The 55,730-nt window shown below is 65.7% G+C and carries 51 protein-coding genes and 4 tRNA genes (2 of these 55 cut by a window edge); 19 read left to right on the top strand and 36 right to left on the bottom strand.

The genetic code is table 11. The features are described 5' to 3' along the window. Both QFZ41_RS17160 and QFZ41_RS17155 read right to left on the bottom strand, forming a co-directional pair. Positions 1–2,192, bottom strand: the 5' portion of a protein-coding gene (locus QFZ41_RS17160; protein ID WP_429199847.1) for a putative bifunctional diguanylate cyclase/phosphodiesterase. 328 nt of this gene lie to the left of the window's left edge; the window shows 2,192 of its 2,520 coding nt (coding positions 1–2,192); it begins with the start codon at positions 2,190–2,192; the stop codon falls past the left edge of the window. A 13-nt stretch (positions 2,193–2,205) separates the two neighbouring features. After that, positions 2,206–2,688 carry a hypothetical protein gene (locus QFZ41_RS17155; protein WP_429199846.1) on the bottom strand — a complete coding sequence of 161 codons (483 nt, stop codon included), beginning with the start codon at positions 2,686–2,688 and terminating at the stop codon, positions 2,206–2,208. Positions 2,689–2,850: 162 nt separating this feature from the next. On the opposite strand from QFZ41_RS17155, the gene QFZ41_RS17150 reads away from it, so the two are divergent. Continuing rightward, positions 2,851–4,908: a 3-hydroxyacyl-CoA dehydrogenase NAD-binding domain-containing protein gene (locus tag QFZ41_RS17150; RefSeq protein WP_429199845.1), complete on the top strand. Its 2,058-nt coding sequence runs from the start codon at positions 2,851–2,853 to the stop codon at positions 4,906–4,908. Between the two features lie 164 nt (positions 4,909–5,072). Here the strand turns inward: QFZ41_RS17150 and QFZ41_RS17145 are convergent, their stop codons facing one another. The 5 genes from QFZ41_RS17145 to QFZ41_RS17125 form a co-directional block, all read right to left on the bottom strand. Continuing rightward, positions 5,073–5,747, bottom strand: a complete 675-nt coding sequence (locus QFZ41_RS17145) for a DUF2058 domain-containing protein (protein WP_429199844.1) — start codon at positions 5,745–5,747, stop codon at positions 5,073–5,075. A gap of 24 nt (positions 5,748–5,771) precedes the next feature. Next, the gene (locus QFZ41_RS17140) at positions 5,772–5,984 is read right to left on the bottom strand and encodes a SlyX family protein (RefSeq protein WP_429199843.1); all 213 of its coding nucleotides are present in this window, start codon (positions 5,982–5,984) and stop codon (positions 5,772–5,774) included. Further along, positions 5,977–7,326, bottom strand: coding sequence for a UDP-glucose dehydrogenase family protein (locus QFZ41_RS17135; RefSeq protein WP_429199842.1), 1,350 nt, complete (start codon positions 7,324–7,326; stop codon positions 5,977–5,979). Before QFZ41_RS17135 ends, QFZ41_RS17140 begins: the two co-directional genes overlap by 8 nt. Positions 7,327–7,600: 274 nt before the next feature. Further along, entirely contained in the window at positions 7,601–8,383 is a 783-nt protein-coding gene (locus tag QFZ41_RS17130) for an FKBP-type peptidyl-prolyl cis-trans isomerase (protein WP_306846304.1), read from the bottom strand. 163 nt (positions 8,384–8,546) lie between these two features. Next, on the bottom strand, positions 8,547–10,307 hold the full coding sequence (locus QFZ41_RS17125) for a cation:proton antiporter (RefSeq protein WP_429199841.1): 1,761 nt from the start codon (positions 10,305–10,307) through the stop codon (positions 8,547–8,549). A 205-nt stretch (positions 10,308–10,512) separates the two neighbouring features. Here QFZ41_RS17125 and QFZ41_RS17120 point away from each other — a divergent pair. The 3 genes from QFZ41_RS17120 (at position 10,513) to QFZ41_RS17110 (ending at position 10,819) form a co-directional block, all read left to right on the top strand. Beyond that, positions 10,513–10,588 (top strand) — tRNA-Ala (locus QFZ41_RS17120). Positions 10,589–10,599: 11 nt separating this feature from the next. Then, positions 10,600–10,675: transfer RNA gene (locus QFZ41_RS17115), tRNA-Glu, on the top strand. 67 nt (positions 10,676–10,742) lie between these two features. After that, positions 10,743–10,819 (top strand) — tRNA-Asp (locus QFZ41_RS17110). A gap of 45 nt (positions 10,820–10,864) precedes the next feature. Here the strand turns inward: QFZ41_RS17110 and QFZ41_RS17105 are convergent. Together QFZ41_RS17105 and ppsR are read right to left on the bottom strand one after the other, a co-directional pair. Then, positions 10,865–11,341 (bottom strand): DUF1249 domain-containing protein, encoded by a 477-nt coding sequence (locus QFZ41_RS17105; RefSeq protein WP_429199840.1) that lies wholly within the window; start codon positions 11,339–11,341, stop codon positions 10,865–10,867. Positions 11,342–11,373: 32 nt separating this feature from the next. Beyond that, positions 11,374–12,189: a posphoenolpyruvate synthetase regulatory kinase/phosphorylase PpsR gene (ppsR, locus tag QFZ41_RS17100; RefSeq protein WP_429199839.1), complete on the bottom strand. Its 816-nt coding sequence runs from the start codon at positions 12,187–12,189 to the stop codon at positions 11,374–11,376. Between the two features lie 190 nt (positions 12,190–12,379). On the opposite strand from ppsR, the gene ppsA reads away from it, so the two are divergent. Further along, the gene (gene ppsA, locus QFZ41_RS17095; RefSeq protein WP_429199838.1) at positions 12,380–14,752 is read left to right on the top strand and encodes a phosphoenolpyruvate synthase; all 2,373 of its coding nucleotides are present in this window, start codon (positions 12,380–12,382) and stop codon (positions 14,750–14,752) included. 200 nt (positions 14,753–14,952) lie between these two features. Here ppsA and QFZ41_RS17090 read toward each other — a convergent pair whose 3' ends face one another. The 3 genes from QFZ41_RS17090 to QFZ41_RS17080 are packed head-to-tail and all read right to left on the bottom strand — an operon-like array spanning position 14,953 to position 17,469. Next, positions 14,953–15,723, bottom strand: a complete 771-nt coding sequence (locus QFZ41_RS17090; protein WP_429199837.1) for a DeoR/GlpR family DNA-binding transcription regulator — start codon at positions 15,721–15,723, stop codon at positions 14,953–14,955. After that, on the bottom strand, positions 15,720–16,340 hold the full coding sequence (locus QFZ41_RS17085) for an HAD family hydrolase (RefSeq protein WP_429199836.1): 621 nt from the start codon (positions 16,338–16,340) through the stop codon (positions 15,720–15,722). Before QFZ41_RS17085 ends, QFZ41_RS17090 begins: the two co-directional genes overlap by 4 nt. Before the next feature lie 10 nt (positions 16,341–16,350). Continuing rightward, on the bottom strand, positions 16,351–17,469 hold the full coding sequence (locus QFZ41_RS17080; RefSeq protein WP_429199835.1) for an MFS transporter: 1,119 nt from the start codon (positions 17,467–17,469) through the stop codon (positions 16,351–16,353). Between the two features lie 1,076 nt (positions 17,470–18,545). Here QFZ41_RS17080 and lexA point away from each other — a divergent pair. The 5 genes from lexA to QFZ41_RS17055 all read left to right on the top strand — a co-directional run bounded on the left by lexA (position 18,546) and on the right by QFZ41_RS17055 (position 24,968). Further along, entirely contained in the window at positions 18,546–19,172 is a 627-nt protein-coding gene (lexA, locus tag QFZ41_RS17075) for a transcriptional repressor LexA (RefSeq protein WP_429199834.1), read from the top strand. Positions 19,173–19,174: 2 nt separating this feature from the next. After that, positions 19,175–19,804, top strand: coding sequence for a translesion DNA synthesis-associated protein ImuA (imuA, locus tag QFZ41_RS17070; RefSeq protein WP_429199833.1), 630 nt, complete (start codon positions 19,175–19,177; stop codon positions 19,802–19,804). Between the two features lie 73 nt (positions 19,805–19,877). After that, the gene (locus QFZ41_RS17065; protein ID WP_429199832.1) at positions 19,878–21,287 is read left to right on the top strand and encodes a Y-family DNA polymerase; all 1,410 of its coding nucleotides are present in this window, start codon (positions 19,878–19,880) and stop codon (positions 21,285–21,287) included. A gap of 11 nt (positions 21,288–21,298) precedes the next feature. Then, on the top strand, positions 21,299–24,445 hold the full coding sequence (locus QFZ41_RS17060) for an error-prone DNA polymerase (protein WP_429199831.1): 3,147 nt from the start codon (positions 21,299–21,301) through the stop codon (positions 24,443–24,445). 226 nt (positions 24,446–24,671) lie between these two features. Beyond that, positions 24,672–24,968, top strand: coding sequence for a hypothetical protein (locus QFZ41_RS17055; RefSeq protein ID WP_429199830.1), 297 nt, complete (start codon positions 24,672–24,674; stop codon positions 24,966–24,968). Positions 24,969–25,041: 73 nt separating this feature from the next. On the opposite strand, the gene QFZ41_RS17050 is transcribed toward QFZ41_RS17055, so the two are convergent. The 4 genes from QFZ41_RS17050 to QFZ41_RS17035 form a co-directional block, all read right to left on the bottom strand. Next, positions 25,042–25,266 carry an RNA-binding S4 domain-containing protein gene (locus QFZ41_RS17050; RefSeq protein WP_429199829.1) on the bottom strand — a complete coding sequence of 75 codons (225 nt, stop codon included), beginning with the start codon at positions 25,264–25,266 and terminating at the stop codon, positions 25,042–25,044. 32 nt (positions 25,267–25,298) lie between these two features. Further along, positions 25,299–26,285 carry an MBL fold metallo-hydrolase gene (locus QFZ41_RS17045; protein ID WP_429199828.1) on the bottom strand — a complete coding sequence of 329 codons (987 nt, stop codon included), beginning with the start codon at positions 26,283–26,285 and terminating at the stop codon, positions 25,299–25,301. A 64-nt stretch (positions 26,286–26,349) separates the two neighbouring features. After that, the gene (locus QFZ41_RS17040) at positions 26,350–26,766 is read right to left on the bottom strand and encodes a ketosteroid isomerase-related protein (protein ID WP_429199827.1); all 417 of its coding nucleotides are present in this window, start codon (positions 26,764–26,766) and stop codon (positions 26,350–26,352) included. A gap of 8 nt (positions 26,767–26,774) precedes the next feature. Then, positions 26,775–27,887, bottom strand: a complete 1,113-nt coding sequence (locus QFZ41_RS17035) for an S-(hydroxymethyl)glutathione dehydrogenase/class III alcohol dehydrogenase (RefSeq protein ID WP_429199826.1) — start codon at positions 27,885–27,887, stop codon at positions 26,775–26,777. Between the two features lie 526 nt (positions 27,888–28,413). Here QFZ41_RS17035 and QFZ41_RS17030 point away from each other — a divergent pair. Continuing rightward, positions 28,414–28,572: a hypothetical protein gene (locus QFZ41_RS17030; RefSeq protein ID WP_429199825.1), complete on the top strand. Its 159-nt coding sequence runs from the start codon at positions 28,414–28,416 to the stop codon at positions 28,570–28,572. A gap of 78 nt (positions 28,573–28,650) precedes the next feature. Here QFZ41_RS17030 and QFZ41_RS17025 read toward each other — a convergent pair whose 3' ends face one another. Then, complete coding sequence (locus tag QFZ41_RS17025; protein ID WP_429199824.1) at positions 28,651–29,232, bottom strand: DNA-binding protein; 582 nt, start codon at positions 29,230–29,232, stop codon at positions 28,651–28,653. Between the two features lie 304 nt (positions 29,233–29,536). After that, positions 29,537–30,856 carry an Nramp family divalent metal transporter gene (locus tag QFZ41_RS17020; RefSeq protein WP_429199823.1) on the bottom strand — a complete coding sequence of 440 codons (1,320 nt, stop codon included), beginning with the start codon at positions 30,854–30,856 and terminating at the stop codon, positions 29,537–29,539. A gap of 123 nt (positions 30,857–30,979) precedes the next feature. Between QFZ41_RS17020 and QFZ41_RS17015 the strand changes: the two genes are divergently transcribed. Next, positions 30,980–31,165, top strand: coding sequence for a CsbD family protein (locus QFZ41_RS17015; protein ID WP_429199822.1), 186 nt, complete (start codon positions 30,980–30,982; stop codon positions 31,163–31,165). Between the two features lie 39 nt (positions 31,166–31,204). Here QFZ41_RS17015 and QFZ41_RS17010 read toward each other — a convergent pair whose 3' ends face one another. Then, positions 31,205–32,353, bottom strand: a complete 1,149-nt coding sequence (locus QFZ41_RS17010) for an acyltransferase family protein (protein WP_429199821.1) — start codon at positions 32,351–32,353, stop codon at positions 31,205–31,207. A 146-nt stretch (positions 32,354–32,499) separates the two neighbouring features. Between QFZ41_RS17010 and QFZ41_RS17005 the strand changes: the two genes are divergently transcribed. After that, positions 32,500–34,515, top strand: a complete 2,016-nt coding sequence (locus QFZ41_RS17005) for an ATP-binding protein (RefSeq protein ID WP_429199820.1) — start codon at positions 32,500–32,502, stop codon at positions 34,513–34,515. A gap of 16 nt (positions 34,516–34,531) precedes the next feature. On the opposite strand, the gene QFZ41_RS17000 is transcribed toward QFZ41_RS17005, so the two are convergent. The 5 genes from QFZ41_RS17000 to QFZ41_RS16980 form a co-directional block, all read right to left on the bottom strand. Further along, positions 34,532–34,732: a hypothetical protein gene (locus QFZ41_RS17000; RefSeq protein ID WP_429199819.1), complete on the bottom strand. Its 201-nt coding sequence runs from the start codon at positions 34,730–34,732 to the stop codon at positions 34,532–34,534. Between the two features lie 77 nt (positions 34,733–34,809). After that, positions 34,810–37,668, bottom strand: coding sequence for a TonB-dependent receptor plug domain-containing protein (locus tag QFZ41_RS16995; protein ID WP_429199818.1), 2,859 nt, complete (start codon positions 37,666–37,668; stop codon positions 34,810–34,812). Positions 37,669–37,863: 195 nt separating this feature from the next. Next, complete coding sequence (locus tag QFZ41_RS16990) at positions 37,864–38,100, bottom strand: hypothetical protein (protein WP_429199817.1); 237 nt, start codon at positions 38,098–38,100, stop codon at positions 37,864–37,866. 64 nt (positions 38,101–38,164) lie between these two features. Further along, positions 38,165–38,410: a hypothetical protein gene (locus tag QFZ41_RS16985; RefSeq protein WP_429199816.1), complete on the bottom strand. Its 246-nt coding sequence runs from the start codon at positions 38,408–38,410 to the stop codon at positions 38,165–38,167. 154 nt (positions 38,411–38,564) lie between these two features. After that, positions 38,565–39,299 carry an NADPH-dependent F420 reductase gene (locus tag QFZ41_RS16980; protein WP_429199815.1) on the bottom strand — a complete coding sequence of 245 codons (735 nt, stop codon included), beginning with the start codon at positions 39,297–39,299 and terminating at the stop codon, positions 38,565–38,567. A gap of 73 nt (positions 39,300–39,372) precedes the next feature. On the opposite strand from QFZ41_RS16980, the gene QFZ41_RS16975 reads away from it, so the two are divergent. Beyond that, positions 39,373–40,395: a TraB/GumN family protein gene (locus QFZ41_RS16975; protein ID WP_429199814.1), complete on the top strand. Its 1,023-nt coding sequence runs from the start codon at positions 39,373–39,375 to the stop codon at positions 40,393–40,395. Here the strand turns inward: QFZ41_RS16975 and QFZ41_RS16970 are convergent. Continuing rightward, complete coding sequence (locus tag QFZ41_RS16970) at positions 40,362–41,402, bottom strand: DUF4105 domain-containing protein (protein WP_429199813.1); 1,041 nt, start codon at positions 41,400–41,402, stop codon at positions 40,362–40,364. The two genes, QFZ41_RS16975 and QFZ41_RS16970, sit on opposite strands and share 34 nt — an antisense overlap. A 107-nt stretch (positions 41,403–41,509) precedes the next feature. Between QFZ41_RS16970 and QFZ41_RS16965 the strand changes: the two genes are divergently transcribed. Then, complete coding sequence (locus QFZ41_RS16965) at positions 41,510–42,109, top strand: BON domain-containing protein (RefSeq protein WP_429199812.1); 600 nt, start codon at positions 41,510–41,512, stop codon at positions 42,107–42,109. 12 nt (positions 42,110–42,121) lie between these two features. Here QFZ41_RS16965 and QFZ41_RS16960 read toward each other — a convergent pair whose 3' ends face one another. Further along, positions 42,122–42,493, bottom strand: coding sequence for a response regulator (locus tag QFZ41_RS16960; RefSeq protein WP_429199811.1), 372 nt, complete (start codon positions 42,491–42,493; stop codon positions 42,122–42,124). 165 nt (positions 42,494–42,658) lie between these two features. Beyond that, complete coding sequence (locus QFZ41_RS16955) at positions 42,659–44,371, bottom strand: patatin-like phospholipase family protein (protein ID WP_429199810.1); 1,713 nt, start codon at positions 44,369–44,371, stop codon at positions 42,659–42,661. 198 nt (positions 44,372–44,569) lie between these two features. Between QFZ41_RS16955 and QFZ41_RS16950 the strand changes: the two genes are divergently transcribed. Together QFZ41_RS16950 and QFZ41_RS16945 are read left to right on the top strand one after the other, a co-directional pair. Then, complete coding sequence (locus tag QFZ41_RS16950; protein WP_429199809.1) at positions 44,570–44,845, top strand: hypothetical protein; 276 nt, start codon at positions 44,570–44,572, stop codon at positions 44,843–44,845. A gap of 80 nt (positions 44,846–44,925) precedes the next feature. Then, positions 44,926–45,276: a UBP-type zinc finger domain-containing protein gene (locus QFZ41_RS16945; protein WP_429199808.1), complete on the top strand. Its 351-nt coding sequence runs from the start codon at positions 44,926–44,928 to the stop codon at positions 45,274–45,276. Between the two features lie 11 nt (positions 45,277–45,287). Here the strand turns inward: QFZ41_RS16945 and QFZ41_RS16940 are convergent, their stop codons facing one another. From QFZ41_RS16940 to QFZ41_RS16930, 3 genes are all read right to left on the bottom strand, one after another. Beyond that, the gene (locus QFZ41_RS16940) at positions 45,288–45,716 is read right to left on the bottom strand and encodes a hypothetical protein (protein ID WP_429199807.1); all 429 of its coding nucleotides are present in this window, start codon (positions 45,714–45,716) and stop codon (positions 45,288–45,290) included. An 88-nt stretch (positions 45,717–45,804) separates the two neighbouring features. After that, entirely contained in the window at positions 45,805–46,437 is a 633-nt protein-coding gene (locus QFZ41_RS16935) for a cation transporter (RefSeq protein ID WP_429199806.1), read from the bottom strand. A 52-nt stretch (positions 46,438–46,489) separates the two neighbouring features. After that, complete coding sequence (locus tag QFZ41_RS16930; RefSeq protein WP_429199805.1) at positions 46,490–47,422, bottom strand: LysR family transcriptional regulator; 933 nt, start codon at positions 47,420–47,422, stop codon at positions 46,490–46,492. A 121-nt stretch (positions 47,423–47,543) separates the two neighbouring features. Here QFZ41_RS16930 and QFZ41_RS16925 point away from each other — a divergent pair, with 121 nt between their 5' ends. Then, positions 47,544–48,242 carry an SDR family NAD(P)-dependent oxidoreductase gene (locus tag QFZ41_RS16925; RefSeq protein ID WP_429199804.1) on the top strand — a complete coding sequence of 233 codons (699 nt, stop codon included), beginning with the start codon at positions 47,544–47,546 and terminating at the stop codon, positions 48,240–48,242. Positions 48,243–48,308: 66 nt separating this feature from the next. Here the strand turns inward: QFZ41_RS16925 and QFZ41_RS16920 are convergent, their stop codons facing one another. The 4 genes from QFZ41_RS16920 to tpiA form a co-directional block, all read right to left on the bottom strand. Then, entirely contained in the window at positions 48,309–48,944 is a 636-nt protein-coding gene (locus QFZ41_RS16920; RefSeq protein ID WP_429199803.1) for a hypothetical protein, read from the bottom strand. Between the two features lie 246 nt (positions 48,945–49,190). Beyond that, positions 49,191–49,275: transfer RNA gene (locus QFZ41_RS16915), tRNA-Leu, on the bottom strand. Positions 49,276–49,310: 35 nt separating this feature from the next. Beyond that, complete coding sequence (gene secG, locus QFZ41_RS16910; RefSeq protein ID WP_371023106.1) at positions 49,311–49,772, bottom strand: preprotein translocase subunit SecG; 462 nt, start codon at positions 49,770–49,772, stop codon at positions 49,311–49,313. A 25-nt stretch (positions 49,773–49,797) separates the two neighbouring features. Next, positions 49,798–50,547: a triose-phosphate isomerase gene (tpiA, locus tag QFZ41_RS16905; protein WP_429199802.1), complete on the bottom strand. Its 750-nt coding sequence runs from the start codon at positions 50,545–50,547 to the stop codon at positions 49,798–49,800. A 112-nt stretch (positions 50,548–50,659) separates the two neighbouring features. Here tpiA and QFZ41_RS16900 point away from each other — a divergent pair, with 112 nt between their 5' ends. Continuing rightward, positions 50,660–53,122 (top strand): DUF3772 domain-containing protein, encoded by a 2,463-nt coding sequence (locus tag QFZ41_RS16900; protein ID WP_429199801.1) that lies wholly within the window; start codon positions 50,660–50,662, stop codon positions 53,120–53,122. A 6-nt stretch (positions 53,123–53,128) separates the two neighbouring features. On the opposite strand, the gene QFZ41_RS16895 is transcribed toward QFZ41_RS16900, so the two are convergent. Both QFZ41_RS16895 and QFZ41_RS16890 read right to left on the bottom strand, forming a co-directional pair. Then, the gene (locus QFZ41_RS16895) at positions 53,129–54,763 is read right to left on the bottom strand and encodes a serine hydrolase (RefSeq protein WP_429199800.1); all 1,635 of its coding nucleotides are present in this window, start codon (positions 54,761–54,763) and stop codon (positions 53,129–53,131) included. Positions 54,764–54,841: 78 nt separating this feature from the next. Further along, positions 54,842–55,730, bottom strand: the 3' portion of a protein-coding gene (locus tag QFZ41_RS16890) for a DMT family transporter (RefSeq protein ID WP_429199799.1). The gene runs 11 nt beyond the window's last position; 889 of the gene's 900 nt are visible here — the last part of the coding sequence; its start codon lies beyond the right edge, outside the window — the gene reads right to left on this strand; its stop codon occupies positions 54,842–54,844.

Below are 55,730 nucleotides of genomic sequence, written 5' to 3'. Positions count from 1 at the left end.
TCGTCGATGGCGATGCCGCAACCCATCGCATGCAGCGCATCGAGCGTCTCCACCAGATGCGGCACGGTCTTCACGCTGATGCTCTCGGTGACCTCGAGTTCGAGTTGCCGCGGGTCGAGCCCCGTGTCATGCAGCGCGGAAGCCACGACGGCGGCGAGGTTCTGCTGCATGAGCTGCACCGCCGACAGGTTCACGCCGATCCGCAGGCCCAGCCCATAGCGGGCGTCCCACGCCTTGGCCTGCGCGCAGGCGGTGCGCAGCACCCACTCGCCGATCGGAACGATCAAGCCACTGGCTTCGGCCAGTGGGATGAAGAACGCCGGGCTGATCATGCCCAGTTCCGGATGCTCCCAGCGGACCAGCGCCTCCATGCCAATGATGTCCTCGGTGACGGCGTCGACCTGCGGCTGGTAGAACACACGCAATTCGTCGTTGCGTACCGCGTGACGCAGGCGGACCTTCAGCTCGGCCTGCTGTTGCTGCGCGGCGTCGACATTGGCGGCATATACCTGGTAGTTGTTGCGGCCGAGGCTCTTCGCGCCGTACATCGCCTCGTCGGCATGGCGCAGGAGCAATTCCCCGTCGACGGCGTCGTCGGGAAAATATGAAATGCCGACGGAAATCGTCGCCTGGAGTTCGGAGCCATCGTCCAGCGACAACGGCACCTCCATCGCCTGCACCACCTTTTCGGCGATGCGCAGCACGTCGTCGCGCTTGATGATGTGGCGCAGGATCAGGGTGAACTCGTCGCCCGCGTAACGGGCCACGGTGTCGGAGGCGCGCACGCTGGCCCGCAGTCGCCTGGCCAGGGCGGTCAGCACCTGGTCGCCCACGGTGTGGCCGAGCGTTTCGTTGATGTTCTTGAAGCGGTCGAGGTCGACCAGCAGCGTGGCGAAGCACTCGCCCGTACGTCCCGCCTCGCGGATCGTGGTCTCGAGGCGGTCATTGAAGAGCAGCCGGTTTGGCAGGCCCGTGAGCGTATCGATGAGCCCCCGCACCCGGCCCTGCTCTCGCGCCCGGCGCAATTCGAGCGCGGAGGCGAAGCGCGCGGTGGCCGCACGCAACGCGGGACCGAGGACACGGGCGTCACCCGCGGAGCGGCGGCGGCCGGCGAGCAAGGCGCCCAGCACGCTGCGCCGTTCGTCCAGGAGTGGCAGCAGCATGTAGGAACGCAGGCCCAGCGCCTCGATGAGGGGATCCGCCGCCGGCGCCTCTTCACCGTGCCCGAGGCGCGACAGCGTCTCGCCGGCCAGACACACCTTGAGCAAAGGTAGGTCGGCGGCGTCGGGCCATTCCACCGGACCCGGTCCGTTCCATATCCGCGCCAGCACCTCCGGCCCGTGTTCGCTCTCGGGAAGCGCCGACCAAACGGCGACGACGTCGAGTTCGAGGGCATCGGCGAGCATCGCCGCGGCCTCGCCCATGCCTTCGTCGTCACTGGGGCATGCGTCCAGCACCGCAAGCAGGGACAACGCGCGCTCCGCCATGTCCACGGCGCGCATGTCACGGAAGCCCACGGCGATCCGGTGTTCGCCGCGCTCCACGACGTGGCGCACGTCGACCTCGCCGCCTATGTCGCCACCGTCATGGCGGCGCAACGTACACGCGAGCCGGTCGCCGTCCGGCACCGGCCACGCACGGCCATCGGCGAGCGAGAAGAGTTCCGTCAACAGGCGGCCCTGGACGGGGCCGTCGCCGGCGCAGAGGACGTCCATGGCCGCGCCGCTCTCGACGACGCATCCTTCCGGCGTCGAGGCGAGCACCCAGGCGGCGCCGGCATCGAAAGCGAAGCGCCAGTCCGGTGGCTGCGGTCCTTCGGCGACGGGCGCTGGCGCACGAACGGCCGCGCGTACGCGCTGGGCCAGTTCGACGCCGATGGATCCCTCGCGCAGCCAGTCGACGACGCCGTCGGGAGCCACGCCCGGCAGATCGTCGATGACGTGGACGACCGGCACCGCGGCATAACGGGACGACGCTCGCAGGATGCGCAGGCCCTGGACCATGTCCGCGCTGCCATCGGCGCCGAAGACGACCACGTGCAAGGGAGGTTCGTCGGCGAGAAGCGCCTCCAGTTGCGTGGCGTCGCGCGCGCTCAGCAGCACGAAATCCCCTTCCACGTCGAGCGCGTCGAACGCCGCCCGGCGGACATCCCGCCGCGGCGTGAAAATGAGCACGCCGGTGGATTCGTCCATGCGCGTCATCCGCTCAGACCACCCAACGGCCGTCGCGCAGCCGGGGGGCGGCAGAACGCGCGTGCCAGTCCGCTTCCACGCGCACCACGTCGTTCTCGAAAGTGGCGAGCAGGCTCGGGCTCGCCCCGATGAGGACCACCCGGCGGACATGTCCGGTCTGGGCGCGCGAAAGTTGCCGTAAAAGCGCACCGTCGGTGGCGCTGGGCACGCCGGGAGGCATGTCGAGGAGGTAAACGCCGAAGTGCAGGCTCTGCGAGATGTAGCGCAGGGCGTCACCGAGCCGCAGGCAGCCCGGCACGCGCATCTGCGCGTCGCGCAGGCTCACCAGGCCCTCCGCGTGGCGCCACAGGTACACGGCCTGCCCGGTGCGCCGCGCGACCAGCCGGAACTGTTCCACCAGCAGGGCCGTGTCGTTCGTCTTCAGGGCGACCAGGGGTCCCGAGGCCGACAGAATGCGGTCGAAGACATCGTTTCCTACGTTGGCATCCACGGACATCGGCGATCGGTCGGCTTGAGTGGCGCGAAGTATCCGCCCAACATGGGCCCCGCGCCAGCCATCCCGCCGCCGCCCCCGCGGCGCACCATACGGTGGGGCATCTCGCATTCGGCCCGGCGGGAAGGTATGGTGATGCGCTCATTCGCCACCGTACGACCCGCCATGTTCGAAGGACTCCGATTCAAGCACTGGAAGACCAGCGTGGGCGACGACGGCATCGTCGTCCTCACCCTCGACCGCGAGGGCGCCAGCGCCAATGCGCTGTCGCGCGAGGTGCTCGACGAACTGGACACGCTCGTCGAGCGCCTGGCCATCGAAAATCCCAAGGGTGTCGTCATCCACTCCGCGAAACCCATGGGCTTCGCCGTGGGCGCCGATATCCGGGAATTCGTGGAATACGCGCAGACCGGCACCGTGCTCGACAACATCGAGAACGGCCAGCGCGTCTTCGAAAGCCTCGCCCGCCTGCCCTGCCCGACGGTCGCCGCGATCCATGGCGCGTGCATGGGCGGCGGCACCGAACTGGCGCTGGCCTGCCGCCTGCGCATCGCCGCCGACGACGACGCGACGAAGATCGGCCTGCCCGAGGTCATGCTCGGCATCCATCCGGGTTGGGGTGGCAGCGCCCGCCTGCCGCGCCTGATCGGCGCGCCGGACGCGTTGCCCGCGATGCTCACCGGCAAGCCGTTCAACGCGCGACGCGCGAAAGCCGTGGGCCTGGTCGACCGCCTCGCCCGCCCGGATGAACTGCTGTCGGAAGCACGGGACCTGGCCAGGCGGCCACAGGCGCGGCCGTTCGCGCTGCGGGCCAAGGCGTGGGCCACCAACACGCTGCCCGCCCGGGCGATACTCGCGCCGATGGTGCGCAAGCAGACGGCCGCCAAGGTACGCCGGGAACATTATCCCGCCCCCTTCGCGCTGATCGACGTCTGGGCGCGCGGCGGCGGCAATATCCAGCAACGCCTCAAGCTCGAGGCGAAGTCGGTGGCGAAGCTGGCCACGACGTCGACCGCGCGCAACCTCATCCGCATCTTCTTCCTGCAGGAGCGCCTGAAGGGACTCGGCGGCGGAACCGACCATGGCATCAAGCACGTGCATATCGTGGGTGCCGGCACCATGGGCGGAGACATCGCCGCGTGGTCGGCGCTGAAAGGTTTCGACGTGACGCTGCAAGACCGCGAATCGCGCTTCATCGAGCCTGCCATCAAGCGTGCACGCGCATTGTTCGAGAAGAAGCTGAAGGCACCGGCCAAGGTCGACGCCGCGGTGGCGCGCCTGCGTGCCGACGTGGAAGGCAAGGGTGTCGCCGATGCGGACCTCGCCATCGAGGCCATCTTCGAGAACCCCGAAGCCAAGCACGCGCTCTACGCCGCCATCGAACCGCAATTCCAGGCCGACGAGATCCTCGCCAGCAACACGTCGTCCATTCCGCTGGACGAACTTCGCCAGGGCCTGAAAGCGCCGCAGCGTTTCCTCGGCCTGCACTTCTTCAATCCCGTGGCGCAGATGCCGCTGGTGGAAGTGGTACGCCACGACGCGCTCGACCCCGCGATCGAGAAGCGCGCGCTCGCCTTCTGCAAGGCGATCGGCAAGCTTCCGGTGCCGGTGAAGGGAACGCCGGGCTTCCTGGTCAATCGCATCCTCATGCCGTACCTGATGGAAGCGATGCGCCTGTACAACGAAGGCGTGCCGGGGCCGGTGCTCGACCGTGAAGCGAAGAAGTTCGGCATGCCCATGGGGCCCATCGAACTGGCCGACACCGTCGGCCTCGACGTCTGCGCTTCGGTAGGCAAGGAACTGGCGCCCTTCCTCGGCCTGGAGATTCCGCAGGGCCTGGAAGATCGCCTCGCCGCGAACAAGCGCGGCAAGAAGGATGGCGAGGGCCTGTACGTATGGAAGGATGGCAAGCCGGACAAACCGGAAGTCGATCCGGACTACGTGCCGCCGGCGGACATCCAGGACCGCATGATCCTGCCGATGATCAACGAGGCCATCGCCTGCCTGGCCGAAAACGTGGTCGACGATGCCGATCTGCTCGACGCGGGCGTGATCTTCGGCACGGGCTTCGCTCCCTTCCGTGGCGGCCCCATCCAGTACGTGCGCAGCGAAGGCCTGGCCGCGGTGCGCGAGCGCCTGGCGAAGCTTGAGCAGAAGCACGGCGCGCGCTTCGCCCGGAAGGAAGGCTGGGAGAACCCGGAGCTGACCGCACCTGCGGCTTAGCTCGCTGGCTGGCTACTCGAGGCTCCGAGCCATCGCCGACAGGGTCGGCTCCCACCAAGGCCTTCGCAGGTCTCCCACCAGGGCCTGCGCAGGTCTTGGGTGGGAGCCGACCCTGTCGGCGATGCTCTTGGTGGGAAGCCGCTTCAGCGGCGATCAACGCAGCCTCACCACATCAAATCGTCAGGCACCCCATCGTCCGACTCGTCCACCGCGTTCGGATCGACCATCAACGCGATGAACTCCGGCGCGATGCCGCGCAGTTCCTCGATCACCACCTTGTCCACCACCAGGTAACGCCCGCCCTGCTGCACCACGCCAAGCTCTCCGGCGTTCAAGGCGGCCAGCTGCGCGGCGTCCACGTATACGCGGCGAATCTTCTCTCCATACGGGAAATGACGCACCTGGTCGGCGTCGGGCAGGTTCAGCGCCTTGCCCTTGAGAAATTCCTCGACCTTGCGCTTCTTCTCCTTGCGCAATCGCGCCTGTTCGGCCGCTTCCGCTTCCAGCTTGCGGCGTTCGGCGGCTTCGTTCTGCGCGCGGATCGCATAGGCCTTGGCGAGGTCGATCTCGCCGTCCTTGCGCGGCGTACGCTGCGTGGGCGCGCCCGGGCTACCCACGTGACGCGGCGGACGGCCGCCCTGGTTCGGGCCGCCCTTGTTCCTGGCGTTGCCGCCACCCTGGGGCTTGCCGCCCTGTTTCGGGCGATCGCCCGCATACGGCTGGCCGCTGGCGGACGAATTGCCACCCTGCCGTGCCGGCGGAGCGGACTTCCGTTTCTCCTCGCGGACTTCCTTTACCAGGCCGCTCTTCAACAACTGGTCGCGCAGGGACTCTGCCATGATCGGTAAGACTCGTTCGAATGCTTAGTAGTGCGGCGGCGGGGGTTCGTTGGCGGCGTCGCCGCCGAGCCCCGCGCGCATGTTCACGAGGTCCGAGCGCAGGTCGCGCACGGCTCGTTCCAGGAGGTCGAGCCGACGGGCGATTTCCGCGTCGGCCGATGAAAGCGCATTGACGGTGTCGTCGATGAAGGCGAGGCGCACCTCCAGTTCGACCACGCGTTCATCCAGCTCAGCCATGGTCGTGCCCCGCGAGGCTACGGCCGCGACCGATGCCGTAGTACGCGATGCCTGCTTCCTCGACCACGGCCGGGTCGTAGAGATTGCGGCCATCGAAAATCACCGGTGAGGCGAGCAGGGATTTCACGCGGCCGAAATCCGGGCTGCGGAACGCTTTCCATTCAGTGACGATGACCAGCGCGTCGGCGCCTTCGAGCGCCGCATACGGACGCTCGACGAGCACGAGGTCGTCACGCTCGCCATAGATGCGGCGCGTTTCTTCCGCGGCTTCCGGGTCGAAGGCGCGGACACTGGCCCCGGCTTCCCACAGTTGCTCCATGAGGCGGCGGCTCGATGCTTCACGCATGTCGTCGGTGTTCGGCTTGAAGGCGAGGCCCCAGACGGCGATGGTGCGGCCCTTCAGCTTGCCGCCGAAGTGTTTGGACAGCAGGGCGAAAAGGCGCGACTTCTGCGCATCGTTCACCGCTTCCACGGCGTCGAGCAGGCGTGCCTCGTAACCGACCGACTGCGCGGTGCGCGCCAGCGCCTGCACGTCTTTCGGGAAGCAGGAGCCGCCGTAGCCCGCGCCGGGATAAATGAAGTGGTAACCGATACGCGGATCGGCACCGATACCCTGGCGCACGAGCTCGACATCGGCACCGACATGCTCGGCGATGTTCGCGATCTCGTTCATGAAGCTGATCTTCGTCGCCAGCATCGCGTTCGCGGCGTACTTGGTGAGTTCGGCCGAGCGCTCGTCCATCACGACCATGCGGTCGTGGTTGCGATTGAACGCCGCGTACAGTTTCCGCAGCACGCGGATGGCCTTCTGGCTGGATGCACCGACGATGATGCGGTCCGGACGCAGGCAATCTTCGACGGCGTCGCCTTCCTTCAGGAATTCGGGGTTGGAAACGACGTCGAACGGCACGTCGACGCCGCGCTCTTCCAGCCGTGCGGCCACCGCGGCGCGCACGCGGTCGGCGGTGCCCACGGGCACGGTCGACTTGTTCACCACCACGGTATAACGATCGATGTGGTCGCCTATGGTTTTCGCCACGGCCAGCACGTATTGAAGATCGGCGCTGCCATCTTCATCGGGGGGCGTGCCCACCGCGATGAACACGATGTCGGCATGGGCGATGGCGGGTGCGGCATCCGTCGTGAAATCGAGCCGCCCGTCCGCATGGTTGCGGATGACCATCGGCTCCAGGCCCGGCTCGTAAATGGGAACGTCGCCCTGCTTCAACCGTTCGACCTTGCCGGCATCGACGTCCACGCAGACGACATGGTTGCCCATCTCGGCAAGGCAGGCGCCCGTGACGAGGCCCACATAGCCGGTTCCAAAGATCGTGACTTTCATGAAGCTCCCGGAGCGTTCGACAGGCGCGTCGTAACGGGCAATTGTAGTCCTGCACGCGCGGCAAACAAACCAGATCGGCCTTGGTGGGAGCAGCCCCCTGGTGGGAGCCGACCCTGTCGGCGAATTGGGTGCTTGCCTCAACCTGGCCCGCTGCCGCGGGATCGCCGACAAGGTCGGCTCCCACCGGGGTGTGCCGAGACCCTGGGCTCCCACCAAAGAAAAAGGGCGCGGATCGCTCCGCGCCCTTTCGATGTCGCCGGTAAGCCTTTAAGGCTTACTTGCCACCCTGCGGCGCGGCACCCGGAGCACCCGGGCCCTGGCCAGCCGGGGTCGGGCCGGTCTTGAGCAGTTCGACGTCGAAGATGATCGTCGCGTTCGGCGGGAAGCCATTTTCCGGCTTGGCGCCATAAGCGATGTTCGACGGGATGAACAGCTTGTACTTGCCGCCGGTCTGCATCAGCTGCAGGCCTTCGCGGAAGCCCGGGATCACCGCGGCGAGCGGGATCTGGGCCGGACCGGCCGGCTGGTGGTCGGCCGAGGAGTCGAACTTCTCGCCGTTCACGAAGGTGCCGGTGTAGTTGATGGTCACGGTGTCGTTCGGACCCGGACGCTGGCCGGTACCGGCCTGGACGACCTGGTACTGCAGGCCCGAGGACGTGACCTTCACGCCCGCAGCCGACTTGTTCTTGGCCAGGAACGCATCGCCTTCCTGCTTGTTCTGGGCGGCGACCTTGTTGTATTCGGCCTCGGCCTTGACCTTCAGCTGGGCGACGAACGCTTCGCGAACCGACTTGGCCTCGGCTTCCGACATGGTCGGCTTCTGGCCCGACAGCGCAGCCTGCAGTGCCTTGGCGACCGTGGCGGCATCGACTTCCTTCGCGACGAGCGGCGGAAGCGAGCTGGCGAGGTCCCAACCCACGACATAGCTGGCCTTCTGTTTATCGACCGGTGCCGCGGAGGCAGCCGGCTTGGCGGCCTGGGCGGATGCGCCCGCGGCCGTACCCAGCGCAACCGCCAGGGCGACGGCCGTCATCGTGGGACGCAAAAAGTGCTTCATTCGGTACTCCCTCTCTAGAAAGATCGGCGACGCCGCCGGTACACCTCCTTGTGGAGGCGGAAACGCCATTGTGCGGTGGTTCGCGCCCTGCTTGCAATGACGGGGCGAGAGACAAGGTTTCACATGAAAAGTTCAGGAACCTTTCATCGAAATGAGTACTGCGTCACTCGTGGCGGTCCTGCCCCGGCTTTTCGAGGGTATCGCGGATCGCGGCCTGGAGCCGGGCGTGGACCTGGACCAGCCCCCTCCAGAGCAGCCAGGTGAGGCCTATTCCGATCAGGACCAGGACCAGCGCGACCTCCCGTGGCGGCAGGATGGTCGATGCCAGCGCCGCGACCAGCAGACCTATCACCAGCATGACCACCAGGGGGATGATCCGGGCCAGCACCGAGCGGATCGTGTAGGTGCGGGCGCCGAACCGGTCCGGAATGGACAATTCCGCCAAGAGCATGCCCAGGGCCCCGGCCTTGCGATAGGTTGCCACGACCATCGGCAGGGAGAGCAGCGCCGCCATCGACCAGGCCAGGCTGCGCTGCACCGTCGGCCGGTCGCTGAACATGTCCAGGTGCAGGAAACCCCGGCGATAGACGAAGGCCACGATGATGAACACGGCGACCACCAGCGCCGTGTTGATGATCACGTGCCAGACCAGCCGGCGGATCATCTTCATCACGATGGCGCCCTGCCCTTGCAGGCCGAGATTGCCCATCCATTCCGTGTAGGCGGTGAACACCCCGGTGAATCGCGAGGGCAAGGTCCGGCCCATGAATCGCGCGAGCGGGTCCGATGAACGGATGAGATAAGGCGTCAGGAAGGTGGTGATGGCAGAAACCGCCACGGCCACCGGATAGAGGAAATCGCTGGTCACCTTGAGCGTCAGGCCGAGCGAGGCGATGACGAACGAGAACTCGCCGATCTGGGCCAGGCCCATGCCTACGCGAAGCGACGTGCGCCCGTCGTTGCCAGCCACGAAACTGCCGAAACTGCAGGTGATGACCTTGCCCAGCACCACCGCGATCGTCACCACGGTGATCGGCCAGGCGTATTTCAGCAGGAGATCCGGATCGATGAGCATGCCGATGGCGACGAAGAAGATCGCGCTGAACATATCGCGCACGGGCATCACGATGCGCTCGATCCGCCCCACGCTTTCCGATTCCGCGACGATCGCGCCGATCATGAAGGCACCCAGCGCGACGCTGTAGCCCATTTCCGTCACCAGCAGGCAGAAGCCGAAGCAGATGCCGAGCACCGCCACCAGCAGCACGTCGTTGCGGCTCACCCGCGCGATGTAGTCGACCACGCGAGGCACGAGCAGCAGACCCACCACGAGCGACACCGCCATGAACAAGCCGAGCCGGCCGACCGCCGCCAGCGCCTGCCCCGCTTCGACGCCGCCCGTGCCGGCGATACCGGTCAGCAAGGCCATGAGGACGATCGCCAGCAGGTCCTCGACGATGAGGATGCCGAACATCAACTGGGCGAATCGCTCGCGCTTCAGGCCCAGGTCTTCCAACGCCTTCATGATGATCGTGGTCGAGGAGATCGAAAGCATCGCGCCGAGGAACAGCGAATCCATGGCGGACCAGCCGAAGAAACGGCCGATCTCGTAGCCGATCCACACCATCAGCACGATTTCCGCGAAGGCGGCGACCAGCGCGGCGCCGCCCACCGCCCGCAACTTCTTCAGGCTGAACTCCAGGCCCAATGCGAACAACAGGAGGATCATGCCCAGCTCGGACAGGGTGCGGATCGTTTCCTCGTCGTGGATGAAGATCACCGGCAACGTATGCGGACCGATGAGCACGCCGGCGATGATGTAACCGAGCACCACGGGCTGCCTGAGGCGCTGGAAAAGCACCGTCGTGAGTCCGGCGACGAGCATCACCGTCGCCAGGTCCTGGATGAAAACGATGCCGTGCATGCCTGTCCCTGTAGGTATGGACGGACAGGTTAACCGGTGTGCCGTCGCCGGGGCACGCGGGTCGAAAGAAAGCGGTGGAACGCCTTTCGCCGCAAGTGCGCGCCAGGTCTGGGCATTCTTCCTTTCGTCGAAAAAAATTCAAAAAAAATGTAACGAATGCTTGACGAAGTCACGGGTCGGACGTAATCTTTGCGGCTTCCAGCAGGGGGCCATAGCTCAGCTGGGAGAGCGCCTGCATGGCATGCAGGAGGTCGCCGGTTCGATCCCGGCTGGCTCCACCAACTTCTAGTACGTCCCCATCGTCTAGAGGCCTAGGACATCACCCTTTCACGGTGGCGACCGGGGTTCGAATCCCCGTGGGGACGCCACTTTTCGGTTCGCCGAAAGTGTAATGGACGAAGGAAGTTGGTAGTTGTTGGAAGTGGAACGTAGTGTGGAGCGGTAGTTCAGTCGGTTAGAATGCTGGCCTGTCACGCCGGAGGTCGCGGGTTCGAGTCCCGTCCGCTCCGCCATTACTTCCAAGAGAATCCCGCCTTCCGGCGGGTTTTTTTTGCCTCTCACTCGGCTGGGACGTCGCCCAGGCGTTCGAGTGTGCCGATGGAATGGCCCTGTTCCGCCAGGTATTCCAGCCAGCGGCTGAGGAAGCCGTTCATGCGCAGCCGGTGCTGCAACACCGTGCGCGCGGGCGGAAACGGCCCCAGCACCTGCCACAGCTTGCGCCCCGGATGGCAATGCATGGCCTCGGCCACGTGAGCGTCCGTGTACATGCGCAACTGCGCCGACGGTGAAGGTTGCCCGGTCGCCTCATCCACGAAGTCGTAGGTCAACTCGAGTTCGAGCGTGTACGGATGCTTTTCCTGCACGTCCAGGCGCACCTTCAGCCCGTCGTCCACGTCCGAGACATACCGCCCGGGTGCCAGCCGCTGCGGTGCGAACAGCCGTGCCAGCCGGTGGTAGTTCTCCGCATAGAGTCCCATCAGGAACTCGAAGCGTCCCGGGATGAGGGCGATGGGGCGTTCGATGACGGCGGTCATGGGGGTGGCGATGCTCCGTAAAACGTTCTCGTCTAATACATATGGCGTTCGATACCGAGGTACTCGAAGATCTTGCTCGAAATCTCCTCGATCGAGGTGTGCGTCGTGTTGAGGACCGGGATGCTCTCCCGCCGCATCAGCCGGTCGGCCTGTTCGAGTTCCCAGCGACATTGCTTCAGCGTGGCGTAGCGGCTGCCGGGACGGCGCTGCTCGCGGATCTGCGCCAGGCGGATCGGGTCGATGGTGAGACCGAACAGCCGGCTGCGATAAGGGCGTAGACGCGTCGGCAGCTCCAGCTTGTCGAGGTCGTCGTCCGTGAGCGGATAATTGGCGGCGCAGACGCCGTAATGCAAGGCCATGTAGAGGCAGGTGGGTGTCTTGCCGGAGCGGGAGACTCCCACCAGCACCACGTCCGCCTGGTTGTAGTCCACGTCCAGCCCGTCGTCGTGGGCCAGGGCGTAGTTGGTGGCCTCGATACGGGCTTCGTAGCGCTCGAAGTCGACCAGGCCGTGCGAGCGGTTGACCGCGCCGGACTGCTTCGCGCCCAGTTCCGCCTCCAGCGGCTCGATGAAGGGAGCGAAAACGTCGAGCATCAGTGCCCCGCTGCCGGCGACGATGTCGCACAACGTCCGCGAGGTCATCGTGTTGACCACGATGGGGCGCTGGCCATCCTGGGCGTATTTGGTCTTGATCCGCAGGCAGGCCGCCTCGGCCTTGGCCGGGTTATCGATGAAAGGCAGCCGGTGGGTGTCGAACTGCACCCCTTCGAACTGGGCCAGCATGCTGTTGCCGATGGTTTCGGCCGTGATGCCGGTGGAGTCGGAGATGAAGAACACGGTGCGACGCATCGGTCGGTTTTCCCTGCGGTGGTCCATGGATCCACCTTAGCTCAAGACGCCGCGATAACAATCCACCCCGCATCATCGCTGAACGTTTGTGCATCGCGCCTTGTTTCGGCGCCGACCGGCCCCCGACAATGTGTGGATTTTCTAGCGCGGCCCGCCGCAAAACCGACGAACCGATTGTGAGGATCTTCCCTTGAGCGACCTGGTACTTTGGCTCGACGCGCTACGCATGACCGACCTGGGCAAGGTGGGCGGCAAGAACGCCTCCCTTGGCGAGATGATCGGCAACCTGGCGAAACTGGGTGTCTCCGTGCCTGGCGGTTTCGCCACCACGGCCGATGCCTTCCAGACCTACCTCGAGAAGAGTGGCCTGGCGAAGCGTATCCAGGAACGCCTGGCCACGCTGGACGTGGACGACGTGGATGAACTGACCCGCGGCGGCAAGGAGATCCGCGGCTGGATCGTCGATACCGCCCTGCCCGCCGACCTCGAGCAGGCGATCCGCGATGCGTACATCAAGCTGTGCAAGGACGCCGGCGCCACCGACATCGCGGTGGCCGTGCGTTCTTCCGCCACGGCCGAGGATCTTCCGGACGCCTCGTTCGCGGGTCAGCAGGAAACCTTCCTCAATGTCGTCGGCATCGACGATGTGCTGCACAAGGTGAAGGAGGTTTTCGCCTCCCTCTACAACGACCGGGCGATCGCCTATCGCGTGCACCAGGGCTTCAAGCACGAAGACGTGTTCCTCTCCGCCGGCGTGCAGTTGATGGTCCGCTCGGACGTCGGCGCTTCCGGTGTGCTGTTCACCCTGGATACCGAATCCGGCTTCCGCGACGTCGTCTTCGTCACCGGCTCGTACGGCCTGGGTGAAATGGTCGTGCAAGGTGCCGTCAATCCCGACGAGTTCTATGTTTTCAAGCCCACGCTGCGCGAAGGCAAGCCGGCGGTGCTCCGCCGCAGCCTCGGCGCCAAGCAGCAGCGCATGGTCTATTCCGACCAGCCTGGCGAGCGCGTGCGCATCGAGGAAACGCCGGTCGAAGACCGTCATCGCTTCTGCATCGCCGACGCCGACGTGGAAGAACTCTCGCGCCAGGCGCTCATCATCGAGAAGCACTACGGCCGCCCGATGGACATCGAGTGGGCGAAAGACGGTCACACCGGCAAGCTCTACATCGTGCAGGCCCGCCCGGAGACGGTGAAATCGCGCGACCACGCGACCACGCTGGAGCGCTTCCAACTCAATGAAAAGGGCAAGGTGCTCACGGAAGGCCGCGCCATCGGCCAGAAGATCGGCGCCGGCAAGGCCCGCGTCATCCGCTCGCTCGCCGACATGAACAAGGTGCAGCCCGGCGACGTGCTCGTGGCCGACATGACCGATCCCGACTGGGAGCCGGTGATGAAGCGCGCCGCGGCGATCGTGACCAATCGCGGCGGCCGTACCTGCCACGCGGCGATCATCGCCCGCGAACTGGGCGTGCCGGCCGTGGTCGGCTGCGGCAACGCGCTGGAGACGATTCCCGACGGCGCCGAAGTCACCGTCTCCTGCGCCGAAGGCGACACCGGCACGATCTACGAAGGGACGCTGAAGTTCGATCGCATCACCGCCGACCTGGGCGCGATGCCGGAAGCGCCGCTGAAGATCATGATGAACGTGGCCAACCCGGAACGTGCCTTCGATTTCGGCATGCTGCCCAACGCCGGTATCGGCCTGGCCCGCCTGGAGATGATCATCGCCAGCCACATCGGCGTGCATCCGAAGGCCTTGCTGGAATACGGCAAGCAGGATCCGGAAACCAAGGCGCGCATCGATGCGCGTATCCAGGGCTACAAGGACCCGGTGTCCTTCTATGTCGACCGCCTCGCCGAAGGCATCGCCACCATCGCCGCCTCGGTGTATCCGAAGCCGGTGATCGTGCGCTTGTCCGACTTCAAGTCGAACGAGTACGCCGGACTGATCGGCGGTTCGCGCTACGAGCCGCACGAGGAAAACCCCATGATCGGCTATCGCGGCGCCAGCCGTTATGTCGACCCGGGTTTCGCCGCGTCGTTCGCACTGGAATGCAAGGCCGCCAAGTACGTGCGCGAAACCATGGGCCTCACCAACGTGTGGGTGATGATTCCCTTCGTGCGCACGCTCGACGAAGGCCGCAAGGTGATCGAGGTGCTTCGCCAGAACGGGCTCGTCCAGGGCGAGCACGACCTGAAGGTGATCATGATGTGCGAGGTGCCGTCCAACGCCCTGCTGGCGGACGAATTCCTCGATATCTTCGACGGCTTCTCCATCGGTTCGAACGATCTCACCCAGCTGACCCTGGGCCTGGATCGCGATTCGAGCATCGTGGCCCACCTCTTCGACGAACGCGACGCGGCGGTGAAGAAGCTCCTCGCCATGGCGATCAAGACGGCGCGCGACAAGGGCAAATACGTGGGCATCTGCGGCCAGGGCCCGTCCGATCATCCCGACCTGGCGGAGTGGCTGATGGAACAAGGCATCGAATCGATGTCGCTCAACCCGGACACCGTGGTCGATACCTGGCTGCGGTTGGCGAAGAAGAAGGCCGGCTGAGGAAGGTCGTCTGAGAAGCGATGAGGCGGTCCTGAGGGGCCGCTTCATCTTGCCGGGTCGCTTGTTCCCCCATCGCCGACAAGGTCGGCTCCCACCAGGCTGCGGAAGCCCTGTGGGAGCCGACCCTGTCGGCGATGCTCTTCACGGCGGCTACTTTATGGGACCGTTTCGGGTGGGAAGCCGCTTCAGCGGCGATCGACCTACAAATGCACCATCACCCCCGCCGCGCGATAACGCTCCACCACCGCCGCATCCGTATCCACCGCCACCACCAGGTGCGCGATACCGGTGATCGGCACCGTGTGATGCGTCGCCGACGCGACGAGCTTGTCCGGCGTGGCGATCGCCACCGTCTCGCCGCTGGCCTCGATGATCGCCTGTTTGAACACCGTCTCTTCCTCGTCGTAGGTCCACAGCCCACGCTCGGGATCGATGGCGCAGACCCCTGGAAAACAGAGGTCCGCGCGGATGTCCTGCGCCTGGCGGACCGTACGCGAACCGATGGCGCCACCGATGGCCGGATCGAGTTTTCCACCCAGCATGATCACGTCGAAGCCGGGCCGCCCCAGCACCGCCAACGCCACGTCGGGCGCATTCGTCACGACGGTGAGTCCACGGTTTTCCGGCAACATCTTCGCCAGCGCGGTGTTGGTCGAGCCCGCGTCGATGAACAGTATCTGGTCGTTTCCGACGAGACCGAGCGCGGTCTTCGCGAGTTCGCGCTTGAGCTCCGCCCGCTCGGCATGACGCTCGTCCAGGGGCGGAATGTTCACCGCCAGCAAGGCGCCGCCATACACGCGGCGGCACAACCCTTGCGCGGCCAGGTCGCGCAGGTCGCGGCGGATCGAATCCTCCGACACACGAAATTCCTGCGCGAGATCGGCCGCCACGACCTTGCCCTCACGGCGCAGGCGATCGAGGATCAGCTGTTGCCGCTCACGGGGCAGTGTCGTGTCGACCGATGCGTTCATGCCGGCAGGAAACCCAGCTCGACCAGTTCGGCCCGCAGTTGTTGCGGCGTATGGAAGTGGATGCCGTGGATGCCCAGCGCCTCGGCGGCATCGACATTGGCCTTGTTGTCGTCGATGAACACCGCACGTGACGGATCGATGTCGTAGCGCTCCAGCAGGGTCTGGTAGAGCTTCGGGTCGGGCTTGATCATGCCCTCCTCGCCCGAGACGACGATGCCATCGAAAAGGGTGAGGAAATCGAAACGCTCACGCGCGAACGGAAAGGTCTCGTGCGACCAGTTGGTGAGGCCGTAGAGAGGGTGGCCTGCCTCCTTCAGTTCGCGAAGGATGCGCAAGCTGTCGTCGATCGCGCCGCCGAGTGTTTCCTCCCAGCGATGCTGATAGGCCGCGATGAGTTCGGCCTTGGTGGGATGCTCCGCGGTCAGCAGTCGCACCGCCTCGTCCCAGGAACGGCCGGCATCCTGCTGCAGGTTCCATTCCGGCGTGGTCACTTCGGCCAGGAAGGCTTCCATCGCCGCCTCGTCGTCGCCGAACAACTTGCGATAGAGGTAGCGCGGATTCCAGTCGATCAGGACACCGCCGAAATCGAAAATGACGACATCACGTTTGCTATGCATGGAACGGTCCTTAGCGGCGCGCGATGGACGCGCAGGTTGATACGACCACGAGCAGCACGGCCACGCCGCAAAGGGCCAGCGGCAGGCTGCTGAGGTGGGCGGCGAAGCCGATGGCGGCCGGGCCGGCGAGCATGCCCGCGTAACCCAGCGACGTGACCGTGGCGATGGCGATACCCGGCGACGTGCCCGGCTGTCGTCCGGCCGCGCTGAACAGCACGGGGACGATGTTCGAAGCACCGATGCCTACGAGGATGAAGCCCAGCAAGGCGGCCGGACCCCACGGCAACGCAGTGGCGAGAAAGAAGCCGAGCGCGGCCAGGAGGGCGCCCACGCGCACGATCGTCACCGATCCCACCGAGGCGGTGATGCGATCGCCGAGCAGGCGTCCGCAGGCCATCGCGATGGAGAACGCGGCATAACCCAGGCCAGCCAGGGAAGGATCGAACCCGCGCGAGAAGCGCAGGAACACCGCGCTCCAATCAAGCATCGCGCCTTCGGCGAGGAACACCACGAGGCAAAGGAAACCCAGCAGGAACACGGAAGCCGAGGGCATGCGGAAGATGGAATGCGACTGACCGGAATCGTCGAGCCGAACGAGGAAGTGCTTCCACTGCGTCACGACGATGACGAGCAACGCGGCGGACACGGCCAGCGCGCTGCCAGTCAGCGGCGCACCCGCTTTCAAGAGTGCCGCCATGCCAGCCGAGCCGACGAGGCCGCCTACGCTGAAAAGACCATGGAAGCCCGACATCATCGGCTTGCCCGCGTGCTTTTCCACATCCACCGCATGGGCGTTCATGGCCACGTCGACCACGCCCAGCGACGCGCCGAAGAACAACAGCGCGGCACCGAGCCAATAGGCGTTTGGAGTGATCGTCAGCAGGGGCAAAGCCACGCAGACCAGCAATCCGCTGACCCCGATGACATCGCGGTTCCCGTAACGGTTGGTCAGGAATCCCGCCAGCGGCATGGCCGCCACCGCCCCGCAGCCCATGCACAGGAGCACCAGGCCGAGCGTCGCATCGTCGAGCCCGAGCCTCGCCTTGGCATACGGCACCATCGGAGCCCAGCTGGCCATGCCGATGCCGGACAGGAGAAAGATCAATCGGGTGGCGCGCGCGGGCTTCATGCGAACTTCCATGGTTGAAGAATGCGCATCAATGTATGAAAACGTGCATAAACGTGCAAGTCCTTTGCGCGTGTTTTGTTTGAGAGAGGGGGTGGGCTCGGCTTCGCCCTCGCATTCGCTGTGTGCGACGTGGCGGGGGAGCTGCCGGGCGCCACCCTCGGCGCGACAGGCGGTGCCGTCCCTTGGGAAAGGATGCCGCTACGCGGCCGTGTCCGATGGCTGGCGCCCCTTCGGGCTCGGACGGTCGGGCGGGGGTTTTCGATTCGCCCTCCATGGCTCAGCGAAAACGATCGGCCGTCCTGGCCGATCTCCTGCGGGCCTTGTCCGCCCGCCCGTCCTCGGCTCCTCATGTCGCGCCGAGGGTGGCGCCCGGCAGCTCTATCGACACTGCGGTGGGCTGATCGGAAGAGCAAAGCCCGCCACTTGCCGAAACATGGGTGGGAAGCGGGCTGGCCCGCGATGCCTCAACCTTCTTGCTGGCGAAGGAAGCCTTGCCGTGATCGGGCGAGGCTTGTCACCGCTCGCTCGGTTGCGATGCACCGCCTCATTCGCTCGACACAGGGTGGCGAATCGCGGGCCAGCCCGCTTCCCACCCGGGTGAGGGGTTTCCCACGGAACGGCTTGTCTCCAAGGTCGCGGGTGTTGCTCTTGCCACACGACCCCTCCGTGCCCGGAAGAGCCGTCGGCCGCCACCCTCGTGGCGACTTGTGGAACCGAGGAGCGCCGGGCGAAAAGGCCCGTCAGGGGGCCGGCCTGGACGGCCGGCCGTTTTCGCTGAGCCACGGAGGGCGAATCGAAAACCCCGCCCGGGGCGACGGGCGCGAAGGGGCGCCAGCCACAGAACACGGCCGCGCAGCGGCTTCCCTTCCCGAGCGACGGTGGAACCGGAGCGACGAGGGTGGCGGCCGACGGCTCTGCCCCACCAGCGCGAGGGCGAAGCCGAGCCGTGCATCAAGCCGGCCCGCTGCCGCGGGATCGCCGACAGGGTCGGCTCCCACCAGGGTCGGCTCCCACCGGAATGCGCGACCTGATTTTCCCCCTTGCGCCGCTTCGTCGACATCTGTACAAATGTACGCATGTCGACACCTATCCTTACTGAGCGCCAGCAAAAGACCCTCGCCTTCCTGCAGGAATACCTACAGGCGCAAGGCCTGCCGCCGACGTTGCGTGAGATCGCCGATGCCCTCGGCTTCTCCAGCCACAGTTCCGCCCAGGCGTGCGTGGAGTCCCTCGTACGCAAGGGAGTACTGGAACGCTCGCCGCAACATCGCGGGCTGCGCCTTCCGGCCGGCAACGCCGCGCTGATGCGCATGGCCGCGGCGAACGACCTGCCGCTGGTCGGCCGCGTCGCCGCCGGTTCGCCGATCCTCGCCGAGGAAAACATCGAGGCGCAACTGGAAGTCGATCCCGCGCTGTTCCGGCCGCGCGCCGACTACCTCCTGCGCGTCGTCGGCATGAGCATGCGCGATGTCGGCATCCTCGACGGCGACCTGCTCGCCGTGCACAAGACGGCCACGGCCAGCGACGGCCAGATCGTCGTGGCCCGCCTCGACGACGAAGTCACCGTGAAGCGGTTGAAGCACGAGCGCGACCGCCTCCTGTTATTGCCCGAAAACCCCGACTTCGCGCCGATCGAAGTCGACCCTCGCCGCCACGCGTTCGCCATCGAAGGGCGTTACGTCGGCATCATCCGCAGGACCTGACCATGAACGCCATCGCCACACCGACCCTCGCCCAGGTGCTCGACCATCCCGGTATCTGGCGCCGTTCCGCCGACCGCCAGCCGCGGGTGCGCGCCCTGTCCACGGGCTGGACCTCGCTGGATGCCAAACTTCCGGGTGGAGGCTGGCCGCAAGGCGCGCTCAGCGAAATCCTGTTCGAACACGACGGCCTCGGTGAGCTGGACCTGGTGATGCCCGCGCTGGCGGCGCTCACCCAGGAACACCGCCGGGTGATCTTCGTCGCGCCGCCCTACCTGCCGTACGCTCCCGCACTCGCCGCCGCGGGCGTGGACCTGCGTTTCCTGCACGAGATCCAGGCCGGTAGCACGGAAGCCGCATGGAGCATGGAACAGTGCCTGCGTTCGGGTTGCTGCGGTGCCGTGGTCGGCTGGTTGCCGGATATCGATTACCGCAGCCTGCGGCGCCTGCAACTGGCCGCCGAAAGCGGCGACGCCTGCGCCATGATCTTCCGCCCCGCCGACCATGCCGCGCAGAACAGCCCGGCCGCGCTGCGGCTCAAGGTCAGCAACAGCGACGAAGCCACCTACGTGGATGTGCTCAAGTCGCGCGGCCTGCTGACCACCACCGCTCCACTGCTGCGCATGCGGGCCTGATGGTTTCCGTCATGACGCCGCGTTTTCCACGCCGTCATGACGGACGCGCCGTCGTCGCCCCTCCCCCGCAGTCATGCTTTGGGCCTGTCTCCGTTTTCCCGGCCTGGCGTTCTCCGCCGCCTTCGCCGCGACACCGGAGGCAGGCCCCTCTGCGTTGCTCGACCATCGGGCCCGCCAACGCCTGATCGCCGCGGCCAACGCCGAAGCCAGCGCCTTCGGTGTACGCCGTGGCCAGAGTCTCGCCGCCGCCCGTGCCTTGTGTCCTTCCCTGGAAGTACGCCCACGCGATCCCGATGCGGAAAGCCGGCTGCTCGCCGAACTGGCCGCCTGGTGTTATCAGTTCAGCGGCCATGTGAGCTTGGTGCCACCGCACGCGATCCTGATGGAAGTCGGCTCCAGCCTGCGTCTGTTCGATGGCTGGCCCGTGCTGGCCGAACGCTTGCGCAGCGGGCTCGCCGCGCAAGGACACACGCATACCCTGGCGGCGACGCCGTTCGCCGCCGCTTCCTGGGTGTTCGCCGCCCATGCCGACGGCATGGTGCTGCCGGAGCGTGAAGGCGTGCGGCGCATGCTGGGCGTCTTGCCGTTGAACCAGAGCGGATTGCCCGTCGCCACGGTGACCTCCCTGCACGCGATGGGCTTTCGCCGCCTGGAAGAAGTTTTCCACCTGCCGCGCCCGGAGCTCACGCGGCGCATCGGCCGGGAAGGCGTGAACTGGCTCGACCGCATCCGCGGGGAAGCCGCCGATGCCCTGCCCGCCTGGCAGCCGCCAGCGAACTTCCGCCAGAAGATCGAATTCGACGGCGAACTGGATGGAAGCCAGCCGTTGCTGTTTCCCCTGCGCCGCCTCACCCGCACGCTGGCGAATCTGCTGGCCGCCCGCGACGGCGGCGTACAGCGTTTCACCCTCACCCTCGACCATGCACGCGGCGAATCCACCCGCGTCGTGGTCGCCATGGCCGCGCCGCAACGCGATGCCGAGCGTCTGTTCGAACTGGCCCGTACACGCCTGGAACGCACCACGCTGCCCGCGCCGGCGCGCGCGATCGAACTCGATGCCGAGGAATTGCCGGTGTTCCGGCCACCGCTGCGCGACCTGTTCGAACCGATCCGCGGCGATGGTCTCGACTGGCCCACGCTCGACGAACGCCTGCGCGCGCGTCTGGGTAACGCGGCGCTGCGCCAGATCGCGCTGGTGGCCGACCATCGCCCCGAACGTGCCTCGCGCTACGGCACGCCCGGTGCCACGGTCTCGCTGCCGCGCCGGCGCCGGCCTCTCTGGTTGTTGCCGCGACCGATGCCGATGCGCCCCGACCCGGAGGCCGTCCTCGCCGGCCCCGAGCGCATCGAAAGCGGTTGGTGGGATGGTGACGATGCGCGACGCGACTACTACATCGTGCGTACGGTGCATGGACAGCAGGCCTGGGCCTATCTGCCCCCCGGCACCCTCGACGGCTGGATGCTGCACGGCTGGTTCGCCTGATTCGTTCCGCCATGCAGATCGACACGGCCCACCTGACACCCGCCAACGACGAGGACACCGCCGTCCCCGCCTATGCCGAACTACACGCACTCAGCGACTTCAGTTTCCAGCGCGGCGCATCCAGTGCGCGCGAGTTGTTCGAGCGGGCGAAGGACATCGGTTATACGGCGCTCGCCATCACCGACGAGTGCTCGCTTTCCGGCATCGTGCGCGGCCTGGAAGCGTCGTTGGAAACCGGCGTCCCCCTCATTGTCGGCAGCGAATTCCACCTCACCGACGGCACCGTGATCATCCTGCTGGTGGAGAACCAGGCGGGCTACGCCGAATTGTGCCGGATCATCACGCTCGGCCGCCGTCGTGCGGCGAAGGGACACTACGAGTTGAACCGTGGCGACGTCGAGTCCCTCGCGCCGGGCCTCTGCGTGCTCTGGTCACCCGGCCCCCTTGCCGCCAACGGCGCGGCCACGCATGAAGATCGCGCGGCCTGGGTGAGCGCCCATTTTCGCGACCGTGCATGGCTCGCCGTGGAACTGCACCGCGGCCAGCACGACGATGCCGAACTGGCCGCCCTGCGCGATCTCGGCGAACGTCATGGCCTGCCTTGTATCGCCGCGGGCGATGTCCACATGCACCTGCGGCGCCGGCGCGCGCTGCAGGACATCCTGACCGCGATCCGGCTCAACACGCCGGTGTCCGAATCCGGCCACGCCCTGTTCCCCAACGGCGAGCGCCACCTGCGCCGGCGCGAGACCATCTCCCGCATCTACCCACGCGACATCATCGACGAAACCCTCGTCGTGGCCGCACGTTGCACCGGCTTCGACCTGCGCGACATCAACTATGTCTATCCGCGCGAACTGGTTCCGGAAGGCCTCGATCCTCCGGCCTACCTGCGCCAGCTCACCTATGAAGGTGCCGCGACGCGCTGGCCCGAGGGCGTCGCGCCCGCGATCGTCGAACGCATCGAGAAGGAACTCGAACTCATCGCGCGCATGAAATACGAAGCCTTCTTCCTCACCGTGCAGGACATCGTCCGCTTCGCGCGCTCGAAGAACATCCTCTGCCAGGGCCGCGGCTCGGCGGCCAATTCGGTGGTCTGCTTCTGCCTGGGCATCACCGAGGTGAACCCCTCGCAGATATCCACCCTGTTCGAACGCTTCATCTCGATCGAACGCGACGAGCCACCCGATATCGACGTGGACTTCGAGCACGAACGCCGCGAGGAGGTCCTGCAATACGTGTTCAACAAGTATGGCCGCGACCGCGCCGCGCTTGCCGCCACGGTGATCAGCTACCGGCACAAGAGCGCCGCGCGCGACGTGGGCCGGGCGCTGGGGCTTTCCGAAGACCAGCTGGACCAGCTGAGCCGCGCGTATTCGCATGCGCATGGCGAAGTATCCATCGTCGTGCGCCTGCGCGAGCGCGGTTTCGACATCACCAGCCGCACCATCCGCCAGCTCGTCGTACTGGTGGAGGAACTCGTCGGCATGCCCCGCCACCTCTCTCAACACGTGGGCGGCTTCGTCATCTCCGACACGCCGCTGCACCATCTCGTGCCGGTGGAAAACGCCGCGATGGACGACCGCACGATCATCCAGTGGGACAAGGACGACCTGGAAACCATGAAGCTGCTCAAGGTCGACTGCCTCGCCCTGGGCATGCTCACCTGCATGCGCAAGGCGATCGACCTGTTGCGCGAGCACAAAGGCGTCGATTACCGCCGCCTCGCCGACATCCCCATGAATGACCGCGAGACCTACGCGATGATCCAGAAGGCGGACACGGTGGGCGTATTCCAGATCGAATCGCGCGCGCAGATGTCGATGCTTCCGCGCCTGCTGCCGAATAAATACTACGACCTGGTGATCCAGGTCGCGATCGTCCGGCCAGGCCCTATCCAGGGCGGCATGGTCCATCCCTTCCTGCAACGGCGAAAGCTGCCCGAGGAAGACATCGTCTACGAACCAGGCGTGCGCCCCGTGCTCGAACGCACCCTCGGCGTGCCGATCTTCCAGGAGCAGGTGATGGCGCTCCTGCAAGTGGTGGCCGATTTCTCGGCCGGCGAATCGGACGAGTTGCGCCGTTCCATGGCGGCATGGAAGCGTCGCGGCGGACTGGAAAAATTCGAACCGAAGATTCGCCGGAACATGGCGAAGAACAAGTATTCCCCCGAGTTCACCCAGCAGATCATCGACCAGATCCAGGGCTTCGGCAGCTACGGTTTTCCCGAATCGCATGCGGCGGGTTTCGCCCTGATCGCCTACGCCTCGTCGTACATGAAGCGCCACCACCCGGAAATCTTCACCTGCGCGCTGCTCAACAGTCAGCCGATGGGCTTCTATGCGCCCGCGCAACTCGTCGCGGACGCGCGCCGGCACGGCGTGGAAGTACGGCCGCCCGATGTCACCGCCAGTGACTGGGACTGCACGCTCGAACCCATCGAAAAGAAACCCGGCGTGTTCGCCTTGCGCCTCGGCCTGCGCCTGATCGGCGGATTATCCTCCGGCCTCGGCGCGCGCATCGTGGCGGCGCGCATGGAAGCGCCTCTACGCGACCTGGCCGATCTTTCCCACCGCGCCGGCATGACGCGTTTCGAACGCGAACGCCTCGCCGACGCCGGCGCGTTGCGTGTGCTCAGCGGCCATCGCCATCGCGCGCGGTGGGAAAGCTCCGGCATCGAACGCAGCCTGCCCTTGATCGATGCCGTGGCCGAGGAACGCCCCACGCTGCGCCCACCCACGCTCGCGGAAAACGTTTTCGCCGACTACGCCACGCATGGCCTTTCCCTCGCCGCGCATCCCCTTTGGCTCATTCGCAAGAACTTGCTGGCGCGACGGGTGCGCCGCGCCAGCGATCTTGAGCGGGAACGCAATGGCGCATGGCTGCGTCACGCCGGCCTCGTCACCGTGCGCCAGCGGCCACAAACCGCCAGTGGCATCACCTTCGTCACGCTCGAGGATGAAACCGGCCAGGTCAACGTGATCGTAAGGCCGAAGGTCGCCGAAGCCTGCCGCCAGGCCTTGCTCGACGCCGTATTGCTCGCCGTGGATGGTCAGTGGCAATCGATCGACGGCGTACACCATCTCGTGGCCAGCCGGCTGCACGATTTCAGCGACCTGCTGCCAGCCATGGCGTCCGTGTCGCGCGACTTCCATTAGGTGATCCCACGCTAACGTGGCACGACCCTTGCCGTCACTTAACCGTAGCTAATTTTCTCCTGAACGGTTCCTCTCGATTTGCTGCTTTGCAAGAGCAACATTCATCGAAAAAGGAATAGCGTCAGCAAACCCCGCAAGGCCCGGTCTATGGTCTTACCGGGAGCGATGCTTTCGCGCCATGCATCGCGATGTTCCCAAGGCGCCACAAGTTCCAGGAGATTTCGTCATGCGCAACACGAAACTGATCCTCGCCATGCTGGCTGGTTGTATGACCGTGAGCGGCGCAGCCCTCGCCCAAAGCGCCACGCAGACACCTTCCCCCACGCCTGCGTCGACCGCCGCCACCCCGACGCAGACGACTAACGACTCGATGAAGAAGACCGGCGACTCCATGAGCCAGGATTCGATGAGCCACGACTCGATGAAATCCGGCGCCAGCGATTCCATGAAGTCGACCCACAAGAAACACAAGAAGAGCGGCACCTCGACCGAACCGGCGAAGTCCTCCACGTCGGGCATGTGACCGAAAGCGCATGAACGAAAAAACCCGGCGCCGTGAGGCGCCGGGTTTTTTCATGTCCTGCTAACGCAGGGCGTCAATCGATCTCGGGAAGCACGCTGATCTCGTTGTCGCCTATCGTCACCAGCTGCCCGGCGCGCACCTTATAGGTCTTGCGCAACTCGACCACGCCGTCGACCGTGACCAGGCCGTCGGCGACCATGTGCTTGCCTTCCCCGCCACTGGCGGCGATACCGGTGAGTTTCAGCAGGAGGTTGAGTTCGACGTACTCGCCTTCGAGGCGGAATTCATGAAACGGCATGGTGGGGGGCTACGCGGCGGGGGAAGCGGCCATTAGAGCGCAATTCGGCCGCCGATGTTGAGCAACATGAACTCGTCCGTTCCCACCCCCGCCTCCGCGAGGGCCTCGCCCAGCAGGCGCGGCGGCTCGTCCAGTTGGTCGTCGGCCAGTTCGAAGGCGCCCCAGTGGATCGCGATGGAACGCTTGCAACCGATCTCCCGGTGCAGGCGCAGCGCTTCCGCCGGATCGACATGCTGTCCACGCATGAACCAGCGCGGCGCATAGGCACCGATGGGAATAGCCGCGAGATCGATCGGACCGGCACGGCGCCCTATCTCGGCCAGCTTGTCGGAATAGCCGGTGTCACCTGCGAACCAGAAGCGGAAGCCGTCCTGCGCCATGACCCAGCCACCCCAGAGCGAGCGGTTGCGATCCCATAGTGTGCGCGCGCTCCAGTGCCGGGCCGGTACGAAGGTGAACGTCGCGCCGCGCACCTCCGTGCTCGCCCACCAGTCCAGTTCGCGCACATTGCCGATGCGCCGGCTGTCGAACCAGCGCTTGAGCCCCAGCGGCACGAGGAACACGGCCTGGGGGAACCGCCGCGACAGCGCGCGCACCGTCGCCGCATCGAGGTGGTCGTAATGGTTGTGCGAAATCAGCACGACATCCACGGCGGGCAGACCGGCGACGTCCACCGGCGCAGGTGTCCGCCGGGCCGGTCCCGCGAACGACACGGGAGACGCGCGATGGCCGAGCACCGGGTCGGTGAGCACGGTCAGCCCACGGTGACGGACGAGTACACTCGCATGCCCCAGCCACCAGGCGGCATCGTCGGTGCCACCCAGGTCGGCGCGTTGCCACCAGCGGCGGGCGAACGCCTCGTATCCTTCGCTGGGTGGGTGCGGCACGCCCTGTTCCTTGCGTTCCTTGCGCCAGCGTTGCAAGCCACCCGGCTCACGCAGGTCCGGTTCCAGGTTGCGGAACCCTTCCGGCGCATGGTGCGCCTTGGAACGGTCGTAGTACGGGTTGATCCAGGCCATGCGCAACCTTGAGGAAGAGGCGGGTCGCAGCAGACCTGCGGCCCGTCTCCCGGCACTTCAAGGCTCAGTCGACTTCCACCCGGCGTACCTGGGCCAGCCAGTCCTCCAGGTTGTAGTAGTTGCTGACCCGGGTGATGCGGCCGTTGGCCACCTCGAAGAACGCGCCGCCCGGAAGCACGTAGGTCTGGCCCTGGGCCAACGGCAGGCCTTCATCCGTGGCCTTGTAGACGCCATGGACGACGTATTCCGCAGCGGCACGCGAGCCGTTCTCGTTGGCCATCAGCACGATGTTTTTCAACTGCTCGCTGTAGCTCACGTTCATGCGCTTCAGGAACGCGGCGAAGCGGTCGCGGCCGGCTTCCCGGCCGCCCTGGTTGATATCGTGCACGACGTGCTCGTCGAGCAGGGACAGCATCGTGGCCCAGTCGCCGCGATTGAACGCGTCGTAGTAGCGGCGGATCAGATCGATCGTTTCGTTCATCGAGGGGCTCAATAGAGGATGACGGAGCGGATGGCCTTGCCCTCGTGCATGAGGTCGAAGGCGCGATTGATGTCTTCCAAGCCCATCGTATACGTGATCATCGGGTCGATCTTGATCTCGCCGCCCATGTAGCGGTCCACGAAGCCGGGTAACTGGCTGCGGCCCTTCACGCCGCCGAAGGCCGAGCCACGCCACACGCGCCCGGTCACCAGCTGGAAGGGACGCGTGCGGATCTCCTGGCCCGCGCCGGCGACGCCGATGATGATCGATTCGCCCCAGCCCTTGTGGCAGCACTCCAGCGCGGCGCGCATCACGTCCACATTCCCGATGCACTCGAACGAGTAGTCGACCCCGCCGTCGGTGAGGTCGACGATCACCTGCTGGATCGGCGTGTCCGGGTAATCACGCGGGTTGATGCAATCGGTGGCGCCGAGCATCTTCGCCATCTCGAACTTCGAGGGGTTGGTGTCCACGACCACGATCCGGCTGGCCTTCGCCATCACCGCCCCCTGCACCACGGACAGGCCGATGCCGCCCATGCCGAACACGGCCACGGTGGAGCCCGGCTCCACCTTCGCCGTGTTGAGCACGGCGCCGATACCGGTGGTGATGCCGCAACCCAGCAGGCAGACCTTTTCCAGCGGCGCGTCCTTGTTGATCTTCGCCAGCGAGATCTCCGGCAGCACGGTGTATTCGCTGAAGGTGCTGGTGCCCATGTAGTGCAGCAACGGCTTGCCGCCCAGCGAAAAGCGCGAGGTCCCGTCGGGCATCACGCCCTTGCCCTGGGTCACGCGGATCTTCTGGCAGAGATTGGTCTTGCCCGAGCGGCAGAACTTGCACTCGCCACACTCCGGCGTATAGAGCGGGATGACGTGGTCGCCCGGCTTGAGCGAGGTCACGCCTTCGCCCACCTCCTCGACGATGCCGCCCCCTTCATGGCCCAGGATCACCGGGAACGCACCCTCGGGATCGTCCCCGGAAAGCGTGTACGCGTCCGTATGGCATACGCCGGTGGCGACGATGCGCACCAGCACTTCACCCGCCTTCGGGCCCTGGACGTCGATTTCTTCGATGGACAAGGGCTTTCCTGCTTCCCAGGCAACCGCGGCGCGAGACTTCATGATGGGCGTTCCTCTTACGATGACGAACCGGCGGCGATGCCGGGTGGACCGTGGATTCTAGCTACCCCGGACCCGATCCCGAAGCGGCGTCAGGGAACCGTTCAGCCCCACGGGTAGCGATGGGCTACCCCTTGAGTTAAACTAGGGTTAACGGATACGTCTGGAACGGCGAACGAAAGGGCACTGTAAGGGTTCCGATAGAGGTGACTTATGACCCCCATCGGAATTTTCTTTGAACCTTTTCCTTACACCCGATGTCCAAGGATTTAATGCTTGGAAGGCCTTGTAAAGCCGCAAGCTGCCCATAGAAAGGGCTCGTAGGAAACTCGTTAGTTCAGGAATTCGGCCCGCTGGGTGCGTGACGAAAGACTAACGAAGCGATTGTTCACCAAACGAAACGGACCAATCGCCCGGCGCCTCTTCTTGGGTTTGCCCCGGCAGCGTAAGGTTCACGCCACGCCAGAGACCGGCGGCGTCGGCGCCAGAGGATTGAAACATCCGGTCCTAACGACTGGGAGACAAAACCATGAACGAACTGCGTAACGAATACGGCATCACGACCTTCGAATACTCCGCTGGCTACCGCGTCGCGGACACCGGTGGCCTCGATCTCTTCGGTGGGGAGATGGACGGTTACGACTGGCTGGGCGAAGTGGCCAGCCGCCTGAGTGGCGATTCCGTCTAACCACGGTTCGCCTCCGCCGGGCCCCGGCTTCGTCCACATATAAATCGAAGGGCCCGCCTCACGGCGGGCCTTCGGCTGTCAGGACGCCTTGCGCGCCCTGGTCCGGGCGGCCTTCTTGGCCGCCGACTTCCTTCCCGCGGCACCCTTCGTATGCGCCGCCTTCTTGGCCGCCGCCGAACGGCTCGAAGATGTCCGCTTCGCCGCGCTCTTGCGGCCCTGGGCCGACAACGCGCGCTTCGATACGGCGGAATGCCCTTCCCGCTTCAACGCCTTGGTCGTCGCCCGCGAGCGTGTCGCCGATTTCCTGGCCGTCGCCTTCTTCGCCGTGGACTTCCGGGCCGACGTGCCCGCCGCGCGCTTGCGCGCCGTGGACTTCTTCGCCGCCGTGCCCGTGGACCGCTTCCGCGTGGCCGCGCGCGAATCCTGCGCCGCCTTCTTCTTCGTCGCCTTGCTCGCCGTCTTCGACGGCTTGTTCTTCACGCCCGCCCGGCGGGCCTTGGACAAGCCGATGGCGATCGCCTGCTTGGTCGAGCGTGCGCCGTGCTTGCCTTCGCGCACGTGCTCGATCTCCTCGTGTACGAATTCCCCGGCTTGCGTCGAGGGCGACTTCCCTTCGCGCTTATCCTTCCGTGCCTTCGCAATAGTCTTTTTCTCGGGCATGACTTGGTCTCCTCCGGGGAGTGTGGGTCAGGGAATCCGGATTGCCAGCGCCTCGGGCGTATCCAACGGTGGCGTGCCGTCGCTTTCGGGATCGTCGGGATGGGGAGGACGTTCCTGCGGCCGGTCCTTCGATGGGTCGCGGCCTGGCGTTTCGGGGAGGGGTGGCTTCGGTTGCTCTTCCGGGAGGACAGGTGAGCGGCCGGGGGTCTCGGGGATGTAGGGACTATGCATCGAGTAGCGAATCGTCGGTGTCGTCAACGGTCGAGACTGCGCGGCCGTGCGTGATGCATTTGTATGTCCGGCGTCACGCGAGCCCCGACACCTGTGCCACGAGCCAGACGTTCGCCATCGAGATCACCACGAAGAGGCCCCACGCCGTGTACGACACCAGGCGTGTATTGGCGAAGCCGCCCATCAAGGTGCGGTCGTCGGTGAAGCGGATCAGCGGATACATGGCGAAGGGCAACTGGATGCTCAACACGACCTGGCTCGCCACCAGCAACGCCCCGATCGCCCGGTCGCCCATGGTCACGACGCCGATAAAGGCGGGAATGATCGCCAGCCCGCGCGTGACGAGCCGGCGTTGCCAGCACGGAATCTTCAGTTGCAGGAATCCGTCCATGATCACCTGTCCCGCGATGGTACCGGTGAAGGTGGAACTCTGGCCCGAGGCGAACAGGCCGATGGCGAAGGCCACGGCGGCGACCGTGGTTCCCGCGATCGGCGCGAGCAACTGGTAGGCATCGCCGATGTCGGCGACGTCCGTGCGACCGCTGGCATGGAACGCGGCCGCCGACACGATCAGGATCGCCGCGTTGATGAGCAGGGCCAGGCTCAATGAGCAGATGGTGTCCACGCGGGTCAGGCGGATCGCCGCTCGCTTGCCCTCCTCGCCTGAAACCGCCCGCGTCTGCACGATCGACGAATGCAGGTAGAGATTGTGCGGCATGATCGTCGCGCCGAGGATGCCGATCGCCAGGTAGAGCGGCTCCCGCGCCGACACCGCGTGCCAGGAAGGTACGAATCCCGCGGCGACCTCGGCCCAGTTCGGCCCGAGCAGGAACAGTTGCACCACGAAGCAGATACCGATGGTGCCGACCAGCCCGAGGATGATCGATTCGATCCGGCGGAATCCCCTGCCCTGCAAGCCGAGGACGATGAAGGTGTCCAGCGCCGTCAAGGCGACGCCGACGGGCAACGACACCCCGAACAGCAGCTTGAACGCCAGGGCGCTCCCGAGCACCTCGGCGAGGTCGCAGGAGATGATCGATATCTCCGCGAATACCCACTGGATGCGCCCGATGGCCTTCGGATAGCGCTCGCTCGAGAGCCGGGCGAGATCCTTCTGGGTGGCGATGCCCAGCCGCGCGGCCAGGCACTGCAGCACGATGGCGGCGAGACTGGAAAGCAGCACGACGAAGAGCAGTCGATAGCCGAACCGCGAGCCCGCCTCGATATCGGTGGCCCAGTTGCCCGGGTCCATGTACCCGACGGAAACCAGTAGCCCCGGGCCGGCGAAGCGCGCGGCCTTTTTCCACCAGGGCAGATCGAAGGGAACGACGATGGACCCGGCGACTTCCGACGGGCAGAACGGCGCGGTGGCCGTCTTGGGCAAGGGAAACATGGGCCGCATCGTAACGGGATTCGTGGATGAAAACCGCCGCACGCCAGCTTCACGCGGCGCTAATCACGAAACGGCGTAAACCAGTGCCGCTGCGGACGACGCAGTGCAAGCGAGGAAACCGACGTGGACAAGAACCGTACCGAAGGCATGAAACACGAAGCCAAAGGTTCCATGAAGGAAGCCGCCGGCAAGATCACCGGTAACCATGCGAAAGAAGCCGCGGGCAATATCGAAAAGAACGCCGGCAAGATCCAGCGGGAGGCCGGCAAGGCTACCGATCGCGCACGCGACAACGACCGCCGCCATTGATCCTGCCCCGCGCGGGAGCCGCTGGCTCCCGCGCAACGTTCATGCTGGCTCGACGACGGCGTCCCCGGTCTTGCGCGGGTGGAAGCGCGAGCGCAGCCAGCGGTTGGCCGGCTCCGAAAAGCCCCGGGCGGCAAGCCAGCCCAGCGCCCACGACCCCAGTACCGCCGGCACGTACCAGATCCAGCCGTCCACCGTGTCCGTACCCGTGGCGCGTGCGCATCCCACCAGCGAAAACACGACGAACATGTGGGTGAGATAGATTTCGTAGCTCGCCCTTCCCATCGCGCGAAGCCAGCCGAAGCCCGGCCATGCCCGGCCGCCTTCCGGCGATGCGAGCACGAGGCATACCGAAGCCCCGATCAGCACGAGCATGTAGCCCTCGTGGACCGCCCTCCACAGCCAGCCGCCGGAAAACATGACCAGGGCGAGGCCCAGCAGACCCGTCATCGCGAGCAACGCCCGCCCGCCGCGGCCCGCGAAGGAGCGACTGGGCCCCGCACCCACCGCCAGCGCGGCGAGGACACCGGCGGCGATCGCCCCCATGCCCGGCAAATAGGCTTTTTCCTGCCAGATCTCGTTGTCCACGATCGCGGCGCGCGTGAAGGGCACCGACAGCACCAGCAACACGAGGACAGGCACCAGCCAGCGGGTCCGGCCCAGCGACAGGCAGACCAGCGGGAACGCCAGGTAGAACACTTCCTCGATCGACAACGACCAGAGCACGTCCCAACCACCCGGCAGCCAGCCGGTACGTCCTTCGTAGACATTGAGGGTGAAGGTGAGCGCCGAAAGGGTGGCGCCCAGCGGCGACTGGCCCGGGCGCTCGATGGTGTAGTTCGGCAGGTGTAGTACGTGACAGGCCAGCAGGATCACGACGATGGCCAGGAGGCAGGGCGCGATGCGAGCGACGCGGCGCATGTAGAAGGCCCGCCAGTCGATCTCGCGCAGTGTCCCGTCGCGCTCCAGCGTGTGCCGCGTGATGAGGAAACCGGAGATGACGAAGAAAATGAAAACGGCTTCGTAGCCGTTGTGGATCAGGCCCTTCAGGAACGGAACCGGCAACCAGTTCGCCGCGTCCGTCTTGTGCAAGGGAAGGCGAAGGCCGAGGTGGTGTATCACCACCAGCAGGATGCTGGCGCCCCGCAGCGTGTCGATGCCCGGGCTGCGCGGTAGGCTCGCTGACGACATGGGGACTTCCGTGGCTGGTCGCGGGGAGCATAAGCGAAGCAGCCTCCGCGGCGCACGCGCCGTCAAGACATCGTCTTCGCGCCCCTTGCATTATTCCTTGACGGCCATCGCTACGAAGGACTTCCCATGCTCCGGCTTCGCCCGAGATGAACCGGCACGCCGATCCTTTCGCGTTCCTCCCTGCCGATTCGCCGACGGCCGCGGAAATCCGCGCCTTCGACTGGAGCGGTACGCCGCTGGGTCCCGTCGACCGCTGGCCGAACGCCCTGCGATCGATGCTCGCCACGATGTTCGACACGCCGCAGCCGATGTTCGTCTCCGCCGAGCCCGGCAAGGTGTTCTTCTTCAACGACCCCTACCGGCCCATGCTCGGCGGACGCGTGGCCGGCGCGATCGGCCGCTCTTTCGAAACGTTGTGGGAGGACGTCTGGGACGATGTATCCCCGCATGTGGAACGGGCACTGGCCGGTGAAGGGTCGATGCACCGCGACCTGCCCCTGCGCATGACCCGGCATGGCTATGACGAGGAAACCTGGTGGACCTTCTCGTATGCGCCGTTGCGTGACGAGAACGGCGGCATCATCGGCATGTACGCCGTCACCAACGAGACCACGCGCGGCGTTCGCTCCGCCCTCGCCTTACGCGAACTGAATGCATCGCTGGAGCGGGAAATCGACGAGCGCACTCGCGAGCGCGACCAGATCTGGGGCATCTCGCGCGACCTCTACGTGGTCATGGGCCGTGACGGTCATTACCGCAACGTCAATCCCGCGTGGCGCATCGAACTGGGCTACGAGGCCAGCGACCTGGTCGGCCTGGGCTTTGAGGAACTGGTCCATCCGGACGACCTGGAACGTTCGCGTGACGCCGTCTCGCAACTGTTCGATGGAGAGGTGGTGGAGGACCTGGAGGTACGCCTGCGTACGCGCGACGGCGAGTACCGCTGGTTCGCGTGGACCTGCGTGCCGGACGGCGACATCGTCTACGGCATGGGCCGCGACATCCAGCGCAGGCGCGACATGGAAGACCAGTTGCGCCACGCACAGAAGCTGGAAGCATTGGGCCGCCTCACGGGCGGCATCGCACACGACTTCAACAACATCCTGGGCGGTATCGGCGGTGCCATCGAGGTGCTGACCGAACGGCTGGAGACCGGCCGCATCGAGGGAGCGCGGCGCCTGCTCGACGCCGCGGGCGGCGCGGTGAAACGGGCCGCCGGACTCACCCATCGGCTGCTTGCCTACTCGCGCCAGCAAGCCCTGTCCTTGTCTGACGTGGACGCCAACGCCATCGTGCGTGGCCTCGACCTGCTGCTTCGCCCGCTGCTGGGCGAACAAGTGGCCCTGGACCTGCGCATGGAACCCGGTCTGTGGCGCACGCTGTCCGACGCCAGCCAACTCGAAAGCGCCATCCTCAACCTCGCCATCAACGCACGCGATGCGATGCCCGGTGGCGGCACGCTGAGGATCGCGACACGCAACGTCGAGCGAACGGATATCGGCCAGGGCCATGCCGACTACGTCGTCATCGCCGTGTCCGACACGGGTACGGGGATGTCGCGGTCCGTGGTCGAAAAGGCCTTCGATCCGTTCTTCACCACCAAGGCGATCGGCCAGGGCACTGGCCTGGGCCTGTCGATGGTGGACGGCTTCGCACGGCAGACCGGCGGCCGCGCGATCATCGAGTCGCAACCGGGCCGGGGTAGTACCGTCAGCCTGTGGCTGCCCCGCCATGTCGGAGACGCGACCGCCTCGCACACCCATATCGAACATGGCGCGCGTCGCGGCGACGGCAGGCGCGTGCTGCTGGTGGAGGACGAACACATGTTGCGCGCCCTGTCACGCGAGGTGCTCGAAGAAGCGGGGTATTCGGTCGGCGAATGCGGTGAAGGCGACGAGGCGCTGCGCCAACTGCGCACGGGCGATCCCGTGGATATCCTCGTGACCGATGTCGGCCTGCCCGGCATGGACGGCAGGCAGCTTGCGGCATCGGCGCGCGAACTGCTGCCGGACCTGCCTGTCCTGTTCATCACCGGCTATGCGTGGGAGGCTTTCGCCGACACGCCACAACTGCCCGAGCGCACGGCCATCCTCGGCAAGCCATTTTCCCTTCACGCGCTGGCCGAGGCCGTGGCCGACCTGATCGACGGCGCGCGCCCCTGACGGAGCCCGCGCGTTATCAGGCCGTTTCGGTCTCGGCCGCCACCGGACGCGACATGTCGTGAATCGCCGCGGCGCGCTGCATGGCCATCAGGAAATCCGTGCCGTAGCGCATCACGAAGGGCGCCACGGTACCGGGTATGAAGCCATCCGGCAGGGCCGCTACAGCGGTGCCGGCATCATCGGTGATCGGATTGAAACGTGTGAATCGACTTGCCATGGCCTCGACGGCCCCCTGTTGACATTCCCCCAGATGCGTAACTAAAGCAAAAATCCGGCCACGTCAATGGGGAGTCCTCATAGTTTCACCCGCACCCCCAGCGTGAAGAACCGCCCGATCACGCCGTTCTGCGCGTAGGTCGGGTTGTAGTTCAGCGCCGCGTAGTTCAGCGGATCGAATGGCGCCTTCTTGTCGAACACGTTCATGATCGAACCCGTGATCGCCACCTTGTCGCTGATGTCGTAGCGGCCAGTCAGGTCGAAGTCGGTGAACGAGGACATGCGGCAGTTGGCCGGCACATTGGCGCCCGTGTCCGTGTTGGTCGAGAAACAGCCGGTCGTGATGTCGGGCGCGGTGAGCTTGATGCCGCTCGTGTAGTACAGCGTACCGGTGATGGTCGCCTTGCCGAACTGGATGCTGTTCGCCCAGGAGCCACGGTAACGCGGCGTGCCCGCGCCCGACGACAGGCCGTACGGGCCATGCGTGCCCACGAACTGCAACTTGCTTCCATCCTCCAGCGTCAATTCCCAGCTAATGATCCTGGTCAGGTTCAGTTCGCTCGTGAAGCGGACGTTCTCGCTGAAGTCGTGACCGGCCTTGAGGTTCAGGTCCAGCCCTTTGGTCTCCAGCGCGTTCTGGTTGACGTAAGGCGCGGCGACCACGAGCGGTCGCGGCAATGCATCGGGCGCCGCCGGGTCCGGCACGTCCTGCACGATAGCCGACTCCGGCGGCAACGGCAGTCCCGCGTAGTACGCATCCAGCACCGCGCTCGCGCTCTGTTGCGCGATCACGCCGGTCTTCTTGATCCGGTAGTAGTCCAGCGACGCGCTGAGGTCCTGCGTCGGTTGGTAGAGGATGCCGAAGGTCCAGCTCCTCGAGCGCTCCGGCTTGATGTTCGGATTGGCGCGCGTGAGGAACCCGAGGCCGTAAGGCTGCACGTAACCGCTGTTGCCGTGCGCGGCCTGGAAATCCTCCGGTGGCGTGTAGGTGGCGAACCCTTCCGCTTCGCTCGAACCATTCTCGGCGAAACTCGGTGCACGGAAGCCCTTGGAGAACGTGCCACGGAAGGCCAGTTCCTCGATCGGCTTCCACTTGATGCCGATCTTCGGCGAGAAGTTGTTACCGAAGTCGGAATAGTGGTCGTAGCGGCCCGACACATCGACCTCCAGCGATTCGAGGAATGGCGCGTCCAGCTCCACATAGACACCGGACACCGTCCTGTCGCCCTTCACATGCGCGATGCCCAATCCCTGCGCGGCCAGATTGGGATTGAGGTCCGGGTCGTCCTGTTCCTCATGACGCACGTCGACGCCCGCGGCGAGTCCCAGCGATCCGCCGGCCAGGTCCATCAGCGGACGCGTCACGCGGAAATCGAACGACTGCAAGTCGCTGGTCGAGGTCTTCTTCAGCGGCGGTGACAGCGCGCCGAGGAACTCGCGCGAGTTCGCTCCGGGATCGATGAAGTTGTACGTACCGTTGGTCACCGCGGCGATCAAGCGGTCGTAGTTGAGGAAACCCGACAGGCGCGTGTCCAGCGACGAGTGGTTGAAGACCAGGGCGGTGTCGTAGCCCCATTCGCCCCACGAACCGGTGAGGCCGCCGACGATGCGCAGGTTGTGATTGTCGTTCTCGCCGCTCGCCAACGCACTCTGGAAGCCGTAGTTGATGAGCGCCGCCTTGCCTTGCGCGGCGAACGGATTGTTCGGATTGAGCGATCCGTCGGGCAAGGTCGCCGGCAGCGCGATGGAGTTCGTGTTGCGCGGCGTACCCGCCTGGATCTGCGCGGGCACGCCCGGGAAGGATGTCTTCACCTCGTAGTAGCTGGCCGCCAGGTACGCCTTGCTCGTGTCCGACAGCTTGATGGTGAACCGCCCGTACAGGCCACGCCGGTCCATCGTCGGCTGGATCGCCGTATAGCGCGCGAAGTTCTGCGCGCAGTAGCTGCCGGGGTTGGCCGGATCGTCGGTGACCAGGGTGCCGCGCGAGCCGCAGGGAACCAGCGGCTGCGCCACCGCGCCGGGATCGGGAACGCCCGAGGTCACGTCGCCCGGGCGCGACAGCGTACCCGGCGTCACCGTGCCGTAGATGGAGCCGGAGTTCTGCGAAGGCTGCCCACCGATGAGGTTGTTGCCGCCACTGCGACGGATGTCGGCCGTGTTGTACGGGTACCCTCGCTGCCGGGTGAGTATCTCGTCGTCGTGCTGGTACTCGGCGCTGAAGTACGCGTTCCAGCCATCCTTGTTGAGGTCGCCGCCACCGAACAACACCGTGGCGCGCCTGGTCGTGCCGCCGCCATGCTGCGACGTGCCGACATCGGCAGTGAACTCGGTGCCCTGATAGCCGGGCCGGAGGATGATGTTGACCACGCCCGCGATGGCGTCCGCGCCATAGAGCGACGAGGCGCCGTCCTTCAGCACTTCGATCCGTTCGATCGCGTTCGATGGAATGGTGTTGAGGTCGACGAAGGAGCGCTGCCCGTCGTCCGCCAGCGGATAGTTCGCCGCCCGCCTTCCATCGATCAGCACCAGGGTGGAGTTGACGGTCAGGCCGCGCAGCGCCACGCCGGACGAACCGGCGGCGAAGCCGGCGGTGAACGAGGCGGGTATCGATCCGCTGTTGTCCGCTGACACCGCTCGCACCACGTCGGAAACCGTGGTGAGGCCACTCTTCTGGATCTGTTCCGCGGTGATCGTCGTCACCGGCGAAGGCGTTTCCACGTCGATGCGCGGCAGCGCCGATCCGGTCACGGTGATGGTCTGGAGGTCGGTCGTCTTTTGTTGATCCTGTGCACCGGGTGCCGGGGTCTGCGGAGGAGACGGCGGGGCCGGCGCCGGCGCGTCCTGCGCCAGGGTGACGCCACACGTGCAAGCCAGTGCGGCGGCGATGGACAAAGCGAGGCCGTGACGCCGAAGCGCCTGTTGGGATGCCATTTTCATTGTGAGTCTCCGAAGCCTTAGGGGAGTGGGGCTGGGACCTGGCGGCTCCGGAATGGGGTTCGCAACGCGGCATTCACAGGGACGCACGGAAAACTTACGCCGTGTAAACAGGGCGCACCATCGGCCATTCGGAATATGTTGCGATGGGCAAAAACGGCAGGCGATGGCACGGCGTATGCACGTGCCTTCCTCGCCTCACTCGTCGCCGGGATCGAAACCCTCGCGCTCGCGCATGAGCTTCCGTGCGGCGGCGATGCCCAGTGTCAGGCCCTCCGCACAGGCGTCTTCTTCGTTCTCATGCAGGGTGGTGCACAACTTCTCCTGCAATTCCTCGCCGTCTTCGCTGATGACGTACTTGCCACGCCAACGGCCCGGCTTGGCCACGTAACACGTGCCATCCACGTCGAAGTAACCGATCTTTCGATGCGTCATGAGTGGGATGATCCTCCTTATCGTTCCCCATCGTAAGCATCGCGGATCAACGGGACGTGCAGCGCTATTGCAGTCCGGCGACAGGACGCTTCGCGTTCGATTCGAATTCGCGCCAGATACCGTCGGCGCCTTCCACCGAAACCAGCACCTGCAGGCCATTCTGCGTGCCCAGCAGCTTCGACTGCTGCACCGCGTAGGCGATGGCGGCGATACGTGTTTCGAAATTTTCCGTGGGCACGCCATTCATCTGCACGTGCCACAGGCCCGCCAGATCCGGATGGAAGGGAATGTCGTAAATCACCAGGGCCATGGAAGTGAGAAACCTCGCTAGGCGGCAGGCCGGCGGCCCCAGGATCCATGGGTGTCACGGCTACATCGTCGGTGCGCAAGATTATCCGTTCCCATGGGCTCCCACAACGGAAGACGCCGTATGCCGAACCTTCACGTGGAAGTCACGCGAGTGCTCATCGGGGCGTGTCGAAATCGCCCGGGCTCGCATCCGTCGCGCGCCATTCCGGCTGTCGCTCACGCACGGCCGCGAGCAGCGCCTGCTGCACGCCTTCGAGGTCGCGGTCGGTCGTGTACACCGGCGAGCCGGGTTGCTGGCGCCACGAGTCGGCGAGCGTACCCGAATCGACCCCGTCGAAGCCCAGTTCGTCGACCAGTTTCAGCACCTTCGCTTTCGCGTTGGCATCGTCGCCCGCCACGGGCAGGGCGATACGCCCGTCCGCTGTCGCCGGCTTTCCGCCCTTCAGCAGGTGATCGGCATAGATGTTGTTGAACGCCTTGATCACCGGCCGGCCGAGCCTGTCGGCCACCCACTGGCTTTCCGGCACGCCTTCCTCGATCGGCGCGATGCGTCCGTCGCGCTGGCGCGGGTAGTAGTTGCCCGTATCGACCACCACGGTGTCCTCGGGAACGCCCGCGAACAAATCCGCCGGCAGCGAGGGAATCTTCGATTCGGGAATGGTCACGATGACGATCTCCCCCGCGCGCGCCGCTTCATGGGCGGTCACGGCCACCGCGCCCGTTTCGTTCTCCAGGCCGGTCAGCGTATGCGGACCGCGGGAATTGGCGATGAATACCTCGTGCCCGAGCGCCCGAAGGCGTCGCGCCAGCGTGCCGCCGATATTGCCGGCACCGATGATGCCAATCTTCATGGCTGCCTCCGTTTCGGCTAAAGCCTCGATTGTCGTCATCTTGCGTGAATGCCGGGCGAGCGGCCGGTGAGCACGGCGGCGCCGCCCCGGCGCCTTGCCCTAGACTTTGCCGATGCGACACGCCCCTGCCCGCCTCATCCTCCTTCTCGCCTTGCTCGGCGGCTGCCTCGCCACGACGGCAGACGCGCAAACGCCTCCGCCCGGCGATGCCGTACCCACCCTGGAAGCCGTGACGGTCAGCGGCGAACAGCCGGGCCCCGGGCTCTGGCGCGCCACCCGCGACGGCCACACGCTACTCATCCTCGGCACCCTCACCCCGCTGCCGCGCAAGATGACCTGGAAGACGGACGAGATCGACGAGGCGCTCTCGCATGCCGGCGCGCTGCTCATGCCACCCCACGTCGAGATCAAGCCGAACACGGGCTTCTTCGGCCGCCTCGCCCTGCTTCCTTCCCTGATAGGCGTGCGCAACGCGCCGGACGGCGCGACGCTGAAAGACAGCGTGCCCGCGGAGGTCTACGCGCGCTGGCTCGCGGTGAAAGCCCGCTACATAGGCAACGACCGCGGCGTGGAGCGCTACCGTCCGATCTTCGCCGCCATCGAACTCTACAAGGACGCGGTGAAGAAGACGGGCCTCTCCCGCTCGGGCGACGTCACTCGCACCGTCTCGTCACTGGCGAAGAAGCACGGCGTGAAGGAAGTGGCCGTCGAGTACATCTTGCTCGTGGACGATCCACGTGCCGCGATCAAGGCGTTCAAGCGCTCCACGCTGGACGATGTGTCCTGTTTCACCCAGAGCATCGACAACATCGACGCGCAACTCGCCGACATGGCCGCGCGTGCGAACGCCTGGGCCACGGGCGATGTCGCGGCGCTGCGCGACGACCGTCGTGCGAAGCAGCGCATCACCTGCCTCAATGCCGTCACCGAAGGTGGCGTGGCGCAACGGATCGGTCTCGCCGATGTTCCCAAGGCCGTTCAAACGCGGTGGCTCGCCGCTGTCGACGAAGCGGTCGCCAGTAACACCCAGACCGTCGCCATCGTCTCGATCGACGACCTGCTCGGCGCGGAGGGCTACCTCGCGGCCCTGAAGGGTCGCGGCTATGCGGTGGAATCGCCCGACGGCGGCGATTGAGCCGGTGGCACGCCGGCCCGGATCGCCGCGGAAAAATCGTCCCGCGGACCCGTCGCTCTCGCCCTGTCCGTGATCCGCCCCAGGCGACGCCATTCATCGACGCCGAGACGGCGATCGAGGGTGCCGTTGTCGCTGAGGTATTCAGGCAGGTATCCGGTGAGCAGCAGGCGCAGGTCGAAAGGCAACGCGCCATCGATCCGCTTCGCCATGCGATAGACGATGGTGGTGCAGTTGGAAGTGACCGTGTTGTAGAAGCGTGGCCTGCCGACCAGTTCGTTGGCCGCGGCCACGTAAGAAAGGAACAGCGAGCGCATGGCGTCGTGCGTCATCCGCAACGGGAAAAGGTAATCGTCCTCGCCACGCACGTTGCTGCGAACCCGAACGATATCGCGCTCGTCGGCGGCGATCAGGATCAGTTCGAACTGCCTGAAGAAACCGCCGATCTCGGAGAACGCCTCGCCACGCTTGCGCCGGATCTCGACGGAGAAGACCACGTGGCGGCCGTCGTCGAAGCCGAACGAAAGCATCGCGTGGGCGATGGCCTCGCCCGACCAATAGGAAAGGATGGCATCGGCGCGTGCGAGACGGTCGAGGTCGTATTCACGGGTGTCCCAACGCACGTCGTAATCGTCGTCCGTGCGCCAGTCGAAATCGCGCACGTTGTGCAGCACGACGCGTGGGCCGTCCACCTCGCCGTGCATGAGCCGCGCGACATCGTCCGCCCAGAGCCGGTCATTGCGCGGCCGGACCGTCGCCCACCACGCGAGCAACGCGGTGAACGCGATGAGCAGGCCCCCGGGTGCCCAGGCGACGTGCCAGCCGATCCACGCGAACCAGAGCACGACGCAGCCCAGGACCCACATGGACGCGGCGACGAGGCGCACCGCGCGGGGGCCGGGAAACTGGTACGCCAGCGCAAAGGCGCCCCAGGCTCCCGAGAGGAACAGCACGATGGCGGCCAGGGCGCCCGCGCCACCACGGGCGAGCATGCGTCTATCTTTCTTCATCGCCGCGCACGCTACCACGGCCCGCGACGGGCCGTTGACACGCCGGCAACACGTACTGCATGCGGGCAGGACAACACTGGCCCGGCATCCCTTCCTGGAGCACCGGCATGAACCGCTTCGACGAACGCTACGACAAGCCCCGCCACGACGACACCCGGTATCCGGGCGACGAATTCGGAGGTACCTACGGCTATCGCGACTCACGCGACTTCGGCGGCAGTCCCTACGAGGCGGGCCGCGGTTCCCGGCAAAACCAGCAGCATCCGGGGCATCGCGAATTCGGCGGCCATCACCGTTACCACGCCGGACCACTTCCGGGTCACCGGGATTTCGGACGCGCCGAATCGCCCGGTCTCTACGGCGGTGACGGTCGCGACTGGAGCCCATCGGGTTATCCCGGGGGCCATCGCGGCGTCGGCCCGAAAGGCTACGTGCGGACCGACGAACGCATTCATGACGACCTTTGCGAACGCTTGAGCGAGCACGATGCCATCGACGCGTCGGGAATCGAAGTCAAGGTCACGAGTGGCGTCGTCCACCTCAGCGGCGAGGTACCCGAGCGCTATATGAAGCACCTGGCCGAAGACGCCGTGGCGGATGCCACCGGGGTCAAGGACGTGGAGAATTCGATCCGCGTTCGTCGGGGCGGAAAGTTCGAGGAACGCCAGAGCGAGCGAGGCATGTTCGACGAGCCGTCCCTGGATTGAGCAGGCGCGGGCTTAGCAGGCCGCTAATCCGCTCGCCTCGCGGATCGCCTGTTCCAGTTGATGGGCGCTATAGGGTTTATGCACCAGCGGCGCGCGATAGCGCCCGGGTATATCCACCGGCATCGCCCCCGTGGCGAGCACGTAGGGAATACCCCGGCGCTGGAGTTCATCCAGCGCGGGATACGCCATGACACCCTGCAGGTCGAGATCGACCACCGCCACGTCGCAACGCTCCACATGGGCGACGCGAATGGCTTCTTCGATACAGCCGGCGCAAGCGGCCACATCGTAGCCAAGCCGCTCTTCGAGCAGGTCGGTAAGCGCCGAAGCGAGTCCGGAGTGGTCTTCGAACACGATGACGCGAGGCGAGGCTGTGATGCTCATACGTTACCCGCGTAGGAGTTGCCCAGTTCCAACCTACTACCGAATGAACGCCGCGGCTATATACCTATTGACCGATTTTTCATCAAAATGAGAACTGCGTCTTCACGAATGCGAAGGCCTACCTCTTTTGCCACGATTTAAGGACACGAAACCGGCAGAAGTCACTTACCAGAGATCGTGTTTGCGCAAGACATCCACGAGACGGCGCGACGCCAGGGCAAGCAGCTTGCGGCGTGCGTACGTACGCCACGCCAGCCACGTCAGCAGCTTGTCCTTCCATTTGTCGGTGGCGACGGCATACAACGCGTCCATGCGTTTGCTTATCGCCGGCATCAGACTCGCCGGGTCGAACGCGCCCTTGGGCCATTCCGGCAGACAATCCTCCCGCCGCGCCGGGTCGCACTCGCCGATCAGCGGAATGACGGGCGCATGAAGCACGCCGTCACGCGTGCGCAGGTAGCCCGCCATCGCCGGATCGCCGGTCCAGGAGGCGACGATCGGGTTGTTCGCGGGCACGAGGAAATGCTCGGCCAGGAAGCGCTGCGCGTTGCGCCGGCCGAGCAGGAAATCATGCCGGCGATACGCTTCGGCGAAGAACCCGGAGAACCCACCCAAAGCGCCCGCCGCCACCGCCCGGCCACCCAGCCAGCGCACCGAGCCATCCGCGGACGAACGGGTCGGCGCGATGAGGAAGCGGCTGTAGACGGCATCGTCCATCGCCAGGGCGATCTCGCGGGGTTTGAACCGGGCCTGCTGCTTCCAGGAGGCGAACAACGCCGCCAGAGCGCCGACGACATTGAGCGGAGCCGCGTACTCCGGGCCGAGATCGTCCGGCTCGGGGAACGGGTCCACCATCAACACGATGCGGTTCACCTGATCGCCCCGCCGCGGGTTGCGGCCGAGCATGCCCGCCAGTTCGGTCCGGGCCAGCTCGAATGGCTCGTTGTCCATCGCGCCGCCGTCCACGCCCACGAAGCGATAGGTGGCGGAACCGTGGTCGAGCACGTCGCGCTTCGGCTCGATCGTCACCACGCGAGACATGCCGTGCTCGTCGGGGATCACGACGCTGCGCTGCAGGTAGTCGCTCCAGCGCCGTTCCACTTCGCGGTGGCGCAACCCGCCGGGGAACGCCGACGAGGCCAGCGCGGCGGTCATCAACGCACTCCAGCCCCTGTCCGGGAGCCGTTTGGGGTGCGCCACGTAGAGGTCGTCCGGATACTGCCACGCTCGGTCGTAGATGCCCTGCCCCGTGTCTACCGAGAAACGCAGGTAGTCCTCGTGCGCCACCATCCCGTGGCCGGCCTGCGCGCCATTGCCGGCGAACGGCACGGCATAAGGAATGCCGCGGAGGTTTGTGACGGTGAAGACGAACTTCAGGGGGTTCGCGATGTACCGCCTGGCGAGTGGTTCGCCCTGGAAACGCAAGGCATTCGCCGCGATCTCGTCCAGGCAATGGGTATCCAGCAACGAGGCGATCGGAAGGTCCTTGTCGGCGAGATCGTTCGTGCCGAGGAAGTGGCGGATATCCACCCGCTTCACCCAGGCATCGTAGAAGGGATTGGCCACCGCGGCCTCACCCTCCGAGGCGTGCACGTGCGGAAACGCGTAAGGCAGCGCCACGGCGGAGATCACCCCGTTGATGCTGCCCGCCGAGGCACCGGACACCACACGCAACAGGACATCGTGGTCCGGTACGGGCAGGCCGGCTTCCTTCGCCACATACCAGCGCTCGAGCGCTTCGTAGAGGAAGTCGAGCACCCCGGCGGCGTAGGCCCCTCCTGAGACCGCGCCGGCAAGGGCGAGGCCGAGTTCGAACGTGCGCTCGCGCGGCGGTGGCGTGATGTCCGGGTGCGCGAGGGGAAGATCGGTGTCGGGCATGCCCGCTCCCTTCGATAGGTCCCTGGAGATTATCGGCGAACACGCCGGGTCAAACCCCGATCGTCACCACGTTTCCGAGGATAGCCGTCAATGCGGCGGCAGCCTCCCCCCGGACGTTTCGCGTATTCCTTGAGTAGGCCAGATGGAGGATTGCGAACGGGCGCCGGATTCGGCCTTAATCGCCGGATGCGTTACGTCATGGCAGCCCAGGAGATATCTCTGGAGGCCCTCGGGCTGCTCCAGGCCTTGCTGCACCACGATTACGACGAAGCTCAGTTCCGCGCCAACCACGTGGCGCGCCACGCCTTGCAACACGAACACCTGAGCGTGGCGGATGCGGCCGAGCGCATCGAATCGTTATTGGCCAGCGGCTGCCCTAACGCGATGGAGTTGCGTATCGCCCTGCGTTCACTGGCCGCGTCCGTCGACCGCATGCAAGACACCGCCCTGCGCCGCGCCGGCCGCCTGTTCTGAATTTTTGTGACGGCACACGGGGACAAGCGGAAAGCCTCGCGCCCGGGATACGATCGACGCCGGATCCGCGGAGCTTACCCATGACGACCCAGAACGACGGCATCGACCCCAAGGCACGACCCAGCGGCACCGGCTGCGTCGAGTGCGAGCAGACCGGCAGCTGGTGGTTCCACCTTCGCCGCTGCGCCCAATGCGGGCATATCGGGTGCTGCGACGACTCCCTGAACAAGCACGCCAGCAAGCACGCCCAGGAAACCGGCCATCCGATCATCCAGAGCTTCGAGCCCGGTGAGGACTGGTTCTACGACTACCGCAACGACGACATGTTCGAAGGCCCGGCGCTGGCGCCGCCGCATAGCCATCCGGTGGACCAGCCGGTACCGGGTCCCGAAGGACGCGTGCCTCCACGCTGGCAGCGCCTGCTCGTCTGAAGGCGACCCCGTCAGGCGGGGAAGAACGCCGGGTCGATGTCGATGAGCACGGGATCGTGCAGGCGGATGGCCTGCTCCTCCGACGGCTCATACGGCACGTAGATGAAGCGCGCGAAACCTTCGGCCTCAAGGCGCACGCGGATCGCGTCGCGCGAAGGCACTTCCAGTTCTTCCGGCACGGTGGCGTTCGCCACCAGGGCGGCGGCGCGGATGCGGCCGTCCGCACCCGCGGCGGCCAGTCGATCGGACACGGCCACGTAGACATCCTGCGTGCTGGGATGATCGTCATCCCCGTCGTAGCCCCCCTCCGCGGCGATCTGGCCGTCCAATCCCAGCGTCGCGCCGAACGGATAGAACTCGCCGTTCTTCTGCAACATCTGCTGGGCGAACTCCACGGCGAAGCCGAACAGCTTCTCCAGTTGCTCTTGCGTCACAGCCATGGCCACTCCCCGATCGATTCGCATGCCGCCTGCGGCAGCGGAAAGGGGATCGTAAGTCAGATGGCGGGGAAAGGCGACCGCGATGCCTTCAGCCGTGCGCGACGGGGCGTGGCGATCGAAAATCGTGCCACGCCGTGGACAGGACATGCACGCCGGTGCGGGCGAACAACAACGCAAGAGCGCCGCCGAACAGCAGGTCCAGCCATGGCCAGTGCGTCCACGCGATGAGAGCCGTGGTGACGAGCACGCCTGCATTGCCGATCACATCGTTGCGCGAGCACAACCAGACCGAGCGCATGTTGATGTCGTGCGAACGAAACCGCGTGAGCAATGCGAGGCATGCCCCGTTGCCCAGAAGCGCCAGGCTCGCCGCCACCGCCATCACGCCTGGCAAGGGTGCTGGCCCGACGATCAGCTTGTGGATGACTTCAGCCAGCACGAGGCCCGCGAACAGCAACTGCACGAAGCCCTTCATCAACGCCGCGCCCGCACGCGAACGCAGCGAGCGCCCCACGACGACCAGGCTGACCGCGTAAACCAGCGCATCGCCGAGACTGTCCAGCGAGTCGCCCTGGAGCGCCGTCGAATGCGCCCAGATGCCAGCACCGAACTCGCCCGCGAAGATCAGCACATTGATGCCGAGCACCGCCCACAACACGCGTCGCTGCGCCCTGGACCGGGCCAGCGATTCACCGGTGGATTCGCAATCACAGCAAGGCATGTATGTGCCGTCAGGGGGGGAATAGATAGACTACAACCCCTTGCCTTCGCTGTCAGACCAACGGCGCATCGCCGCGACAGGCGCCTAGCACCAGTTTCCGAAGCCATTGGTGGGCGGCATCCCGATCGAGACGTGGATGCCACATCTGCGAAACGGTGATACCGGGGGTTTCGACGGGAAGGCCGAACGCATGGATCGCACGAGGCCCCGCGTGATCTTCGAGACGCGAAATCGCGTCGACGAACGAGGCGGGCACGAGGCCGACGAGGTCCGACGTTCGTACCACGGCCAGCACGGCCGGGAAACTCGGCACCACCGCCGCAATGTGCCGTTTCATATCGAGCGCCGCGAGCGCGTCGTCGACCGGGCCAGCCGTACGCCCCGTGCGCGATGCGACGACATGGCCGAAGGCGACGTAGTGCTGGGGTGTCACGCTCTTCTTCGCGGCCAGTGGATGTCCTCTCCTGACCACGCCCACGAAACGATCGCGAAACAGCGCCTGCACGCGCACCTCCGGACCCATGTCGGCGACGACACCGATCTCGAGATCGGCCAGCCCTTCGCGCAGGTACGTGGATGTTTTCTCGGCCTTCGGCGCGAAGCGCAGGGAGACGCGTGGCGCTTCCCTTGCCGCTTCGGCGATGAGCACGGCTCCGAATGCTTCCACGAAACCGTCGTTCGCCCGGATCGTGAACGTGCGATGCAAGCTCGTGACATCGCTTTCGCTGACCGCGGGACGAAGCATGGCGAGGGCCTCATGGACGATGTCCCGTGTGCGTCCGCGAAGCGCTTCCGCATAAGGCGTCAGCACCATGCCCCGCCCTGCCCGGACGAGCAGCGGATCGTTGGTGACGGCACGCAATCGGGCAAGGGTCCGGCTCATGGCCGAGTCGCTCAATCCCAGGCGTCGCGACGCCTTCGCCACGCTCCCTTCGGCAAGCAGCGCGTCGAGCGCGATCAACAGGTTCAGGTCTGGCTCGGTCATGGCTCATCCTACGGCAGCAGGCATGACAAGGCGTTCGACGCAATGAATACCTGCGGCCCGCGCGCCTTCCGCCTATCCGATCCGTCCCTATCGTAAGCGGACCGCTCTTCAGGATCGATCGATGAAACCCTCCCCCAAAACCGTTCTGCTTATTGGCGCGTCCCGCGGCCTCGGGTTCGCCATGACCAAAGAATTCTTGCGCCGTGGCTGGAAGGTGATTGCCACGGGGCGGGTCGGTTCGACCGACCGGCTTCGCCAACTCTCGGCGGCGTCCCCCGACGCGCTCGACGTGGAAATCGTGGACATCACCCTTCCGGAACAGGTCGCCAGCCTTCGAGCGCGTCTCTCGGATCGGCCACTGGACGTACTTTTCGTGAATGCCGGTGTCACGAACGACCATCGCGAGACCATCGCCGATGTCTCCACGGAGGAATTCGTCCGCGTGATGGTGACGAACTCCTTGAGCCCAATGCGAGTCGTCGAGACGTTCCAGGATCTGGTGCGTCCGGAAGGGACCATCGGCGTGATGTCGTCCGGCCAGGGCAGTCTCACCAACAATACCAACGGCAACCACGAGGTCTATCGTGGCAGCAAGGCCGCGCTCAACATGTTCATGCGCAGCTTCGCCGCCCGGCACGCCGGCGATCCACGCACGTTGCTTCTCATGGCGCCGGGATGGGTGCGGACGGATATGGGTGGTCCCGACGCTCGCTTAAGCATCGAGGAGAGTATTCCGAACCTGCTCGATACGATGGAGGCCCATGAAGGGCGCGGTGGACTCCACTATCTGGATTATCTGGGGCGGACCGTGCCCTGGTAGGCGATGCCGGAGAACCGGCTCGATGACCGAGCCCAGGGCCGAAGCTCCTGGGCTCGGTCGCTTTGCTCAGCGTTGACTCGAATCCCTATCGCCGCTCAAGGTTTTTATCGTCTTGCCATGCTCATCGAGAAACGCGATCTGGGGCGTACCGGTGGCAGGCACGGACAATTGAATTCGTTCATGCCCTGCGGCATCCATCAAGGATAACGATGCCGATCCGTCATCAGACCGCCCCACCCATATACGGCGATGGTTCGGACCGTTTTCCTGGCTGTCCGAGATAGCCAGTCCAGCGAAGCTATCCGTCTTGTCGTTGACACCGATGAGCTTCACGACTTCATTCGCGTTATAGCGATCGAACGACAGGCTTCCTCCGGCATCCACGACGTCTCCGTTGGCGAGCCGCTTCCCGCCAAAGATAAGCCCGCCGTTCTCCGAGCCTTCGTCGTTGTAGAAGATCATTCCAGCCTGTGGCCGATCCACCTTAGGCTGCTCTTTGCCCTTGACGATCACCCCCGGCATCCGGGCGCCGTTCGTGATGATCATCCGAACCGTGCCGTCAGCCTCGCGCACGTTGATCCGCTGCACATTGATTTCATCGAACGAGGTGGCGGAGGTTTTCGTAAAGCCTGACAGCATCGACACCGCGAAAACCGCCGTGAGTACGCCTGAATAGATCACAAGGAATCGTTGACCGAACATACCTGTCTCCATGTCGAAAAGGACGCGTTCCACCTCGCCGTACGAGAACCGGGTCGCAACCAGCCGCGAGAGGGCAATGTGAAACTGTCACGGAGTGTCCCGTTTGCCATGTGCCAAAGGTGGCTCATTCGCGTCGCTTCACGGGGACGCCTGAGATCGGCCGGCGTTCGACGGGCACAAAAAAACCCGCCAGATGGCGGGTTTCTCTGTGGTTCGATACGGAGTGCCTCCGCTGAAACCGGTTGTTGGTGCCCAAGGGGGGACTCGAACCCCCACAGCCTAAGCCGCTACCACCTCAAGGTAGTGCGTCTACCAATTCCGCCACCTGGGCATAACTTTTACAGCGTGTCGCGTGTGTCGCTGTTTTTATTTCTTGGCCGGTTCGGCGGGAGCCTTGGTGGCTTCCTGCTTCGGGGCCGGAACATCGTTGTTCGCTGCCGGAGCCGGCGCCGTGGCGGCCGGGGTGTCACCGTTGGCTGCGGCGGGTGCGCGGGGCACGTCCGACGCGGCCGGGGTCACCGGAGCGTTGTTGGCGGGAGCGGCCGGCGTGGTGGCGCCGGACATCACACCAAGATCCGCGGCCGGCTGGGGGTTACCCGAGCGACCGAGGTAGATGCCCATGCCGAGGCTGAGCAAGAAAAACAGGGCTGCGAGGACTGCCGTGGCGCGGGTCATGAAGCTCGACGAGCCACGCGCACCGAACACCGTGGCGGAAGCACCGCCACCGAAGCCGGAACCTGCCTCCGCGCCAGCACCGCGCTGCATGAGAATCAGCACGATCATCGCCGCGGCGATCAGGATATAGAAAACGCTGAAGAGAATGAACATGTCTTCTTGGTTTGCCGTGTCGCGATTATCGCGCCGCGGCGCATATATCCAGGAAATCGGAAGCCACCAGGGCGGCGCCACCGATGAGTCCCCCGTCCACGTCCGGTTGGGCGAAAAGTTCGGCCGCATTGGCCGGCTTGACGCTTCCGCCGTAAAGCACCCGGGTCAGGAGCGAGATATTAGCATCCTTTTTTGCCAGTTGGCTACGGATGAAGGCATGAATTTTTTGCACCTTGGCCGGGGTCGCCGTCAGGCCCGTACCGATGGCCCAGACCGGTTCGTAGGCGACCACCGCCTCGCGGAACGCGCCGATGCCGTTGTGCTCCAGCACCGCGGCCAGCTGGCGGCCGATCACCTCCTCGGCGATGCCTGCCTCATGCTCGTCGCGGGTCTCGCCCACGCAGAGGATCGGCGTGAGGTGCGCCTTGCATGCCGCCTCGAACTTCTTCGCCAGCAACGCATCGTTTTCGTGCTGGTACTGGCGCCGTTCCGAATGGCCCACCAGGACCCAGCGGGCGCCGACGTCATGCAACATGTCGCCGGCGATCTCTCCGGTATAGGCCCCCTGCACGTGATGTTCCGACAGGTCCTGCGCACCGAAGCCCAGGCCGCGGTCACCATAGTCGCGTGTCAGGCCATCGAGATACACGTCCGGAGGGAAAACGACGACATCCACGCCATCGGGCCGGTTTTCGACGATCTCCCTGACCAGGGCGTCGGCCATGGCGCGGGAGCCATGCATCTTCCAGTTACCGGCGACCAGCTTCTTGCGCATGGGGCATTCCAGGCGTGGAGAAAGGGGCGGCAGGATAGCGGCGGCACCCTCCCCGGCAAAGCTGCATTGCCGCATGGGAGCCGCCGGACGCGCCGTTCACCGAGGGTAACGCATGCATCGGGCATTTGACCTGGCCGACACCGGCTCCGATGATCCCTTCATGCGCATCCTGAGAATTCTCTTCATCGCCTTCCTCCTCGCCGCCTCCGGGGGCGCGTTCGCGCAGGCGGACGCCCCCAGCACGCCGCAGCAGATCGACGACCTGCGTGGCCGCCTCGACCAGATCGAGAAGGCCATGAAGGACGACAAGATCACCAACACGATCATCGACGACCTGCGCGGGAAATCCGGAGACGTGGCCGGAGACGCGCAGAAGCTGTCCGCCTCGCTGCAACAGAACCGGGACGCGGCGAAGGCACGGCTGGATCAGTTGGGGCCGCCCCCCGCCGCCGGCACCAAGGAAGCCCCGGAGCTCGCCGCCACCCGCAAGGACGCACAGAAGACCTTCGACGCCGTGGATGCGCAGGTCAAGCAAGCCGACGGCATCGCGCTGGAAGCCCAGCAGACGGCGAACCAGCTCTCCGACCTGCGCCGCATCCGTTTCCAGGAACTCATTTCGCAACGCACGAACTCCCCCCTGTCGCGGCCGTTCTGGTCGGAACCGGCGGCGGCTTTCCCTCGTGACGCCGCCAACCTGAGCGACTTCGCCGGCACGGTCAGGACCGACGTCGCGGCCAGCTGGAACGTCGGCAACCGCACGGCATTGATCACCTGCGCGCTGCTCGGCCTGTTACTGATGACCGGCGTGCGCTTCTACATCGAACATCGCGTTCGCCACCTCACCGCCAACCGCATGCCGCCCGGAAGGCTGCGCCGCTCGGCGTTGATCCTCGGCATCGCCCTCACCTCGACGCTCACCACCGGCCTGGGCACGCAACTGCTTTACCTCGGCCTGAACTGGAACGACACCTTCAGCCAGGAGACCGACGAGATCGCGCGCACGATCGTGCAGCTCGTCTTCTTCGGCGCCTTCATCGCCGGCCTCGGCAGGTCGTTGATTTCGGCGAAACGGCCGTCGTGGCGCCTGCCGGCCATTTCCGACCAGACCGCCATCGACCTGCGCCGCTTCCCGATGCTGATCTCGCTGGCGGTAGTGCTGTTCTACTTCCTGAAGCAGTTGAACCACACGATCGGTACCAGCCTCGCCGCCACGGTGCTCACCAGCAGCCTGCAGGCGATCGTTTTCACCACGCTCAGCGCGCTGGCGCTGCTGCGGCTGGGACGCACGCATCATCACGACGAAGACGGCACGCCGCCCGCGCCCCGGCCCATCTGGGCAAGCGTGCTCATCGCGGCGGCATGGATCGCCATCGTCGCGTCGTGGATCGCCTTGCTGACCGGCTTCATCTCGTTCGCCTCGTTCATGGCGGGACAGGTGGTATGGACCGCGATCGTGATCGCCGCGACGTACCTGGCGATGCGCCTCGTCGACGACCTGTTCGAGACGCTGCTTTCCGAGAAGGGCCCGATGAGTGCCCGCGCGCAGGCCATCTTCGGCACCCATCCGAAGCTGCTCGACCAGGCGGGCGTACTGCTGTCGGGTGTGGTTCGCCTGGGCCTGTTCCTGTTCGGCATCACCGCCGTCATGTCCGGCTTCGGCACCGGCACCACCGACCTCCTCACGCTAGGCAGCAAGCTGCAATCGCTGAAGATCTACGACGTCGAACTGAAACCCAGCCAGATCCTCACTTCGATCGCGCTGTTCTTCCTCGGCCTGCTGGCCGTGCGCGTGATCAAGAACTGGATGTCGGAACAGTACCTGCCCAGGACCAATCTCGATCCGGGCATGCGCAGCTCGCTCACCACCCTTCTGGGCTATGTCGGCATCGTGATCGTGGTGGCGATCGCCCTGCTGGCGATGGGCCTCTCGGTGCAGAACGTGACCTGGGTGGCGTCGGCGCTCTCGGTGGGTATCGGTTTCGGCTTGCAGGCGATCGTGCAGAACTTCATTTCCGGCCTCATCCTGCTGGCGGAGCGGCCGGTGAAGGTCGGCGACTGGGTGGTGCTGGACGATGCGGAAGGCGACATCCGCCGCATCAACGTGCGCGCCACCGAGATCCAGGTGGCCGACCGCTCGACCATCATCGTGCCGAACTCGTCGTTCATCACCAAGCCCGTGCGTAACATGACGATGGCCAACCCGCAGGGCCGTGTGCTGATCAAGCTGCCGATGCCGCTGGACAGCGATCCCGTGGACGTGCGCGAGCACATGCTCGAAGCGATGCACGCGCACGCGTCGGTGCAGGAGACGCCGGCCGCGTCGGTCACGCTCGACAACATCGACCGCGCGGCGATGACCTTCGTCGCCGTCTGCTACGTGGGCAGCCCGCGCGACGTCGGCGGCGTGAAGAGCGACCTGTTGTTCGACATCATCGCGCGCCTGCGCGGCGCGGAGATCCCCCTGCTCCGGCCGCAGGACCTCGTGCTGCGCTCGGGCGGCAACATGGGCGACCTGCCCGGCCCGACCGCAGCGGGCGCGCCGAAGGCGTCGACCGATCCGGATCCGGCCAGCTGAAGCTGCTTATTTCGACGCTTCCACGGGTGCCAGGCGGAGGTCCTGGAAATCGAAGCTGAAGTCGGTGAGCGGCGATACCGGCTCCATCCGCACTTCGCGCACCTTGCCGTCGGGGTCGAGCGCGAAGTTGACGAAGGCGTCGCCGTTGAGCGAACGGTCGTTCCAGCGGGCGATGAAGGTATCGTGCTGCCACGGCTCCAGCGTGCCGGTCAGCTGCGCGGTCTTGCTGAAGGTCATCACCAGCTTGCCGCCCTGTTTGGCCACGGTGACATCGCCGTACCACGGATCGCGGTAGGTGCCGGCGTAGCCGTCCAGCGGTAGCGAAGGCTTCGAACCCTTCGCACGCGCCGCTTCGTGCTTCTTCATGCTGTCGTCGGCATTGCCTTCCATCTTCTTCACGCTGGCCGCGTAAGCCGCGATCCAGTCCGTCTTCGGTGCATCCATGTAGGCATCCAGCGCACGCATCGTCACCGCCTGGAACGCCGCACCCGACTCCTGGTTGGTCAGCACGACGATACCGAGCTTCAGGTCGGGCACGAGGGTCAGGCGCGACACCATGCCGGGCCAGCCACCGGTGTGCCAGACGAGCTTGTGACCCCGATAGTCGGAAACGAACCAGCCTTCGCCATAGCCGTAGAAGTTGGGCTTCGCCGCCTTGAGTTCGGGAACATTGGGTTCGGAGATCGTGATGGGGGTGATCAACGACCACATCTCGGTCTGGCGCTTCTCGCTGAAGAGGCGTTGCTCCTTGCCGGAGGCATCGGTGTACGTGCCGCCGGCCAGCTGCATGTTCATCCACTTGGACAGGTCGTGCACGCTGGTGTAGATGCCACCGGCCGTGGGGTTGTTGCTCCAGGACATCGCCCCCACCGGCTTCAGGTCCTTGAAGTCGAACTTCGCATGGCCCGTGGCGATGTCGTCGTTCGGGCCGATGCTGTCCGGTGCATGCGACTGCGATTCGGTCATGCCCAGCGGCACGAAGATGCGCTCGCGCACGAAATCGGCCCATGGCTTGCCCGATACCTGCTCGATCACCAGCCCGGCCACGGCGAAGAGGATGTTGTCGTAGGCGTAGCCGGCACGGAAACTGTTGGCCAGCGGCACGTAGCGCAACCGCTGCACGACTTCCTTCGTGGAATACGAGGTGGCCGGCCAGTACAGCAGGTCGCCCGCGCCCAGGCTGAGGCCGCTGCGATGGGCGAGCAGGTCGCGCACGCGCATCTCACGCGTCACGTACGGGTCGGACATCTGGAACCAAGGCAGGCGGTCGATCACGCGGTCGTTCATGTCGAGCTTGTGCTCGTCGGCGAGGATCGCCAGCGAAGCAGCGGTGAACGCCTTGGTGTTGGACGCGATGGCGAACTGCGTATGCGCATCCACCCTTGCAGGTTCGCCCAGCTTGCGCACGCCCGAGCCCATCTCGAGCACCACCTTGCCGTCCTTGACGATCGCCACCGCGATACCCGGCACGTCGAACTGCTTGCGCGTGGCGTCGACGTAGGCGTCGAAGTCGGCCAGCGCGGCGGGACGCGCGTCGGCGCCGGCGGCGACGGATGCCGGCGCGGCATCCTGCGCATGTGCGGCCAGGGCGAAGGCGAAGCTGGTGACGCCGAAGGCGAGGAGGTGGCGAAGACGCGGCATGTCGTGTCCGGTGGCGGATGAGGTGCCGGGACTATTCCACGTCGCGCGGCCTGGCGAAAGACCTCGCCAGGCGATGGATCACACCGACCGCTTCTGGCTCAGGATCACGCTGCCGAGGATGATCGCGCCCGCCAGCGCCATGGTCGGCGTCAGGGCCTCGCCAAGGAACATCCACGCCCAGCCCACGCCGAACAAGGGCACGAGGTAGGTCGAGGTCGCGGCGCGCGAGGCACCGATACGCTGGATGAGACGGAAGTAGAAGGCATAAGCCAGGCCGGTGCACACCACGCCGAGCGCGATGACCGCGGTCCACGACTTCGCCGGAATCGGCGCGTCCGGCCAGGTCAGCAGCGCCAGCGGAGCCATCAGAAGGGTGGCGCCCGACAGGCAGCCGGCCGCCACCGCGGTGGGCGCGATATCCGACAGGTACTTCTTGATGAGGTTGGCCGCCAGGCCATAACAGAACGCCGCGGCGGCACCGGCGAGCGCCGCGGGCGCGACGTTTTCCCCCGCGGTGCGGCCGGTGGCCAACACCACGACACCGACGAAACCCGCCACGAGCGCGATCGCCTTGCGCGTGCCGATCTTTTCACCGAAACCGACAAAAGCCACCAGGGCGGCGAACAGGACCGTCATGCTGTTGGCGATGGCGCCGATACCCGCCGGTGCCCGCTCCGCGCCCCAGGCGAACAAGGTGAAGGGGATGGCGGCGCTCAGCGCGCCCAGCACCAGCATCTTCCACAGGTGGGCGAGACGGATCGTCTTGCGGGCGCGCAGCAGCAAGGGCAGCAGGATCACCGAGCCGAACAGCAGGCGCGTGGCAACCATGGGGAACGGCCCGAAGTCCTTGGCCGCCACTCGCATGAAGAGAAACGAACCACCCCAGATGGCGCCGAGGGCGACAAGCTCCACCGGCGTGCGCCAGTCCCTCTCGGCGGCGGACACGATGGATTCGACGGGGGTATCG

Origin of the sequence: Luteibacter sp. W1I16 (assembly GCF_050434905.1) — a bacterium.
Taxonomy (GTDB): Bacteria; Pseudomonadota; Gammaproteobacteria; order Xanthomonadales; family Rhodanobacteraceae; genus Luteibacter.
This window is presented reverse-complemented; position numbering and strand designations above follow the sequence as displayed.

Bases quoted from the DNA above. Each gene is read 5' to 3' on its own strand.
- QFZ41_RS17010 (WP_429199821.1), bottom strand. From the start codon at position 32,353: ATGTCGTCAGCGAGCCTACCGCGCAGCCCGGGCATCGACACGCTGCGG.
- QFZ41_RS16940 (WP_429199807.1), bottom strand. From the start codon at position 45,716: ATGGCTGTGACGCAAGAGCAACTGGAGAAGCTGTTCGGCTTCGCCGTG.
- secG (WP_371023106.1), bottom strand. From the start codon at position 49,772: ATGTTCATTCTCTTCAGCGTTTTCTATATCCTGATCGCCGCGGCGATG.
- QFZ41_RS16990 (WP_429199817.1), bottom strand. From the start codon at position 38,100: ATGACGCATCGAAAGATCGGTTACTTCGACGTGGATGGCACGTGTTAC.
- QFZ41_RS17125 (WP_429199841.1), bottom strand. From the start codon at position 10,307: ATGCACGGCATCGTTTTCATCCAGGACCTGGCGACGGTGATGCTCGTC.
- QFZ41_RS16965 (WP_429199812.1), top strand. From the start codon at position 41,510: ATGAACCGCTTCGACGAACGCTACGACAAGCCCCGCCACGACGACACC.
- QFZ41_RS16955 (WP_429199810.1), bottom strand. From the start codon at position 44,371: ATGCCCGACACCGATCTTCCCCTCGCGCACCCGGACATCACGCCACCG.
- QFZ41_RS16935 (WP_429199806.1), bottom strand. From the start codon at position 46,437: ATGCCTTGCTGTGATTGCGAATCCACCGGTGAATCGCTGGCCCGGTCC.
- QFZ41_RS17105 (WP_429199840.1), bottom strand. From the start codon at position 11,341: ATGACCGCCGTCATCGAACGCCCCATCGCCCTCATCCCGGGACGCTTC.
- QFZ41_RS17045 (WP_429199828.1), bottom strand. From the start codon at position 26,285: ATGGCCTGGATCAACCCGTACTACGACCGTTCCAAGGCGCACCATGCG.
- QFZ41_RS16895 (WP_429199800.1), bottom strand. From the start codon at position 54,763: ATGCCGCGTCTTCGCCACCTCCTCGCCTTCGGCGTCACCAGCTTCGCC.
- QFZ41_RS17155 (WP_429199846.1), bottom strand. From the start codon at position 2,688: ATGTCCGTGGATGCCAACGTAGGAAACGATGTCTTCGACCGCATTCTG.
- QFZ41_RS16920 (WP_429199803.1), bottom strand. From the start codon at position 48,944: ATGTTCGGTCAACGATTCCTTGTGATCTATTCAGGCGTACTCACGGCG.
- tpiA (WP_429199802.1), bottom strand. From the start codon at position 50,547: ATGCGCAAGAAGCTGGTCGCCGGTAACTGGAAGATGCATGGCTCCCGC.
- QFZ41_RS17055 (WP_429199830.1), top strand. From the start codon at position 24,672: ATGCGCAACACGAAACTGATCCTCGCCATGCTGGCTGGTTGTATGACC.
- QFZ41_RS17065 (WP_429199832.1), top strand. From the start codon at position 19,878: ATGCTTTGGGCCTGTCTCCGTTTTCCCGGCCTGGCGTTCTCCGCCGCC.
- QFZ41_RS17085 (WP_429199836.1), bottom strand. From the start codon at position 16,340: ATGCATAGCAAACGTGATGTCGTCATTTTCGATTTCGGCGGTGTCCTG.
- QFZ41_RS16925 (WP_429199804.1), top strand. From the start codon at position 47,544: ATGAAACCCTCCCCCAAAACCGTTCTGCTTATTGGCGCGTCCCGCGGC.
- QFZ41_RS16995 (WP_429199818.1), bottom strand. From the start codon at position 37,668: ATGAAAATGGCATCCCAACAGGCGCTTCGGCGTCACGGCCTCGCTTTG.
- QFZ41_RS16950 (WP_429199809.1), top strand. From the start codon at position 44,570: ATGGCAGCCCAGGAGATATCTCTGGAGGCCCTCGGGCTGCTCCAGGCC.
- QFZ41_RS17000 (WP_429199819.1), bottom strand. From the start codon at position 34,732: ATGGCAAGTCGATTCACACGTTTCAATCCGATCACCGATGATGCCGGC.
- QFZ41_RS17040 (WP_429199827.1), bottom strand. From the start codon at position 26,766: ATGAACGAAACGATCGATCTGATCCGCCGCTACTACGACGCGTTCAAT.
- QFZ41_RS17035 (WP_429199826.1), bottom strand. From the start codon at position 27,887: ATGAAGTCTCGCGCCGCGGTTGCCTGGGAAGCAGGAAAGCCCTTGTCC.
- QFZ41_RS16945 (WP_429199808.1), top strand. From the start codon at position 44,926: ATGACGACCCAGAACGACGGCATCGACCCCAAGGCACGACCCAGCGGC.
- QFZ41_RS17090 (WP_429199837.1), bottom strand. From the start codon at position 15,723: ATGAACGCATCGGTCGACACGACACTGCCCCGTGAGCGGCAACAGCTG.
- QFZ41_RS17150 (WP_429199845.1), top strand. From the start codon at position 2,851: ATGTTCGAAGGACTCCGATTCAAGCACTGGAAGACCAGCGTGGGCGAC.
- ppsR (WP_429199839.1), bottom strand. From the start codon at position 12,189: ATGCGTCGCACCGTGTTCTTCATCTCCGACTCCACCGGCATCACGGCC.
- QFZ41_RS16975 (WP_429199814.1), top strand. From the start codon at position 39,373: ATGCGACACGCCCCTGCCCGCCTCATCCTCCTTCTCGCCTTGCTCGGC.
- QFZ41_RS17005 (WP_429199820.1), top strand. From the start codon at position 32,500: ATGAACCGGCACGCCGATCCTTTCGCGTTCCTCCCTGCCGATTCGCCG.
- QFZ41_RS17145 (WP_429199844.1), bottom strand. From the start codon at position 5,747: ATGGCAGAGTCCCTGCGCGACCAGTTGTTGAAGAGCGGCCTGGTAAAG.
- QFZ41_RS17135 (WP_429199842.1), bottom strand. From the start codon at position 7,326: ATGAAAGTCACGATCTTTGGAACCGGCTATGTGGGCCTCGTCACGGGC.
- QFZ41_RS17060 (WP_429199831.1), top strand. From the start codon at position 21,299: ATGCAGATCGACACGGCCCACCTGACACCCGCCAACGACGAGGACACC.
- QFZ41_RS16930 (WP_429199805.1), bottom strand. From the start codon at position 47,422: ATGACCGAGCCAGACCTGAACCTGTTGATCGCGCTCGACGCGCTGCTT.
- QFZ41_RS17140 (WP_429199843.1), bottom strand. From the start codon at position 5,984: ATGGCTGAGCTGGATGAACGCGTGGTCGAACTGGAGGTGCGCCTCGCC.
- QFZ41_RS16960 (WP_429199811.1), bottom strand. From the start codon at position 42,493: ATGAGCATCACAGCCTCGCCTCGCGTCATCGTGTTCGAAGACCACTCC.
- imuA (WP_429199833.1), top strand. From the start codon at position 19,175: ATGAACGCCATCGCCACACCGACCCTCGCCCAGGTGCTCGACCATCCC.
- QFZ41_RS17080 (WP_429199835.1), bottom strand. From the start codon at position 17,469: ATGAAGCCCGCGCGCGCCACCCGATTGATCTTTCTCCTGTCCGGCATC.
- QFZ41_RS16970 (WP_429199813.1), bottom strand. From the start codon at position 41,402: ATGAAGAAAGATAGACGCATGCTCGCCCGTGGTGGCGCGGGCGCCCTG.
- QFZ41_RS17130 (WP_306846304.1), bottom strand. From the start codon at position 8,383: ATGAAGCACTTTTTGCGTCCCACGATGACGGCCGTCGCCCTGGCGGTT.
- QFZ41_RS16900 (WP_429199801.1), top strand. From the start codon at position 50,660: ATGCATCGGGCATTTGACCTGGCCGACACCGGCTCCGATGATCCCTTC.
- QFZ41_RS17030 (WP_429199825.1), top strand. From the start codon at position 28,414: ATGAACGAACTGCGTAACGAATACGGCATCACGACCTTCGAATACTCC.
- QFZ41_RS16985 (WP_429199816.1), bottom strand. From the start codon at position 38,410: ATGGCCCTGGTGATTTACGACATTCCCTTCCATCCGGATCTGGCGGGC.
- lexA (WP_429199834.1), top strand. From the start codon at position 18,546: ATGTCGACACCTATCCTTACTGAGCGCCAGCAAAAGACCCTCGCCTTC.
- QFZ41_RS17050 (WP_429199829.1), bottom strand. From the start codon at position 25,266: ATGCCGTTTCATGAATTCCGCCTCGAAGGCGAGTACGTCGAACTCAAC.
- QFZ41_RS17020 (WP_429199823.1), bottom strand. From the start codon at position 30,856: ATGTTTCCCTTGCCCAAGACGGCCACCGCGCCGTTCTGCCCGTCGGAA.
- QFZ41_RS16980 (WP_429199815.1), bottom strand. From the start codon at position 39,299: ATGACGACAATCGAGGCTTTAGCCGAAACGGAGGCAGCCATGAAGATT.
- QFZ41_RS17025 (WP_429199824.1), bottom strand. From the start codon at position 29,232: ATGCCCGAGAAAAAGACTATTGCGAAGGCACGGAAGGATAAGCGCGAA.